Annotated in this window: 50 protein-coding genes (1 of these 50 cut by a window edge); 30 read left to right on the top strand and 20 right to left on the bottom strand. The window is 63.2% G+C overall.

Translation table 11 applies throughout. The features are described 5' to 3' along the window. Positions 1 to 851, top strand: the 3' portion of a protein-coding gene (locus tag NKI64_RS00545) for a sugar phosphate isomerase/epimerase family protein (protein WP_023683013.1). Its footprint begins 1 nt before the window's first position; only the last 851 of its 852 coding nucleotides appear in the window; only part of the start codon is in view: it crosses the left edge, with 2 bases visible at positions 1 to 2; its stop codon occupies positions 849 to 851. 298 nt (positions 852 to 1,149) lie between these two features. Here NKI64_RS00545 and NKI64_RS00540 read toward each other — a convergent pair whose 3' ends face one another. From NKI64_RS00540 to NKI64_RS00510, 7 genes are all read right to left on the bottom strand, one after another. Then, a complete protein-coding gene (locus tag NKI64_RS00540) occupies positions 1,150 to 2,166 on the bottom strand; it encodes a zinc-binding alcohol dehydrogenase family protein (protein WP_352666161.1) in 1,017 nt (338 codons plus the stop codon). Between the two features lie 70 nt (positions 2,167 to 2,236). Next, positions 2,237 to 3,202 (bottom strand): ABC transporter permease, encoded by a 966-nt coding sequence (locus NKI64_RS00535; RefSeq protein ID WP_023683015.1) that lies wholly within the window; start codon positions 3,200 to 3,202, stop codon positions 2,237 to 2,239. 23 nt (positions 3,203 to 3,225) lie between these two features. Continuing rightward, the gene (locus tag NKI64_RS00530) at positions 3,226 to 4,749 is read right to left on the bottom strand and encodes a sugar ABC transporter ATP-binding protein (RefSeq protein WP_031201310.1); all 1,524 of its coding nucleotides are present in this window, start codon (positions 4,747 to 4,749) and stop codon (positions 3,226 to 3,228) included. A gap of 146 nt (positions 4,750 to 4,895) precedes the next feature. Then, a complete protein-coding gene (locus NKI64_RS00525) occupies positions 4,896 to 5,888 on the bottom strand; it encodes an ABC transporter substrate-binding protein (protein ID WP_023728566.1) in 993 nt (330 codons plus the stop codon). A 12-nt stretch (positions 5,889 to 5,900) separates the two neighbouring features. Continuing rightward, positions 5,901 to 6,116 (bottom strand): hypothetical protein, encoded by a 216-nt coding sequence (locus NKI64_RS00520; protein ID WP_023728565.1) that lies wholly within the window; start codon positions 6,114 to 6,116, stop codon positions 5,901 to 5,903. A gap of 73 nt (positions 6,117 to 6,189) precedes the next feature. Further along, positions 6,190 to 7,188, bottom strand: coding sequence for an aldo/keto reductase (locus tag NKI64_RS00515; RefSeq protein WP_352666159.1), 999 nt, complete (start codon positions 7,186 to 7,188; stop codon positions 6,190 to 6,192). 52 nt (positions 7,189 to 7,240) lie between these two features. Next, positions 7,241 to 8,746 (bottom strand): UxaA family hydrolase, encoded by a 1,506-nt coding sequence (locus NKI64_RS00510; protein WP_023683018.1) that lies wholly within the window; start codon positions 8,744 to 8,746, stop codon positions 7,241 to 7,243. Between the two features lie 257 nt (positions 8,747 to 9,003). Between NKI64_RS00510 and NKI64_RS00505 the strand changes: the two genes are divergently transcribed. From NKI64_RS00505 to NKI64_RS00485, 5 genes are all read left to right on the top strand, one after another. Continuing rightward, complete coding sequence (locus NKI64_RS00505; RefSeq protein ID WP_023804590.1) at positions 9,004 to 9,906, top strand: GntR family transcriptional regulator; 903 nt, start codon at positions 9,004 to 9,006, stop codon at positions 9,904 to 9,906. Positions 9,907 to 10,120: 214 nt separating this feature from the next. Next, positions 10,121 to 10,477 carry a DUF2946 family protein gene (locus NKI64_RS00500; RefSeq protein WP_352666157.1) on the top strand — a complete coding sequence of 119 codons (357 nt, stop codon included), beginning with the start codon at positions 10,121 to 10,123 and terminating at the stop codon, positions 10,475 to 10,477. Between the two features lie 104 nt (positions 10,478 to 10,581). Continuing rightward, positions 10,582 to 11,121: a copper chaperone PCu(A)C gene (locus NKI64_RS00495; RefSeq protein ID WP_352666155.1), complete on the top strand. Its 540-nt coding sequence runs from the start codon at positions 10,582 to 10,584 to the stop codon at positions 11,119 to 11,121. Between the two features lie 38 nt (positions 11,122 to 11,159). Then, a complete protein-coding gene (locus NKI64_RS00490) occupies positions 11,160 to 11,678 on the top strand; it encodes a YcnI family copper-binding membrane protein (RefSeq protein ID WP_023669809.1) in 519 nt (172 codons plus the stop codon). Positions 11,679 to 11,731: 53 nt separating this feature from the next. After that, positions 11,732 to 13,357 carry a copper resistance CopC/CopD family protein gene (locus NKI64_RS00485; RefSeq protein ID WP_023815735.1) on the top strand — a complete coding sequence of 542 codons (1,626 nt, stop codon included), beginning with the start codon at positions 11,732 to 11,734 and terminating at the stop codon, positions 13,355 to 13,357. Positions 13,358 to 13,382: 25 nt separating this feature from the next. Here NKI64_RS00485 and NKI64_RS00480 read toward each other — a convergent pair whose 3' ends face one another. Continuing rightward, positions 13,383 to 13,820, bottom strand: a complete 438-nt coding sequence (locus NKI64_RS00480) for a VOC family protein (protein ID WP_023733615.1) — start codon at positions 13,818 to 13,820, stop codon at positions 13,383 to 13,385. 206 nt (positions 13,821 to 14,026) lie between these two features. On the opposite strand from NKI64_RS00480, the gene gnd reads away from it, so the two are divergent. After that, on the top strand, positions 14,027 to 15,454 hold the full coding sequence (gnd, locus tag NKI64_RS00475) for an NADP-dependent phosphogluconate dehydrogenase (protein WP_023747022.1): 1,428 nt from the start codon (positions 14,027 to 14,029) through the stop codon (positions 15,452 to 15,454). A 33-nt stretch (positions 15,455 to 15,487) separates the two neighbouring features. Here gnd and NKI64_RS00470 read toward each other — a convergent pair whose 3' ends face one another. Beyond that, entirely contained in the window at positions 15,488 to 16,531 is a 1,044-nt protein-coding gene (locus NKI64_RS00470) for a LacI family transcriptional regulator (RefSeq protein WP_023683027.1), read from the bottom strand. Between the two features lie 392 nt (positions 16,532 to 16,923). On the opposite strand from NKI64_RS00470, the gene NKI64_RS00465 reads away from it, so the two are divergent. From NKI64_RS00465 to mgrA, 7 genes are all read left to right on the top strand, one after another. Continuing rightward, a complete protein-coding gene (locus NKI64_RS00465) occupies positions 16,924 to 18,162 on the top strand; it encodes an ABC transporter substrate-binding protein (protein WP_023683028.1) in 1,239 nt (412 codons plus the stop codon). Positions 18,163 to 18,243: 81 nt separating this feature from the next. Beyond that, positions 18,244 to 19,137 (top strand): carbohydrate ABC transporter permease, encoded by an 894-nt coding sequence (locus tag NKI64_RS00460; protein WP_023669803.1) that lies wholly within the window; start codon positions 18,244 to 18,246, stop codon positions 19,135 to 19,137. Then, positions 19,130 to 20,065: a carbohydrate ABC transporter permease gene (locus NKI64_RS00455; RefSeq protein WP_023669802.1), complete on the top strand. Its 936-nt coding sequence runs from the start codon at positions 19,130 to 19,132 to the stop codon at positions 20,063 to 20,065. Before NKI64_RS00460 ends, NKI64_RS00455 begins: the two co-directional genes overlap by 8 nt. A 5-nt stretch (positions 20,066 to 20,070) precedes the next feature. Beyond that, positions 20,071 to 21,171 carry an ABC transporter ATP-binding protein gene (locus NKI64_RS00450; protein WP_352666151.1) on the top strand — a complete coding sequence of 367 codons (1,101 nt, stop codon included), beginning with the start codon at positions 20,071 to 20,073 and terminating at the stop codon, positions 21,169 to 21,171. Between the two features lie 118 nt (positions 21,172 to 21,289). Continuing rightward, positions 21,290 to 22,036, top strand: a complete 747-nt coding sequence (locus NKI64_RS00445; protein WP_023820508.1) for a sugar phosphate isomerase/epimerase family protein — start codon at positions 21,290 to 21,292, stop codon at positions 22,034 to 22,036. Between the two features lie 11 nt (positions 22,037 to 22,047). Next, positions 22,048 to 23,190, top strand: coding sequence for a Gfo/Idh/MocA family protein (locus NKI64_RS00440; protein WP_023747026.1), 1,143 nt, complete (start codon positions 22,048 to 22,050; stop codon positions 23,188 to 23,190). A gap of 57 nt (positions 23,191 to 23,247) precedes the next feature. Beyond that, positions 23,248 to 24,294: an L-glyceraldehyde 3-phosphate reductase gene (gene mgrA / locus NKI64_RS00435; protein ID WP_352666149.1), complete on the top strand. Its 1,047-nt coding sequence runs from the start codon at positions 23,248 to 23,250 to the stop codon at positions 24,292 to 24,294. 80 nt (positions 24,295 to 24,374) lie between these two features. On the opposite strand, the gene NKI64_RS00430 is transcribed toward mgrA, so the two are convergent. Further along, complete coding sequence (locus tag NKI64_RS00430) at positions 24,375 to 25,466, bottom strand: S1 family serine peptidase (protein ID WP_023683034.1); 1,092 nt, start codon at positions 25,464 to 25,466, stop codon at positions 24,375 to 24,377. Positions 25,467 to 25,868: 402 nt separating this feature from the next. Between NKI64_RS00430 and NKI64_RS00425 the strand changes: the two genes are divergently transcribed. Then, positions 25,869 to 26,948, top strand: coding sequence for a trypsin-like serine peptidase (locus NKI64_RS00425; protein WP_023683035.1), 1,080 nt, complete (start codon positions 25,869 to 25,871; stop codon positions 26,946 to 26,948). A 154-nt stretch (positions 26,949 to 27,102) separates the two neighbouring features. Further along, on the top strand, positions 27,103 to 28,941 hold the full coding sequence (locus NKI64_RS00420; protein WP_023751425.1) for an MORN repeat-containing protein: 1,839 nt from the start codon (positions 27,103 to 27,105) through the stop codon (positions 28,939 to 28,941). 29 nt (positions 28,942 to 28,970) lie between these two features. On the opposite strand, the gene amrB is transcribed toward NKI64_RS00420, so the two are convergent. From amrB to NKI64_RS00395, 5 genes are all read right to left on the bottom strand, one after another. Next, positions 28,971 to 30,689, bottom strand: a complete 1,719-nt coding sequence (amrB, locus tag NKI64_RS00415) for an AmmeMemoRadiSam system protein B (protein ID WP_023751424.1) — start codon at positions 30,687 to 30,689, stop codon at positions 28,971 to 28,973. 149 nt (positions 30,690 to 30,838) lie between these two features. After that, positions 30,839 to 33,841, bottom strand: a complete 3,003-nt coding sequence (locus NKI64_RS00410) for a hypothetical protein (RefSeq protein WP_352666146.1) — start codon at positions 33,839 to 33,841, stop codon at positions 30,839 to 30,841. 33 nt (positions 33,842 to 33,874) lie between these two features. Then, positions 33,875 to 34,588 carry a DUF4760 domain-containing protein gene (locus NKI64_RS00405; RefSeq protein WP_023700125.1) on the bottom strand — a complete coding sequence of 238 codons (714 nt, stop codon included), beginning with the start codon at positions 34,586 to 34,588 and terminating at the stop codon, positions 33,875 to 33,877. Further along, positions 34,585 to 34,965 (bottom strand): hypothetical protein, encoded by a 381-nt coding sequence (locus tag NKI64_RS00400; RefSeq protein ID WP_245261352.1) that lies wholly within the window; start codon positions 34,963 to 34,965, stop codon positions 34,585 to 34,587. The genes NKI64_RS00405 and NKI64_RS00400 overlap by 4 nt, the downstream gene beginning before the upstream one ends. 101 nt (positions 34,966 to 35,066) lie before the next feature. Then, positions 35,067 to 37,286, bottom strand: coding sequence for a caspase family protein (locus NKI64_RS00395; RefSeq protein WP_023704223.1), 2,220 nt, complete (start codon positions 37,284 to 37,286; stop codon positions 35,067 to 35,069). Positions 37,287 to 37,573: 287 nt separating this feature from the next. Here NKI64_RS00395 and NKI64_RS00390 point away from each other — a divergent pair, with 287 nt between their 5' ends. Further along, entirely contained in the window at positions 37,574 to 37,978 is a 405-nt protein-coding gene (locus NKI64_RS00390; protein ID WP_023669789.1) for a Fur family transcriptional regulator, read from the top strand. A 204-nt stretch (positions 37,979 to 38,182) separates the two neighbouring features. Here the strand turns inward: NKI64_RS00390 and polA are convergent, their stop codons facing one another. Beyond that, the gene (polA, locus tag NKI64_RS00385) at positions 38,183 to 41,110 is read right to left on the bottom strand and encodes a DNA polymerase I (protein ID WP_023700122.1); all 2,928 of its coding nucleotides are present in this window, start codon (positions 41,108 to 41,110) and stop codon (positions 38,183 to 38,185) included. 445 nt (positions 41,111 to 41,555) lie between these two features. Here polA and NKI64_RS00380 point away from each other — a divergent pair, with 445 nt between their 5' ends. The 7 genes from NKI64_RS00380 (at position 41,556) to NKI64_RS00350 (ending at position 47,875) form a co-directional block, all read left to right on the top strand. Next, positions 41,556 to 42,941, top strand: a complete 1,386-nt coding sequence (locus tag NKI64_RS00380) for a M20/M25/M40 family metallo-hydrolase (protein ID WP_352666144.1) — start codon at positions 41,556 to 41,558, stop codon at positions 42,939 to 42,941. Positions 42,942 to 43,018: 77 nt separating this feature from the next. Then, the gene (locus NKI64_RS00375) at positions 43,019 to 43,639 is read left to right on the top strand and encodes a ribonuclease D (protein WP_023698188.1); all 621 of its coding nucleotides are present in this window, start codon (positions 43,019 to 43,021) and stop codon (positions 43,637 to 43,639) included. 81 nt (positions 43,640 to 43,720) lie between these two features. Continuing rightward, the gene (locus tag NKI64_RS00370; RefSeq protein ID WP_023704220.1) at positions 43,721 to 43,927 is read left to right on the top strand and encodes a hypothetical protein; all 207 of its coding nucleotides are present in this window, start codon (positions 43,721 to 43,723) and stop codon (positions 43,925 to 43,927) included. Between the two features lie 105 nt (positions 43,928 to 44,032). Then, positions 44,033 to 44,287: a GlsB/YeaQ/YmgE family stress response membrane protein gene (locus NKI64_RS00365; RefSeq protein ID WP_023704219.1), complete on the top strand. Its 255-nt coding sequence runs from the start codon at positions 44,033 to 44,035 to the stop codon at positions 44,285 to 44,287. Positions 44,288 to 44,364: 77 nt separating this feature from the next. Beyond that, entirely contained in the window at positions 44,365 to 44,511 is a 147-nt protein-coding gene (locus tag NKI64_RS00360) for a hypothetical protein (RefSeq protein WP_023686592.1), read from the top strand. A gap of 204 nt (positions 44,512 to 44,715) precedes the next feature. Further along, positions 44,716 to 46,992 (top strand): transglycosylase domain-containing protein, encoded by a 2,277-nt coding sequence (locus NKI64_RS00355; protein WP_023704218.1) that lies wholly within the window; start codon positions 44,716 to 44,718, stop codon positions 46,990 to 46,992. Positions 46,993 to 47,122: 130 nt separating this feature from the next. Further along, positions 47,123 to 47,875, top strand: coding sequence for an SDR family NAD(P)-dependent oxidoreductase (locus NKI64_RS00350; protein WP_023669777.1), 753 nt, complete (start codon positions 47,123 to 47,125; stop codon positions 47,873 to 47,875). A 15-nt stretch (positions 47,876 to 47,890) separates the two neighbouring features. On the opposite strand, the gene NKI64_RS00345 is transcribed toward NKI64_RS00350, so the two are convergent. Then, positions 47,891 to 48,811: a zinc-binding dehydrogenase gene (locus NKI64_RS00345; RefSeq protein ID WP_023704217.1), complete on the bottom strand. Its 921-nt coding sequence runs from the start codon at positions 48,809 to 48,811 to the stop codon at positions 47,891 to 47,893. 111 nt (positions 48,812 to 48,922) lie between these two features. Here NKI64_RS00345 and NKI64_RS00340 point away from each other — a divergent pair, with 111 nt between their 5' ends. Further along, positions 48,923 to 49,732, top strand: coding sequence for an AraC family transcriptional regulator (locus tag NKI64_RS00340; RefSeq protein ID WP_023704216.1), 810 nt, complete (start codon positions 48,923 to 48,925; stop codon positions 49,730 to 49,732). 21 nt (positions 49,733 to 49,753) lie between these two features. On the opposite strand, the gene NKI64_RS00335 is transcribed toward NKI64_RS00340, so the two are convergent. The 3 genes from NKI64_RS00335 to NKI64_RS00325 form a co-directional block, all read right to left on the bottom strand. Then, the gene (locus NKI64_RS00335; RefSeq protein WP_352666140.1) at positions 49,754 to 51,544 is read right to left on the bottom strand and encodes a cation:proton antiporter domain-containing protein; all 1,791 of its coding nucleotides are present in this window, start codon (positions 51,542 to 51,544) and stop codon (positions 49,754 to 49,756) included. Positions 51,545 to 51,728: 184 nt separating this feature from the next. Next, complete coding sequence (locus NKI64_RS00330) at positions 51,729 to 52,181, bottom strand: baeRF12 domain-containing protein (protein ID WP_023700117.1); 453 nt, start codon at positions 52,179 to 52,181, stop codon at positions 51,729 to 51,731. Between the two features lie 165 nt (positions 52,182 to 52,346). Next, positions 52,347 to 52,601, bottom strand: a complete 255-nt coding sequence (locus NKI64_RS00325) for a hypothetical protein (protein WP_352666138.1) — start codon at positions 52,599 to 52,601, stop codon at positions 52,347 to 52,349. Between NKI64_RS00325 and cysG the strand changes: the two genes are divergently transcribed. The 5 genes from cysG (at position 52,600) to NKI64_RS00300 (ending at position 57,437) form a co-directional block, all read left to right on the top strand. Further along, positions 52,600 to 54,051 carry a siroheme synthase CysG gene (gene cysG / locus NKI64_RS00320; RefSeq protein ID WP_023713439.1) on the top strand — a complete coding sequence of 484 codons (1,452 nt, stop codon included), beginning with the start codon at positions 52,600 to 52,602 and terminating at the stop codon, positions 54,049 to 54,051. The two genes, NKI64_RS00325 and cysG, sit on opposite strands and share 2 nt — an antisense overlap. Continuing rightward, a complete protein-coding gene (locus tag NKI64_RS00315) occupies positions 54,048 to 54,341 on the top strand; it encodes a DUF2849 domain-containing protein (protein WP_023691980.1) in 294 nt (97 codons plus the stop codon). The genes cysG and NKI64_RS00315 overlap by 4 nt, the downstream gene beginning before the upstream one ends. A 35-nt stretch (positions 54,342 to 54,376) precedes the next feature. Next, positions 54,377 to 56,047: a nitrite/sulfite reductase gene (locus NKI64_RS00310; RefSeq protein WP_352666136.1), complete on the top strand. Its 1,671-nt coding sequence runs from the start codon at positions 54,377 to 54,379 to the stop codon at positions 56,045 to 56,047. Continuing rightward, positions 56,022 to 56,786 (top strand): phosphoadenylyl-sulfate reductase, encoded by a 765-nt coding sequence (locus tag NKI64_RS00305; RefSeq protein WP_023698193.1) that lies wholly within the window; start codon positions 56,022 to 56,024, stop codon positions 56,784 to 56,786. The genes NKI64_RS00310 and NKI64_RS00305 overlap by 26 nt, the downstream gene beginning before the upstream one ends. A 117-nt stretch (positions 56,787 to 56,903) precedes the next feature. Next, a complete protein-coding gene (locus NKI64_RS00300) occupies positions 56,904 to 57,437 on the top strand; it encodes a DUF934 domain-containing protein (protein WP_023669768.1) in 534 nt (177 codons plus the stop codon). The last annotated feature ends 234 nt before the right edge of the window (positions 57,438 to 57,671 follow it).

Genomic DNA, 57,671 nt, shown 5'->3' with positions numbered 1-57,671 from the left:
TGAAAATCGGCATGTGCATGTTTTTGTGGACGACTTCCGTGTCTAAGAAACACGAGCCGTTGCTGCGCGACATCAAGGCGACCGGCTTCGACGGCGTCGAGATACCGATCTTCTCAGGCACGCCAGAGGACTACAAGAACCTTGGCGATCTGCTCGACCGCATCGGGTTGGAGCGCACGGCTGTTACGGCGATGGGCGACCCGGCGATGAATCTGATTTCGCCGGATGCCGCGACCCGCAAGGCCGGCATCGGCTACATGAAATGGGCGATCGATTGCGCCCAGGCGCTCGGCGCGAGTACGCTGAGCGGGCCGCTGCATTCGACGCTCGGCGCCTTCTCCGGCAGCGGGCCGACCGCTGCCGAGAAGAAGCGCTCGATCGCCTCGCAGCGCGCCATTGGCGATCATGCCGGCAAGCGGAACGTTACCATCGGGTTGGAGGCGCTCAACCGTTTCGAGTGCTATCTGCTGAACACGATGGCCGATCTGTCCGAGCACGTCGATGCCATCGACCGGCCGCACATCAAGGCGATGTACGACACCTTCCACGCCAATATCGAGGAAGCCGACCCGATCGGCGCCTACATGAAGCACCGGCGGAATGTCGTGCACATCCACATTTCGGAGAACGATCGCGGCGTGCCGGGGCGCGGGAACATTCCGTGGAAAGAGACTTTCGCGGCCATCCGCAAGAGCGGCTATGACGACTGGCTGACGATCGAGGCGTTTGGCAGATCGCTGAAGGATCTGGCGGCGGCGACCAAGGTGTGGCGGGATTTTTCCGAGACGCCGGAGGCAGTTTATCGCGAGGGATACAGGCATATCAGGGATGGGTGGAAGCGGGCGGCTTAGCCGCTCACTTCCTCATCCACGGGCGGAGCGGGAGCGCAGCGGACGCGGAGACCCGAGGACCCATGCCGCGACTGTCGCGCGCCGCAGCGGTGCAGGTAGGAGATGCGAATGGACGCCTCTTTTTGCACCGCTGGATTCTAGCGCAGACGTCACCGAATGAAACCTCGGGTCTGCGCCGCGTCGCTTCGCTCCTTGCTCCGCCCGTGGATGAGGAAGCGACGGGCCTTTTCGCAAATCGCCGAGGTATGCGATCTGCCTTAACTCGGCACTTATCGCTCCACCAAATTTTTCGGATGTCTTACCCTACCTCGATCACAGCCTTGATCAACCCCGATTTCTCATGCGCCCAGCGGGCGAGATCATCCGGCGTGCCGGCCAGCGTGGTGCGGTGGGTGACGAGTTTTGCCAGAGGCACGGCGCCGTTGCGGATCGAGGCAGCGACATGGTCGAAATCGACTCTCAGCGCGTTGCGGCTGCCGATCAATGTCATTTCGCGCTTGTGGAATTCCGGATCGGAAAAGACGATGTCGTCCTTGACGACGCTGACCAGCACGAGCGTGCCACCATGCGCGACATGGGCGAAGGCCGACTGCACCGAGGCGGTGTTGCCGGTGGCGTCGAAGACGACGTCGAACCCTTCGCCGCCGGTTGCCTCGCGCACCAGTTCGGCTGCCGCTTTTTGTGAACCGTCGAGCGTGGCGAAGCCGAGTTCGCCTTTTGCAAAATCCAGCCGCTCCGTGCTCATGTCGAGCAGGCTGACATCGAGCCCGGCGATGCGCGCAAACAGCGCTGCGCCAAGGCCGATCGGCCCGGCACCTATGACCAGGGTGCGGGCGCCTGGTTCGGCGCGGGCACGCCGTACGGCATGCGCGCCGATGGCGAGGAATTCCACCGCCGCCGCGTCGGCCAGAGATAGGCCGTTTGACGGATAAAGATTCTGCGCCGGCACCAGGATCTGCTCGGCCATGGCGCCGTCGCGATGCACGCCAAGCACTTCGATCCTGACGCAGCAATTCGGCTTGCCGTGCCGGCAGGCGATGCATTTTCCGCAAGCGAGATAGGGATTGATGATGACGGGCTCGCCCACGGCAAGGTCGACATCTTCGCCGGTCTCGACGACGGTGCCCGACACTTCGTGGCCCATGATGCGGGGATAGGCGAGGAACGGGTGCTTGCCTTCGAAGATGTGGTAGTCGGTGCCGCAGATGCCGACATGGCTGACGGCGACCAGCGCCCAGCCGGCAAGCGGCGCTCCTGGCGCCGGCCGGTCTTCCAGGACAAGCTCGCCGGGCGAGCGGCAGACAACAGCTTTCATTCGGCAATTCCAGTGTTCAAAAAGGCGCCGGTCCGTTGTTAAGCAGGCCGGCGCAGAAGGTCAGGGAGGATTACTTGCCGCGACGGCGCAGGCCGTCGAAATAGACGATGATGATGATCAACGCGCCGGTGATGATGCGCTGCCAGAACGAGTTGACGTTGAGCAGATTGGCGCCGTTGTTGATGGTGGCCAGGATGAAGGCGCCGAGCAGCGGGCCATGCACCGAGCCGACGGCGCCGAACAGCGAAGTGCCGCCGATCACCGATGAGGCGATCGCCTGCAACTCCCAACCTTCCGCCTGGGTCGGGTTGCCGATGCCGATGCGCGCCGCCAGCAGCACGCCGACGAAGGCCGCGCACAGGCCCGACAGCGTATAGGCCATGTAGATGGTGCGCTGGACATTGACGCCCGAGAGGCGCGAGGCCTCGGCATTGGATCCCACAGAGAAGAGATAGCGGCCCCAGCGGCTGTGGTGCAGGAAGATGTAGGCCGGGATGCCGACCAGGATCACCATCCAGAACAGATTGGGGATGCCGACAAAGGAACTGCGCGAGAACGCGGTGAAGCTGTCGCTGTTGATGTTGATCGAGTTGCCGTTGGTCATCAACAGGCCGATGCCGCGCAACGAGGTCAGCGTCGCCAGCGTGATGATGAAGGGCGGCAGGCCCATCTTGACGATGCCGAAGCCATGGAACAGGCCGATGGCAACGCCGACCAGCAGCGTCACCAGAATGGCGACCCAGATCGGGAAGCCGGCATTGATCATCATGGCGACAATGACGGTGGCGAAGCCGACCACGGCGCCGACCGAGAGGTCGATGCCGCCGGTGATGATGACGAAGGTCTGGCCGACCGCCATGATGGCGATCATCGAGCCCTGCCGCAAAAGATTGGCGATGTTGTTGGAGGAGGCGAAGCTCGGCGTCGCCACCGACAGCACGATCCAGAGCAGAACCAGCAACGCCAGAAGCGTCAGCCCGAACAGGACGTTGTAGTTCCGTTTCGGTTTTTCGATCGCTACGGTTTCGATGCTCATGGTTCCTCCCGTTTCTTGTTTTGTCAGCCGATCGCCTGCGTCAGCACGTCTTCGTGGCTAGCGGCGCGAAAGCCATGGCTGGCGACCAGTTTGCCGCGCCGGAACACGTGCAGCGTATCGGCGAGCTCGTAAACCTCGGGCAGATAGGACGAGATCAGGATGATGCCGGCGCCCTTGGACAACAGTTCCCCGAACAGGCGGTAGATCTCGGCCTTGGTGCCGACATCGACGCCGACCGTAGGCTCGTCGAAGATGAACAGCTTAGCGCCGTGCGCCAGCCATTTGCCGATGACGATCTTCTGCTGGTTGCCGCCGGACAGGCTGGAGGCCAGGGCGCCGCGTGTTGGCGTTTTGATGCGGAGGCCGGCGATCTGGCGATCGGCTTCAGCCTTTTCCTTCGTGTTCGAAATCAGCAGGTTGTTGGAGATGCGCTTGTAGATCGGCAGGTTGAGGTTGAGGCCGACCGGCAGGTTCAGGCACAGGCCCTGGTCGCGGCGGCTTTCTGGCGCCAGCGCCATGCCGAGCTTGATCGCGTCGTGCTCGGAATTGATGTGGACCGGCTTGCCTTGCCAAAGGACCTGTCCGGCCGACTTCTTGTGGCGGCCATAGAGCGTGGTGACGAACTCGCTCCGCCCGGCGCCGATCAGGCCATAGAGCCCGACGATCTCGCCGGCGCGCACCGTCATCGAGACGTCTTCGAAACCCTTGCCCGACAGGTTTTTCGCTTCAACGATCACGGCACCGGGGGTGAAATGCTCCTTGTGGTAGACTTGCTCGATCGAGCGGTTGATCATCATCTTGACCAGCTCGGCGTCATTGGTCTCGGCAATGTTACGAGTGCCGACCAGTGTGCCGTCGCGCAGCACCGAGACGCGATCGGCGAGCTCGAACACCTCTTCCATGCGATGGCTGATGTAGATGATGGTGACGCCTTCGCCCTTGAGCCTGCGGATCAGCGTGAACAGCTGGTCGGCTTCCTTGCGGGTGAGATAGGCGGTCGGCTCGTCGAAGATGAGGAATTTGGTGCCGCGCACGGTGGCGCGGGCGGCGGCGATCAGCTGCTGCTGGCCGATGGTGAGGTCACCCAGCATGACATGCGCCGGCAGGTCGAAGCCGAGACCGTCGATGATCTTCTGCGCTTCCTTGACCATGGCGCGCTGCTGCAGGATGCCGAAGCGCGAATTCTCCTCGCCGAGGAACATGTTGGCGGCGACGGTGAGATGGCGACAGAGCACGACCTCCTGATGCACGGCGTTGATGCCCAGCGCCATCGCCTCGTGCGGGGTTGCCAGCGCTGCCGGCTTGCCCTCCCAGATGACATCGCCGGAGGTGCGCGGCATGACGCCGGTCAGAAGCTTGATCAAGGTGGATTTGCCGGCGCCGTTCTCGCCGACGATGGCGTGGATCTCACCTGCCTTGAAGGCAAGGTGAACGGGCTTCAACGCATGCGTGCCGGGATAGCGCTTTTCCAGTCCGTGCAGTTCGAGGATCGTCCTGCCGGGCGCTAGCGTTGGGGCCGGGTGCAGTTCCTGCGCCGTGGGCTTCATGACAATCCTCCCAGGTTGGCCTTACGGTTGGCACGTCGCGATGCAGTCAGCCACATCGCCGAGGTAATTCAAGCCGGTGGATATTCAAGCCGGTATCGAATGTTTCCGAGGCGCGAGGCCCCGGAAACGATTTTTGCCTGACGGGCTCAGAGCTTCGGGTTGAGCAGGGCGTCGATCTTGGGGTCTTTCATGTTTGCCTTGGTCACCAGGTTGGCGCCGGTGTCGACATTGGCCTCGACCTTCTCGCCCTTCGAGGCGGCGAGCGCGGTCTTGATGCCGTCATAGCCCATCCGGTACGGATCCTGGACGACGAGCGCGGAAATGACGCCGTCATTGAGGAACTTGATCAGCTTCTCGTCGCTGTCGAAGCCGACCAGCGCCAGCTTGCCGCCAAGGTTGTTCTCGGCGACAGCCTGACCGACGCCCTGCGCCATGATCAGGTTGGACGCGAAGATGCCCTTGAGGTTCGGGTTGGCGGTGATCAGGTCGGTGGCGATGTTGAGACCGGTCGTTGCCTGGCCGTCGGCATATTTGTCCGCGACGAGCTTGAGCCCCGGATATTTCGCGGCCAGCTGCTCGGTGAAGCCCTGCTTGCGCTGCTCCAGCGAACCGGCGCCCGGCGCGTTGGTGATCAGGGCGACGTCGCCCTCGATCTTGCCGCCATTGGCTTCGCCGATGGCTGCTGCAAGACCGTCAGCGGCGACGCGTCCGCCCTGCACATTGTCGGTGGTCAGGAACGAGGTGAAGGCCTTGGAATCGGCGCCGGAGTCGATGCCGATGACCTTGACCTTGCTGGCTGCTTCATCGATCGGCTTGCCGAGCGCCTTGAATTCGGTCGGCGCGATGACGATCGCGGCCGGGTTGCCGGCGACGGCATTCTCGAGGATCGAAACCTGGCCGTTGACGTCGGTTTCAGCCTGGGCGCCGAGTTCGGGTACGTTGACGCCGAGATCCTTGCCGGCCTTGCGGGCACCGGCCAGGACGATCTGCCAGTAGAAGGATGTGGTGTCCTTGACGATGATCGGAATGGTCACGTCCGCCGCCGAAGCGGGCGCCGTGTGCAGCGTGCCTGCAAGCATCGAGGCGGCAGCAAGTGCCACCAGTGAACGGCGGTTGAGAATGCTGGTCACGAATTTCATTAGGAATCCTCCCTAGATCGCCCGGTGAAGGTTGCGGAAGCTCCATTTGGATAGGCGCGGCCCAAACAGACCTTTATCAATAAAAAACAGTTGCCGCTTTTTGATAGTGCATCGGTCCGGCCGACGCAAGCGGTGTTTCATATCGGCCTGCGCATGGCTTGGCTGAGAAGCCTCCCTGCCGATCCTCAGTGCCACGTCCAGACGCTCCCGATCCTCCTTGATCATCATGGAATATTAATTCCACCGTCGAGTCAATATGGAATATTCATTCCTTCTTGAGAACCGTGATTGTGGCGTTTCGTCAGCCGAGCTCCTGCACGATGGTGTAGGGAGTGTAGCGGGCGAATTCCGCTTGCGGCACCTGGACGTCGAACAGGTCGAGGTTGCGCGTCAGGTTGGCAGGCTTGGCCGTTCCGGTCAGCACGCTGGCCACGACAGGCTCCTGCAGCGGAAACTGCAATGCAGCCGCCGCCAGCGGATATCCGCCCTCATCAGCGATTTTCTCCATCGCGCCGACACGCTCAAGTATGTCCTGCGTCGCCGGCAGATAGTCGAAATGCGCACCGTGCACCGGTCCGGTCGCCAGGATGCCGGAGTTGAAGACGCCGCCGATGATCAGGGAAGTCTGTCGCTCACGGCATAAGGGCAGCAACTCGGCTTCAGCAGAGCGGTCGAGCAGCGAATAGCGGCTGGCCAGCAGGATGCAGTCGAGCGGTGCTTCGCGCAATACGTCGAGGCAGATCTGCACCTCGTTGACGCCGAGCCCATAGGCGGAAATCACACCGGACGTTTTAAGCTCTTCCAGCGCCTTCAAGCCGCCGTCCATCAGCTGGCGAAAGTGCAGCTTCGTCTTCTCGACGCCATGTGTGTAGGTGCCGATGTCGTGCACAAACAGGATGTCTATCCGGTTCAGCCCGAGCCGGGCATAGGAGAACTCGACCGAGCGCATGATGCCGTCATAGGAGTAGTCGTAGTCGAGCGCGAAGGGCAGCGGGTCGACATAGGAATGATCGGGAACCTGGTCTTCCGGCACCGGGCGGAACAGCCGTCCGACCTTGGTCGACAGCACATAGGAATCCCGCGGCTTGTAGCGCAGGAAATCGCCGGTCCGCCGCTCCGACAGGCCGAAGCCATAGAAGGGCGCGGTGTCGAAATAGCGCAGGCCGGCATCCCAGGCTGTCTGCAGCGTCTCCATCGCCGCTTCGCGCGGACAGGCCCGGTAGAGCCCGCCGATCGCCGCTCCGCCGAAGCCTATCTCAGTGACCTCGAGCGGAGTCGTGCCGATGCGGCGTTTGTCCATCCAAAGCCTCCCCTTGTGGGCAGTCGTTGCAGCCCGCTTTTTTCGTCGGTGGTTAGAGCGTCGCGCCGAGGTGCCACGGCACGAACTCGTTGTCGCCGTAGCCGAACGCCTCGCTCTTGGTCTTGCGGCCCGATGCCGTCTCGACGATGAGTTCGAAGAGTTCCCGGCCCATGCCGGCGATGGTCTTCTCACCCGAAGCGATGACACCGCAATTGACGTCCATGTCCTCTTCCATCTGGTGGTACATGGTCGAGTTGGTGGCGACCTTGATCGACGGCGTCGGCCGGCAGCCGAAGCAGGAGCCGCGGCCGGTGGTGAAGACGATGATGTTGGCGCCGCCCGCCACCTGACCGGTCGCCGAGACCGGGTCGTAACCGGGCGTGTCCATGAACACCAGGCCACTGCCGGTGACCTTTTCGGCATAACCGAAGACGCCGTTGAGCGGAGTCTGGCCGCCCTTGGCGACGGCGCCCAGCGACTTTTCCAGAATGGTGGTCAGGCCGCCGCGTTTGTTGCCGGGCGAGGGGTTGTTGTCGATCGAAGCGCCGTGCTTGGCGACGTGGTCTTCCCACCATTTGACGAAACCGTCGAGTTTCTTGGCGATCTCCGGCGTTGCCGCGCGATAGGCGAGCAGATGTTCGGCGCCATAGATCTCCGTCGTCTCCGACAGGATTCCGATGCCGCCGACGCCGGCCAGGATGTCGACCGCTGCTCCCAGCGCGGGATTGGCGGTGATGCCCGACATGCCGTCGGAACCGCCGCATTGCAGGCCAACGACGATCTCCGAGACGGGGATCGGCTCGCGCTGATACTGGCCGACTTCCTCGGCGATTTCGGCGAGCACGCCCATCGCCTTTTCGACCGATTTGCGCGAACCGCCGGCGTCCTGGATGTTGAAATGGCGTTTTCCCGCCGCCGCACCCTTCTGGCCGTAAAGGGTGAGCTGGTTGACCTCGCAGCCGAGGCCGACCATCAGCGCGCCACCGAAATTCGGGTGGCGGGTGTAGCCGGCGAGCGTGCGGTGCAGCACCATCATGCCGTCGCCGGTGCCGCTCATGCCGCAGCCCTGGCCATGGACGATCGGGACGAAGCCGTCGATCCCCGGATATTTCGGCAACAGCACGCGGTTGGCCTCGTCGGCAATGGCGTGGCAGACGGTGGCCGAGCAATTGACGCTGGCGATGATGCCGATGAAGTTGCGCGTGCCGGCACGGCCATCGGCGCGACGATAGCCCATGAATGTCCGGGCGCGGTCAGCTTCGGTGGCGTGCTCGGCCTCGCTCGGCGGCACCACCGGCAGGCGGCCGGATTCAAAAACCAGATTGTGCGAATGGACGTGGTCGCCGGGCGCGATGTCCTGGGTGGCGCGGCCGATGGCCTGGGCATACTTGACCACCGCCTCGCCGGCGGCGATAGGCTTGATCGCCACCTTGTGGCCGGGCTCGATCAAGGCCGTGGCGACGGCGCCGCCGGGCAGAGGGGTGCCGATCTCGATGCGGCCATTGGCGACCGCGACATTGTCGGCGGGGGACAGAAGAATGCTGTTCGAGGCGTTCACGGGCAGTTTCCTGGGTCTGTTCCTGGGGATGCGCGGATTGACACGCGTCTGTTTACATATAATGTCTTTTATCGTGAAAAAACATTTGTGCGTCAATTGTTTTTTCAGGAGGAGACCATGCGTCCGACGGATGCTTGGCTTGTGGGGAGCGGCGTCTGACACGCAGAGCGTTTTGCTTTGCCGGGTCAGCGCCAGGACATATGTGATATCGCGCTTCAAGCCAGCCACAGCAAGCGCCGGCGCGCAACGGGGCAGGGATGTCGAAGAGCAACAACGTCTACAAGGACGCTTACAACAGGGGTCTGCGGCTGCTCGATGAGACGCTGAGCCTGCCGTCGGAGCCGGAACTGGGCACTTTGCTCGGCGTCAGCCGGACCACCGTGCGCACCATTCTGGCGCGCATGGAAGAGACCGGGCTGATCGCGTGGAACAAACGCAGCAAGACAGTGCTCAGGGCGCCGAAGCCGGATGATTTCTTCCCCGAGGAGGAGACAGACACACTGGCCCAGATCATCGAGCGGTCGTTTATGCGCAGGTTGCTGGCCGGCGGTGCAGAGGCCGGCATGCAGATCAACGAGCTCGAACTGGCGCGCGAGATCGGCGTCGGCACCACCAGCGTGCGCGAGTTCCTGATCCGCTTCTCCCGCTTCGGCCTGATCGAGAAGCGGCGCAACAGCCACTGGGTGCTGAAAGGATTTACCCGTGCCTTTGCGCTCGAACTCACTGAAATCCGCGAAATGTTCGAGATACGCTCGGCGGCGGCCTTTGCCGCCTTGCCTGGGGATAGTCCGGTCTGGGCGGATCTCGACCGGCTGGAAGACGAGCACCGGCTTCTGGCCAGCGAAATCGCCATCCGCTTCAACGAATTCTCGGAGCTCGACGAGCGCTTCCACCGGCTGATCCACCGGGCGTCGCACAACCGCTTCATCGTCGATTTCTACGACGTCATCGCCATGATCTTTCACTACCACTACCAGTGGAACAAGGCGCAGGAGCGCGAGCGCAACGAAGTCGCGGTAAGCGAGCATCTCGCCTACATCGCGGCGCTCAAATCGCGCGATCTCGGCAAGGTCGACGCCGCCTGCCGCAAGCATCTGAAGTCCGCACGCCACACGCTGTTGACGTCGATTCCGGAAATCGGCGGCCGCCCGGCTTCCTGAGCGCGACGTCCGAAGGGACGTTATGCGCACAAGATCTTTGCCTATGCATGTCGTTATCCCAAACCGCTGCGCACTTTTGTGCGACATGGATCGAACGCGCCGCGTTGCCGCAGCGATGATTTGGCGATTTTCCGCCGACATGCCGCGTGCTAGATATCCACGCGTTGCTGCGTGAAGAGGCAGGTCTTTGGACTTCCGGCGTAAGAGATGGAGCATGACGGCCGCCTTTGTCGCGGCCTGTGTGCTGCTGCTCCAGTCGACGATCGGCGTGTTTGCCTTCGGCATTGCGCCGGATGCCTCGCAACTCGACGCTTTCGGCAATGTCATCTGCAGCCATGAGGGAGCGGTCAAGCTTCCCGGCGGCGATCCGCACCAGCAGCATATGCCGGCGTGCTGCATGCTCGGCTGCAGCATGGCCTCCGTCGCCTATGCGCCGCCGGCAGGCGTCGGCCTGGCGCCGGTCAGCCAGTCCTTGGAAACAGTCGCTTTTGCCCCGCCGGCAGTCAGGCATCCCGACGTCACGCGCGAGCGCTCTCCGGCCAATCCGCGCGCGCCGCCGCTTGCGGGCTGAAAACCGCCGCTCGCTTTGCGTAACCTGCGCAGGCGATAATCATCCAATGACAAACACGTTCGCAGCCCGACAACGGCGCGACCTCATATTCATGGAGCCTACCCATGTCCCGTTTTCGTCATGCCGGCGCGTTGCGCCGCAGCACCCGTTTATTCAGCACTATCGAGCAGCGTCTCGGCAGCGCCCTGTTCGCCTTTGCACTGTTGTTCGTCGGCTCCCATTCCGTCCTTGCGCATGAATTCAAGGCCGGTGACATCGAGATCGAGCATCCCTGGTCGCGCGCCACGCCGGCCGGCGCCAAGGTTGCCGGCGGCTATTTCACCATCGTCAACAAGGGCAGCGCGCCGGACCGGCTGCTGTCGATTTCCTCCGACATTTCGGGCAAGGCCGAACTGCATGAAATGGGGGTGAAGGATGGCGTCATGGCCATGCGCCCGGTCAGTGGCGCCCTGGACATTCCGGCGGGCGGCAAGATCACGCTGGGTCCTGGCGCCTACCACGTGATGTTCATGGATTTGAAGCAGCCGCCTAAAGAAGGCCAGATGTTTGCCGCCACGCTGACTTTCGAGAAGGCCGGAACCGTGACCGTCGAGTTTGCCGTGCAAGCCATAGGCAGCGCGCCACCCCTCGAAGACAACGACTGACCAATCAATTTGCCACCGATTTTTCGAGAGGGACCATCATGAACAAGTATCTTTTGCCGGCCGCTGCATTCCTTGTCCTGGGGACAAGCGCTGCCTTCGGCCATATCACGCTCGAAACCCAGGAAGCGCCGGTCGGTTCGACCTACAAGGCCGTGCTGCGGGTGCCGCATGGCTGCGACGGCAAGGCGACGATTGCCGTGCGCGTGCAGATCCCGGAAGGGGTGATCGGAGTGAAGCCGATGCCGAAGCCGGGCTGGACGCTGCAGGTCAAGAAAGGCAAGTACGAGAAATCCTACCAGCTCTATGGCGAGGCGGTGACCTCGGGCGTCAAGGAAGTCGACTGGAGCGGCGGCAGCCTGCCGGATGAATTTTATGACGAGTTCGTCTTCCGCGGCACGTTGGCCGCCGATCTGCCGGCCGGGCAAAAACTCTATTTTCCGGTGGTGCAGGAATGCGATGGCGCCACCACGCGTTGGATAGAGATTCCGGCGGCTGGTCAGGATGAGGATGCGCTGGAAGATCCGGCGCCCGGCCTCAACCTGCTGCCCAAGAAATGATGCATTGGCGGCGCGCTGCTTCGAAGCGGCGCGCCGCTGTTTTGGTGGATGGCATGAACGTGGCCTGTTTTCAGCGGATAGAACGGACAGCCGGCAGGTGCTTCGGCCTGCTGGCCGCGATCCTGCTGCTTGCCGTCCTTGCCACGCCAAACCAGGCCTTTGCCCATGCGGCGCTGATCAAGGCCGAGCCTGCCGACGGCGCGGTTCTGGAGCGAGCGCCGACGCAATTTTCGCTGACCTTCAGCGAGCCTGTGTCGCCGCTGGTGCTGACCTTGGTGCGGCCCGACGGTACGCCTGTCGCTTTGACCTCGTTTCGGTTGAGCGACCAAACGGTTGAGATCGACAATCCACAAAAGCTCGGGCCGGGCACCCATGTCTTGAGCTGGCGGGTGATTTCCGCCGATGGCCATCCGGTCGGCGGCTCGGTGCTGTTTTCCGTTGGCGCGCCAAGTGCGGCGCCGGCGGTGGGGGAAGCTGTCGATATAGATTTGCGGTCAGCGATCTGGACCGGCAAGGTTCTTCTCTACATCGGGCTTTTCCTCGGCATTGGCGGCGCCTTCGCGCTGACATGGCTGGCGCAAGGCCAGCGCTCAGGCCAGCGCTTCGTCATTGCCGCCATCCTGTGCGGGCTGGTCGCAGCACCCCTGTCGCTCGGGTTCCAGGGGCTGGACGCGCTGGGCGCGCCACTCGCCCGGCTGGCGCAACCGGTGGTCTGGCGGACGGCGCTTGGCACCAGCTTCGGCTGGACGGTGCTGATTTCGCTGGCGGCGCTCGGGCTTGGCCTGCTGTCGTTGGTCGGATCGCGTGCTGGCGCCAGGCCGTTGGCGCTCGCCGGGCTGGCCGGTGTGGGTGCAGCCCTTGCCGCCAGCGGCCATGCCAGTGCAGCCGAACCGCAATGGCTGACGCGGCCTATGGTGTTCCTGCATGGCGCCGGCATCGCTTTCTGGGCTGGAGCATTGCTGCCGCTCGGCCTGGCGTTGAGCAGCCAATCGGTGGAAACCGGGGCGTTCCTGCGGCGGTTTTCGCGCGCGATCATGCCCGTGGTGGTAGTGCTTGCCGCCGCCGGTGTGGTGCTCGCCATCATCCAGGTGCAGACACCGGCGGCACTGGTCAACACCGCCTATGGCCGGCTGCTGCTGATCAAGCTGGCGCTGCTGGTGTTTCTGTTCACGCTGGCGGCGGTCAATCGATGGCGGCTCACCGCCTTGGCCGAGGCCGGAGCGACGGAAGTGCGGCGACGGCTTAGCCGCTCGATCTCAGTCGAAATGCTGATCGTGCTCCTGATCTTCGGCGTTGCCGCCGGCTGGCGCTTCACGCCGCCGCCACGGGCCCTGGCAATCGCCGCGGCACAACCGACGTCGACCCATATCCACACTATGAAGGCGATGGCCGACATCGACATCACGCCCGGCCATACCGGGGAGGTCACCGCCTCCATCGTCATCATGGATGGCGATTTCGGCCCGCTCGACGCCAAGGAAGTGACGCTGGTGCTGTCCAAGCCCGATTCGGGGATCGAGCCGATCAAGCGTCCGGCGACCAAGCCAGGCGACGGCACCTGGCGGGTCGATAATCTCGTCATTCCGATTCCAGGCCGCTGGACGGCGCGGCTCGATATTCTGGTTTCGGATTTCGAAGTGATAAAGATCGAAGCGCCGATCGATATCCGCGCCGAGTGATATTCAGCCCGCCCGCGAAGGACGCTCAGCCGAGTTCCTGGGCTAACCCGATGAGATGCCCTTCCGGCCCGCGGATGTAGCAGAGCCGATACACGTCCTCGTAACGGACGACTTCACCGACCAGCTGCGCGCCACGCTTGCGGAGCCTTTCAAGCGTGTCGTCGATGTCGTCCACGGTAAACATGACGCGCAGGTAGCCCAAGGCATTGACCGGGGCGTTGCGGTGATCGGCAACGACAGGCGGCGTGAGGAAGCGGGAGAGCTCGAGCCGGCTATGACCGTCCGGTGTGCGCATCATGGCAATCTCGACGTGCTGATCGCCGAGCCCGGTGACACGTCCGGCCCACTCGCCTTCGATCGTCGCCCGCCCTTCCAGTTCGAGGCCGAGCTCGCGAAAGAAAGCAACTGTCTCGTCGAGGTCCTCGACGACGATTCCGACATTGTCCATCCGTTTGACTGCCATATGTCCAACCTATCGCCATATGTTCGATCGGCAAGGCGTCGCCTGGTCACCAACTGACCCTTCCTGACTCGGTCTGACACAACGCAGACGCAACACAATTCGGCGAGGCGGTTGACGTGGCGCGAAAGGCCCGTCAATCATCTCGCCGAAAAGTGGGCATCCCGAAAAACGCGGCCTCAACAAAATCCGAAAGCAGGGAAGAAACGATGGAAAAAGCCGAAATAGGCCTGATCGGCCTTGGCACAATGGGCTCCAACCTCGCGCTCAACATTGCCGAGCACGGGCACCGCATCGCCGTCTTCAACCGCACCAAGGCGCGCACCGATGCCTTCCTCGAAGGCGCCGGTTCGCTCAGGGACATGGTGGTGCCCTGCTACAGCCTGGAGGAACTGGCAGCTGCGATCAAGCCGCCACGCCCGGTCATCATCATGGTGCTGGCCGGCAAGCCGGTCGACGAACAGATCGAAGCGCTGCGCGGCGTGTTGTCTGACAACGATATCGTCATCGATGCCGGCAACGCCAATTTCCGCGATACGATGCGGCGCTTTTCGGAACTGTCGGGCTCAGGTCTCACCTTCATCGGCATGGGCGTATCCGGCGGCGAGGAAGGCGCGCGCCATGGACCGTCGATCATGGTCGGCGGCACCGAAGACTCCTGGAAGCGCGTCGAACGCGTGCTGACCGCGATCTCGGCCAAGTTCAAGGATGAACCGTGTGCTGCCTGGCTCGGCACAGACGGCGCCGGGCATTTCGTGAAAACCATCCACAACGGCATCGAATATGCCGACATGCAGATGATCGCCGAGATCTACGGTATCCTGCGTGACGGTCTCGGCATGGGGCCGAAGGAGATCGGCAAGGTCTTCGAGGGCTGGAACAAGGGCCGGCTCGATTCGTATCTGATCGAGATCACCGCCAAGGTGCTGGCCGCTGACGATGCAAAGACCGGCAAGCCGGTGGTCGACATCATCCTCGACCGTGCCGGCCAGAAGGGCACCGGCAAATGGTCTGTCATCGAGGCGCAGCAGCTCGGCATTCCGGCGACGGCCATCGAGGCGGCGGTGGCGGCCCGCGTGCTGTCCTCGATCAAGGATGAGCGGCAGGCGGCCGAAAAAGCCTATGGCAATATCGGCGTCATCAAGATCTCCGGCGACAAGGCGGCACTTCTGAAAGACCTGGAGCTGGCGCTGCTCGCCGGCAAGATCGCCGCCTATGCACAAGGTTTCGCGGTGATGAGCGCCGCCTCGAAGGAGTTCAACTGGAACTTGCCGATGCCGACCATCGCCAAGATCTGGCGTGCCGGCTGTATCATCCGCTCGCAGATGCTCGACACCATGGCGGAAGCCTTCGGCTCGGGCGGCGCGTCCACCAACCTTTTGATGGCGCCGGCTTTCACCACCATGATGCAGGAGGCGCATCCGTCGCTCCGGCGCATCGTCGCAAGAGCGTCGGAGGCCGGTTCGCCCGTGCCGGCGCTGGCGTCGGCGCTTGCCTATTTCGACAGCTACCGCCAGGGCCGCGGCACCTCGAACCTGATCCAGGCGCAGCGCGATTTCTTCGGCGCGCATGGTTTCGAGCGCATCGGCGAGCAGGGGGCTTTCCATGGCCCATGGGGCAGCGGCGCTGCCGGCTAGGGTCAGGTGAGGCGGCCTCTCAGGTCGTGCCAGTCAGCCCTGATACGCGACGACGTCGCCTGGCTTGACCACAGTCTGCAAAGAGCCAGGTGCCGCGCCGCCTATCCAGCCCAGCACGGCGCGGGCAAGCTCGGTGCCGGCGAGGCGGAAGTCTTCGTTGACGATCAGCAACTCCCGGCGGAACAGATGCAGCAGTTCCGACGATTGCTTGGACACGACATCGACGTCGCGGCCGAGTTTCAGGCCGGCATCCTCGATGCCGGCGACGATGGCCAGCGTTGCTGCGGCGGCGCTGCTGACGAAACCGTCCGGCCTGACGTCGCGGCGCATCAACTGCGCGGTCCGCGTCCTGATCTGATCGATCGACTGGTCGATCGAAACAGCGTTGAACGGCACTTCGCTGGCGTCGACCTCGCTCAGTGCGTCGGCAAAGCCATTGACCGTGTGGTCGTAATAGGTGAGCCCGACCGGCGGCGCTACCAGCGCCAGCCGGCGCCGGCCGACGCTGGCCAGATGGCGCACCGCTTCGGCGGCGAAGGCGTAATTGTCGAAGTCGTGATAGGGGTGGACAAGCCCCATATCGGTGCGGCCATGCGTGGCAAAGGGTATGCCACGCTCCAGCATGTAGCGGGCGCGCGGATCGTTGGGCTGCGTGCGTGAGATGATGACGCCATCGGCCGAGCCGGACTCGACCAGATACTTTACCGGGTCCAGCGGATCCTGCGAGCGCGAGTAGGGCGTGACGATCAGGTGATAGGGCGTGTCGGCAATGACCTCCGAGACGCCGTAGATGATGTCCGAGACAAAGCTCATGATCTCGCGCTCGGTATTGAGCACGAGGCTGATAACATTGGTCTTGCCAGTCCGCAGGCGCACGCCGGCGCGGTTCGGCCGGTAGCCGATCTGCCTGGCGACGAGTTGAACCCGCCGCCTGGTCTCGGCGCCGATCTCGGGTGCATCCTTGAGTGCGCGCGAGACGGTGGTGACGCCGAGCCCGGTCATGAAGGCAAGCGTTTTCAGCGTCGGCCGCTCATGCGCCGACGCCTCGTCGTCCTTCTCCGTCTGGTCCCTGTCCATTCGTCCCGCCCCGTCAGGCGCATAGCAGCCGCCGGACCAGCCGACAATCGCTTCGATGACGATGTGGCACGGTTCTTCGCCGTCAGGCCTCAATATACTGAAACGTTGCAGATTTCCAACATCGCAGCGCGTGGGTCTCTCAAGCCATGGTTTTGGCAGGGTTTTGGCGGCCAGAAACGTTGCGCGAGAATCAGGTTCGAGACGGTTTTCTTGCGCTGCAGCATGATTTTGCAGCGCAGCACCCGGTTTTGCGCGGAGTTTGCCGGTTTGCACGCAACGAATTTGTTCGCGCCTCGAAAAAACATTCGAGCGCGTTTATCTCAGGGGTTGCACGCTCCGCATAATTGCCGTATCGAAAATCTGTAACGTTTCAGATTCTGGGAGGAACCGAAATGCGCTATAGACTTTTGACCGCTGCCCTTGCCGCGACGGCCGCGCTTCAGCTTGCCGGCCCGGCGGCCGCCACCGACCTGGAAGTGACCCATTGGTGGACGTCGGGCGGCGAGGCGGCGGCGGTTGCGGAATTCGCGAAGGCTTTTGACGCGACCGGCAATCACTGGGTCGACGGCGCCATTGCCGGATCCGGCGGCACGGCACGGCCGATCATGATCAGCCGCATCACCGGCGGCGATCCGATGGGCGCCACCCAGTTCAATCACGGCCGGCAGGCCGAAGAACTGGTGCAGGCCGGCCTGATGCGCGACCTCACCGATGTCGCCACCAAGGGCAAGTGGACGGAAATCGTGCGGCCGAAGAGCCTGCTCGACAGTTGCACCATAGACGGCAAGATCTACTGCGTGCCGGTCAATATCCACTCCTGGCAGTGGTTGTGGCTGTCGAACGAAGCCTTCGAGAAGGCCGGCGTGCCGCTGCCGAAGGACTGGAATGAATTCGTGGCGGCAGCGCCCGCCCTGGAAAAGGCGGGCATCATCCCGCTCGCTGTCGGCGGACAGGCCTGGCAATCTTCCGGCGCCTTCGACGTGCTGCTGGCGGCGGTCGGCGGCACCGACGCGTTCCTTAAGGTCTACAAGGACAAGGATGCCAAGTTCGCCGCCGGGCCCGAGATCGCCAAGGTCTTCAAGGCCGCCGACGATGCCCGCAAGATGGCGAAGAACACCAATGTGCAGGACTGGAACCAGGCAACCAATCTCGTCATCACCGGCAAGGCCGGCGGCCAGATCATGGGTGACTGGGCGCAAGGCGAGTTCCAGGTTGCCGGCAAGGTCGCCGGCAAGGACTATGCCTGCCTGCCGGGCCTCGGTCTGAACGAAGTGATCGCCACCGGCGGCGACGCCTTCTATTTCCCGCTGCTCAAGGATGCCGACAAGTCCAAGGCGCAGGAGGTGTTGGCAGAGACGCTGCTCGACCCTAAGACTCAGGTCGCCTTCAATCTCAAGAAGGGCTCGCTGCCGGTGCGCGGTGACGTCGATCTCAATGCGGCGAACGACTGCATGAAGAAGGGTCTGGCGATCCTCGCCAAGGGCGCCGTCATCCCGTGGACTGACCAACTGCTTTCGCAGGACACCCAGAAGCAGAAGGAAGATCTCTTCGCCGAATTCTTCGCCAAGCCGGACCTGACCATCGAAGACGCGCAGAAACGCTTCGCCGACCTCATCGCTTCGGCAGACTGACGTTGGAGGCAATACACCTCGCTCCCGGTCTTGCGAAAGCAGGGCCGGGATAGCACCGCCCTTACCCAGCCGGCTGACGAGATGAGCAAGAGCGAACGCCCCAACCCGCTGTTCCGCAACCTCAATGCGAAGGTCGCCTCGATCCCGATGATCCTCACCGCGTCGGTGGTTTTCGTCGGCGGCACCGTCTGGACGGTGTTCTATTCCTTCACCAATTCGAAGCTGCTGCCACGGCTGAATTTCGCCGGGCTCGATCAGTATTACCGGCTGTGGGCGACGCCGCGCTGGCTGATCTCGATCGAGAACCTTTTGATCTACGGCGCGATCTCGCTGGTGTTCTCACTGGTCATCGGCTTCCTGCTTGCAGCGCTTCTCGACCAGAAGATCCGTTTCGAGGACACGTTCCGCACCATCTTCCTCTATCCGTTCGCGCTTTCCTTCATCGTCACCGGCCTGGTCTGGCAGTGGCTGCTCAATCCGGATTTCGGCATCCAGCATGTGGTGCGGGACCTCGGCTGGACGAGCTTCAACTTCGACCCGCTATACAATTCCAGCATCGTCATCTACGGCATTTCGATTGCGGCGCTGTGGCAAGGCACCGGGCTCATCATGTGCTTGATGCTGGCCGGCCTGCGCGGCATCGACGAGGACATCTGGAAGGCGGCGCGGGTAGACGGGATCCCGATGTGGAAGACCTATCTGTTCATCGTCATCCCGATGATGCGGCCGGTTTTCATCACCACGCTGGTCATCATCGCGTCGGGCATCGTCAAGGTCTACGACCTCGTTGTCGCCCAGACCAGCGGCGGCCCCGGAATCGCCTCCGAAGTGCCGGCCAAATATGTCTATGACTACATGTTCTTCGCACAGAATCTTGGCCAGGGCTTTGCCGCCTCGACCATGATGCTGCTCTCGGTGGTGATCGTCGTCGTGCCGTGGGCCTACCTTGAATTTGGAGGCAGGAAGCGTGGCTGACCCGGCCGTCCCTTTGCCCGCCAGCGCGGGTGCCGCCGAGCGCGAAGCCTCCGGGCCGCGCGGGCCGAAGCCGCGGCATGTCTTCTCGCGCCGCAATATCTTCCTCTATGGCACGCTGATCGTGGTGGCGGTCTACTATCTGCTGCCGCTCTACGTGATGGTCGTAACCTCGCTCAAGGGCATGCCCGAGATACGGATGGGCAATATCTTCTCGCCGCCGCTCGAAATCACGTTCGAACCGTGGGTGAAGGCGTGGGCGACCGCCTGCACCGGCCTCAATTGCGACGGGCTTTCGCGCGGCTTCTGGAATTCGGTGCGCATCACCGTGCCGTCGGTGCTGCTGTCGATCGCGATCGCCTCGGTGAACGGCTATGCGCTCGCCAACTGGCGCTTCAAGGGCGCCGACACATTCTTCGTCATCCTGATCGTCGGCGCCTTCATCCCCTATCAGGTGATGATCTATCCGATCGTCATCATCCTGCGCGAGATCGGCCTCTACGGCAGCCTCAGCGGCCTGGTGATCGTCCATTCCATCTTCGGCATGCCGATCCTCACGCTTTTGTTCCGCAACTATTTTGCCTCGATGCCGGAAGAGCTGTTCAGGGCGGCACGGGTCGACGGCGCCGGCTTCTGGGGCATCTTCCTGCGGATCATGGCGCCGATGTCGCTGCCGATCTTCGTCGTCGCCATCATCCTGCAGGTGACCGGCATCTGGAACGACTTCCTGTTCGGCGTCGTCTACACCCGCCCCGACACCTATCCGATGACGGTGCAGCTCAACAACATCGTCAATTCGGTGCAAGGCGTGAAGGAGTACAACGTCAACATGGCCGCCACCATCCTGACCGGCCTTGTGCCACTCATCGTCTACTTCATTTCCGGCAAGCTTTTCGTGCGCGGCATCGCCGCCGGTGCGGTGAAAGGGTGATGGCGATGACGGCAGCCAACGGCACCAGCGTTTCGATCCAGGACCTGTCCCTGAACTTCGGCTCTGTATCGGTGCTGCAGACCCTCAATCTCGAGGTCGCAGAGGGCGAGTTCATCGTGCTGCTCGGTCCCTCGGGCTGCGGCAAGTCGACCTTGCTCAACTGCATCGCCGGGCTGCTCGATATTTCCGAAGGCCGCATCTTCATCAAGGGCAAGAACGTCACCTGGGAAGAGCCCAAGGATCGCGGCATCGGCATGGTGTTCCAGTCCTATGCGCTTTATCCGCAAATGACGGTGGAGAAGAACCTGTCGTTCGGCCTGCGCGTTGCCGGCGTGCCCAGGGACGAGATCGCCAAGCGCATCGCCCGCGCCGCCGAGATCCTGCAGGTCGAGCCGCTTTTGCAGCGCAAGCCCGCGGCCTTGTCCGGCGGCCAACGCCAGCGCGTGGCGATCGGGCGGGCGCTGGTGCGCGACGTCGACGTCTTCCTGTTCGACGAGCCACTATCCAATCTCGACGCCAAGCTGCGCTCGGAACTGCGCGTCGAAATCAAGCTTCTGCATCGCAAGCTGCAGAACACCATGATCTACGTCACCCACGACCAGATCGAGGCGATGACGCTGGCCGACCGTATCGCGGTCATGCGCGGCGGCGTCATCCAGCAGCTTGACGCGCCGCAGACGATCTATAACCGGCCGGTCAACCGGTTTGTCGCCGGCTTCCTCGGCTCGCCGGCGATGAATTTCCTCGAAGGGGAGCTGGAGGCCAATGCTGCTCCAGTGTTCAGGACCGACGGTGTTTCGGTGCCGCTCGATCGCTATACCTTTGACGGCACGGAGCGCCCGGCCGGCGCTTGCGTGCTGGGCATCCGGCCTGAACATATCGCTTTCGGTGACGCGGCGAAGTCGATGCCGTTTTCCGCCGGCGGTTCGGTCGAGATCGTGGAGCCGATGGGTTCCGACACGCTGGTGTGGACGAAGCTTGCCGGCCGCAACCTCTCCTTCCGCGTCGAGGCGGAACGGACGCTGCGCAGCGGCGATCCGATCCAGTTCGGTTTCGATCCGGCGCGCGCCTCGCTGTTCGACGCTGCGACCGGCAATCGCCTGTGACCCTCTAGAATCATCCGCAAACCATCCTCCCAAGAACGATCCCCCTAAAACGATCTCGCGAAAACGATCCCCCGAAAACATCCCCAAGCCTTAACCACCCAAGAAACGGACAGAGACGATGAACTGGTCATTCCAACTCTACAGCGCCCGCAATTTCCAGCCGTGGGACGGCATCCTGAAAATGCTTGGTAAGCTCGGCTACAAGGAAGTCGAAGGTTTCGGCGGCGTCTATGACGACCCCAAGGCGTTCCGCGCCGAACTCGACAAGAACGGGCTTTCGATGCCGACCGGACATTTCTCGATCGATGCGCTGGAGAATGATTTCGACGGCGTACGCAAAACAGCCGACGCACTCGGCATCACGCTCGTCATCTGTCCCTATCTGCTGGCCGAGCAGCGGCCGGCCGACGCTGCCGGCTGGCGCGGCTTTGGCGAGCGTCTGGCCAAGGTCGGCGAGACCGCAAAAAAAGCCGGCTACGGCTTTGCCTGGCACAACCATGATTTCGAGTTCAAGACACTCGCCGACGGCTCGGTGCCGCAGGATCACATCCTGTCGGCTGCGCCCGACATCGGCTGGGAGATGGACGTCGCCTGGGTAATCCGCGGCGGCGTTGATCCGCTGCCGTGGATCGAAAAGCACGGCAAGCGCATCAGCGCCGTCCATATCAAGGACATGGCCAAGTCAGGCGAAGGCCTTGACGAGGACGGCTGGGCGGATGTCGGCCACGGCACCATCGACTGGGCCGGCCTGATCAAGACACTTCGGGCGAAGAGCGCGGCCAAATATTACGTCATGGAACAGGACAACCCCAACGACATCGAGCGCTTCGCCAGCCGCTCGCTCGCATCCGTCAAGGCTTACTAGGAACAATCATCATGGCAAAGAAACTGGGTATCGGCGTCATCGGCTGCGGCAACATCTCGAAAGCGTATTTCTCGCTGGCGCCTCTGTTTCGCGGCATCGAGATGCGCGCCTGTGCCGACATCAACATGGACGCGGCCAAGGCACGGGCGAAGGAGTTCAAGCTGCGCGCCGAGACCGTCGAAGAACTGCTCAAGGATGACGAGATCGACATCGTCGTCAACCTCACCATCCCGGCGGTGCACTACGGGGTGTCGAAGCAGATCCTCGATGCCGGCAAGCACGTCTATTCGGAAAAGCCGTTCGTGCTGTCGGTCAAGGAAGGCCTCGACCTCAAGAGCCGGGCCGAGAAGAAAGGGCTGCGCATCGGTTCGGCTCCGGACACTTTCCTCGGCGGCGCGCACCAGCTGGTGCGCAACCTCATCGACACCGGCGCGCTCGGCAAGATCACCAGCGGCACCTGTCATGTGATGGGCCACGGCATGGAGCACTGGCACCCCAATCCCGATTTCTTCTTCCAGCCGGGCGCCGGGCCGGTGCTCGACATCGGGCCTTACTATATCACCAACCTGATCCAGCTGATCGGGCCGGTGAAGCAGGTGGCGGCCTTCGCGACGACGCCTGCCAAGGAACGCACGATCTCGTCGAAACCGCGCGCGGGCGAAAAAATCCCGGTCAACACGCCGACGACGATCCACGGCCTGCTGGAGTTCGAGAACGGCGCCGTGGTCACGCTCAACACCAGCTGGGACGTCTGGGCGCATGGTCATGCGCCGATGGAACTCTATGGCGAAACGGGCACGGTGTTTGTGCCGGATCCGAATTTCTTCGGTGGCGACGTGCGCATAACCGAGGCGGCAAAACCGGTGAAGAAACTGCCGAAATGGCAGCATCCGTTCGGCGTGCCCAACGAAATGCACGGCCAGGGCATGATGGCCAACTACCGCACAGCAGGCCTTGCCGACATGGCGCTGGCGATCGCCGAGGGCCGGCCGCATCGTTGCTCGATGGAGCTCGCGCTGCATGCCGTCGATGTCATGACCGGCCTGTTGCGGTCGGGCGAGACCGGCAAGTTCGTCGCCATGCAGACCAGCTGCGAGCGGCCAGCTGCACTCGGCGTCAAGGACGCAAAAGGACTGTTGGCGAAGCAGAAATGAGGTAGAAGGGTGTCGGCGCGCTCGCGCCGACACCCATACAATCCAGGATCTGTACCCATGCGCTGGCAGCCGGCTGAACACCGCTATGAGAAAATGCTTTACAACAGATGTGGGCGATCCGGCCTGAAACTGCCGGCGATCTCGCTCGGCCTGTGGCACAATTTCGGCAACGACACGCCGCACAAGACCAAGCAGGCGATCGCGCGCAAGGCCTTCGATCTCGGCATCACCCATTTCGATCTCGCCAACAATTACGGTCCGCCGCCGGGCTCGGCCGAGATCGCCTTCGGCGAGATATTGCGCACCGACTTCGCCAGCTATCGCGATGAGCTGATCATCTCGACCAAGGCCGGCTATGAGATGTGGGCAGGGCCTTACGGCGAATGGGGCAGCCGCAAATATGTGCTGGCGAGCCTCGACCAGAGCCTGAAGCGGATGGGGCTCGACTATGTCGACATCTTATATTCGCACCGCTTCGATCCGGATACGCCGCTTGAGGAAACGATGGGCGCGCTCGACCATGCGGTGCGTTCCGGCAAGGCGCTCTATGCCGGCATCTCGTCCTACAATTCGCAGCGCACGCGCGAGGCGGCCGACATATTGAAGCAGCTCGGTACGCCCTGCATCATCCATCAGCCGAGCTATTCGATGCTCAACCGCTGGGTCGAAGAGGACGGACTGCTCGATACGCTGGAAGGGCTCGGTGTCGGATCGATCGTGTTCTCGCCGCTGGCGCAAGGCATGCTGACCGACAAATATCTCGGCGGCATTCCCGAGGGTAGCCGCGCCAGCCAAGGCAAGTCGCTGCGGCCCGCCTTCATCAACGAAAAGACCATCGCTAACATCCAGGCGCTGAACGCGATCGCCGGCAAGCGTGGCCAGACGCTGGCGCAGATGGCGCTGGCCTGGGTGCTGCGCAAGGGCCGGGTCACCTCGGCGCTGATCGGCGCCAGCCGGCCCGAACAGGTCGAGGACTGCGTCGGCGCGCTCAAGGTGCTCGAGTTCAGCGATGCCGAGCTCGCCGAAATCGACACTTACGCACGCGAGTCCGACATCAATCTGTGGGCGGCGTCGGCCGAGCGCAAAGGCCCGCCGCGGAAGTAAGCGGAACAGCCGGCACCGGACATGAATCAAAACGGCGGGAAAGATCCCGCCGTTTTGCGTTTATCAAGCTTCGGGCCCGTTCAGGGCTTCTTGGCCGTGCCGAGACCGGCCTTGGGCGCCGCCGCGGCTGCCGGAGCCGGGGTCTTCATCTTGGCTTCGATCCAACCCGTATAGTTGGCCAATCGCGTGTAGATGCCATAGGCATTCTTGTGGCCGCAAGCGGCGGTGCCGTCGGACGGACCTTCGCCCCAGGAGACGACGCCGACCTGGACCGGACCGTTGGCGCCGGTCATGAACAGCGGACCGCCGCTGTCGCCGTTGCAGGCGTCGCGTTCGCCGCTGTCGGTGCCGGCGCAGATCATGTTCTTGGTCAGCGGATCCGACATATCGGCGGCGATCGCATTGGCGGCGGCATCGATGCCCTTTTCCGAATAACGCATCCGATGCGAGAGATCGCCAAGTGCCGCCTTCAGGTCATGCGCATAGATCGACTTGATGCCGCTGTTGCAGGCAGCGCTCGGCTCGAGATCGAGATCGGCCACCATCAGCGCGGTCGGGAAGGTGCCGTCCTGCATCTTGCCCCAGCCGATGACCGTGGTCTTGCCGCTGTCTGGCGTCGGCTCATTGGTGATCTTGATGACCGGCGCATCGGCGGGCTCCGCCAGCCGGAGCAGGCCGAGATCATTGTCCAGCGTCTGTTCGCTGTAGCCCTCGTTGACGATGACCTCGACCACCTTGTAGCGCTTGCCTTCGGTAAGATCGGTGGCGCCGGTCAGCACGGTCACCGTGTCGGGCGAAATCGGCCGGCCCTTGTCGTTGAGGCAGTGCGCCGCCGTCAGCACCCATTGCGGAGCAATCAGGCTGCCGCCGCAGAATTGCGCGTTCGGCTGCGAGGCCGGGCTGGGGTCCAGCCGGGCGCTGGTCAGCAGCGCCACCTGGAACGGATAGGCCCCTTTGTCGGCTTCCTTGCCGCCATAGACGCGGTCGGCCCCGTCGGGATTCTCGGCCTTGGCCTTGTCCCGGGATTCGGCGACGCGCTGCATCGGCGAGACCGCCGCTTCCGGCCTGGCGGCGTCGTCGGCTGCATAGAGCGCGTCGACAGCGGGGAAAGCGGCCGCGATGCCCAGCAGCGATGCAGCGGCAAGCGGCCTGAACCGATGGATAATGTTCACCTTGAAACCCTCCTGAGATGAAAAATGCCGAGCCATGCCGCCATGACGCATAACCAACAGAAGCGATACCGGTACCTCGATCGCCTTCTGCCAGAACGAACGACATCCGCGCGGTCATAAAACCGAAATCCGACTTTTGCTAATCGTGCCCCATCGGGCAGAGCCCACCCAAACCCTATAGCCCCCCACGGGCTACGTGGAAGCGATTTGTCATTGCCAATGTTGGATTATTTTAGGCAGTATATCGACGCGGGTGCGTTTGGCGGAGGGCTTTAACGAGGCCGCCCGGACCGATGATCCGATACGGGCGGGTAACCAAACTAATTTTTTAACTCCACCACGATCTCGACAATATTTCTGTATTTTGCTCCACTCCTTGCTGACTTTTGGGAGAGTCTCACCATGACGAAACTGACAAGCACTATCATTGCGTCCGCACTGCTATCCACCGCACTGTGGGCGATGCCTGCCTTCGCCGCCGATCCCGGCTCAGCGAATGCCGGCAATGGCGAAAGCATGCGCGATCTCGGAACGGGCGACTACCAGCCCGGCCGTGCAAAGCCGATCGCGCCGCCGAAACTGACCGAAGATGAAGCCAGCCGGGCAGCGCCGCTGACCGACGAGGGCACGGCGGTCAAATCCTATGGCATCGTCGGACGTTCCGCCGATGGCAAGGACATCAAGATCGATGCCGGCGAGACGCTGAAGGACCTTGTCATCAAGGAACTGAATGCGCCCGCTAACGCACCAGCGGCCAACAAGACCGGGCTGACGGGCGGCGACGAAGCCGGCCGCCAGGTGTTCGGGGCCGACGACCGCGAGCAGATCAAGAACACCAAGACGTACCCGTTCACCGCGATCGGGTATATCGAAGGCAAAGCCAAGAGCGGTTATGGCAGCTGCTCGGGAACCCTGATCGGTCCGCGCACGGTGCTCACCGCCGCGCATTGCCTCTACAGCAATGAAGACAAGGCTTGGCTCGACGACGTCATCTTCGTGCCGTCGCTCAACGGCAACACCGCCGACGATGCACCGTTTGGCGCTTTCAGCTACGAGAGCGTCTATATCCTGCAGGGCTTCATCGACAATTATCAGGGTTACTACGGCTCGGTCATTCCGTGGGACCTCGGCATCATCACGCTGAAGCAGGATGTCGGCACCAATCTCGGCTGGCTGGGTTATGCCAACTATGAGAACCTCGGCGATTTCACCGCAAACATCGTTGGCTACCCCGGCGACAAGCCGATGGGAACGATGTGGAAGGCGACCTGCGAAGTGAAAGCCGAAAACGTCGGCGCGGAGTATTTCCAGTACGACTGCGACACCTATCCGGGGTCGAGCGGCAGCTCGGTCTACGCCTATGACAATGGCGCCAAGCAGCGCGTCGTCACCGGCGTGAACGTGGCCGAAAGCCCCAACGCCAACACTGCGGTGCGCCTGAACGCTGCCAACGTGGCGTGGATCAACAGCCTGTACAAATAAGGCCCGATCTTTCGCCGGCAAACAGCGGCGAAAACCAGCAATACCAAACCGGCGGCGGGACGTTCCCGCCGCCGGTTTTTTGTATCGAAACACCTCTCTTGCACTGTGTTACAGCGGTGCTTACGCTAGGCGATCCAAGGGGTTGGGTAATAAGATGGCGCGGGCAAGAATGATCTTCGGGGTCAAAGCGATCGCGGCTGCATCCACGCTGGCCGCACTGACATGCTTTTCCGCTATGGCCGATCAAGGCGGTGCCGCACCCGATGGCACCTGGGCCGAGCGGGTGCAAATCCTCTATCAAAGCGAAACACGTTCGGTGCTGCGCAAGAATGTACGGGTCTGGGATTCCCACCCGGAATTGGGTCTTGATTTCACCTGGGAGCCGGCAGCCGGCGTGTCGCCGGACCGCACCGTCGCAGCCGACGGCACCGTCAACGGCAAGGGCAGGCTGGTCTGGCGCGTACGCGGCTCGGCGAGCTACGACCCCAAGACGATCTATTCCAGCTATTTCGGCGAGATCAGGAATGGCCGCCCCGAAGGACAAGGCCGGCTGGAGCTGCGTTCAGGCGAGATTCTCGACGGCCGTTGGGTCGCCGGCCAGCTCGACGGCCATGCGATCCATGTCGATGCCGACGGCAATCGCTATGAAGGGCAATTCAGGGCCGGTGTGCCGAATGGCGAGGGCAGGCTGGAGACGAAGACAGGCAAGATATTCGTCGGCTCTTTTGCCGATGGGCTGAAGGACGGCAAGGGCCGCACCCGGTTGCCCGGCGGCACCGTCTACTGGTCGCAATGGGCGATGGGCAAGGAGATCGGCGGTGCGCGCCCCGATGTGCTGGCCGATGCCAGAGTGGGCGGGTTGCTCAAGGCGCAGACCGGCGGCGGTTCCGCCGACAAGGTCGAGATCGGCATTGCCGTCGACCAGCGCATGACGCAGCAGGCCGACATGCAGTACCAGCATCTCGTGCGCGACGAAGACATCGCGATCTATCCGGTGTCGGACCAGTACAATGATGCCTGGAACGGCACCGCAGAGATTCGTACCGGCAATGTCTATGAAGGCATGGACTGGGAGACGGCGCCGGCCTTCGCCGAAGTCGACCTCAAGACCACCGACCAGTCGAGGGTCAAGATCGACAGCCTGGAAATGAAGGTGGCCGCGAGCGAGGCCTACCGCAAGCCGATGCTGTCGATCAGCGAGCATTATGGCTGCGTCGGCTTCCGCCCCGACTTCTCGATCGTCAACAATGGCTGGGGCGAAGTGAAAGACATGAAGATGTCGATCCAGTTCACCAGGACCGACGAGGAGGACAACGCGACCGGCGAGCCGAGCCGCACGTTCACGAAGGACATCGGCACTTTCGGCGACGGCGTCGACGTCTCGATCAAGAACGTGCTGATTGAAGCCGGCGTCGACACAACCACGCTCGAGACCGAGCGCTTCACTTGCCCGTCAAGGGACAGCCTGGATGTCTGCCGCGCCCAGGTGGCCAACAAGGTCAAATTCGGCGACGTTGCCGATTACATCAGCGGCAGCGTCGAGAAAATGAGCGTGACCGGGATTGGCAAGCTCGATTATTCCTGGGCGGACGATCAGGGCGCTGTCTACCAGCAGAGCGAGCCGTTTCGCGTCATCGTCTCGCTGGTCAGCATCGAGGTCCCAGAATCGCTCGCCGAATGCGGCGATGGCGGCGGCGCGTCGCCCGAAGCGCTGCGCTACCAGAACATCGAATTTCCGATCGGCAAGACCGATTACAGCATCCCCATGCCGGTGCGCGGCAACAAGAATCTCAGCGCCTACACGGCACGGCTGAAAATGTGGTCGTCAATGTCGTCGATCCATCGCTTCAGCATCGCCGCCCATTTCGCCGATGGCAGCACACGCGAGAGCAAGCCGGCCACGTTCTTCTATTTCAGGCCGAAGCAGTCGCTGTTCGAAACCAGCACCAAGCCGGCGGTCTGCTATCTGCCGGAAGATCTGCAAGGCTGTTGAGGTCCTGTCACGTCCTTTCGGGAATCGCGTCATTTCGAGCCCATCTCGAAAAAATTGGGCAGCGGGATCAGCCGGGCAAAGATCGTGCCCTGGCTGAACACCCTGAGTTCCAGCATCGACCCGGACGATCGTTCGGCTTTCTGGTCGAACAGGAAATTGCCGAGCGAATAGATCTCCGCAACATCGCCACCGCCGAGCGGCAGGATCGCCTCGCTCGATACATGTGGATGACCGCCGACGATTGCCGTGACACCGCGCAGCCGCATCTGGTCGGCAAGCATCTCCTCGTGCGGCGACGGCTCCGTCTTGTACTCGCGGCCCCAATGGACGAAGGCAATCACCGGCCGCTCGGCATTGTCGTGCAGCAGCCGGTCGAGCAAAGCAGGCGTCAGAAGGTCGGTGTTCCTGGAGCCGTTGGTATCGATGTCGGTCAGCCCGACCAAGTCGAGATCGGCAAGCGCCAGCGTCTCGCCCTGGCCGAAATGGGCGATGCCGGCCGCATCGAGTGCGGCCAGCGTCTCGGCATAGCCTGACGGGCCGAGGTCGTAGGCGTGATTGTTGGCGAGGCTGACAGCGGCGACATGCAATTTCTTGAGCATGTCGATGGCGAGGTCTGCGGGCATGGCCAGCGTCATGTCGTCGATCGCCTCAGGGACGTTGGGCAGGATCACGCCTTCGAGATTGACGATCAGCGGCCGCGAGCGGGTCAGGGCCAGCACGCTTTCGACGATCTTCTCGGCAACACCGTCGCGGACCAGGATCTTCTTCATGGCGCGGCCGAAATTCACGTCGCCCGCGAAATAGTAGAGCTTGTCGTCGGGACGGGCAGGATTGTTGATGCCGGGGCCGAAGGCGCCGAACAGCGCCACGACATAGCTGGTGGTGCGCTCGACATAGTCGCTTGAATGCGCCTGCGAGTTCTCGTTGGCGACGACCAGCGGCGCAGCACCGAACAGTTCGCGCTGCAGCCTGGTCTGGATATAGAGCGCACCGACCGAATCGGCGTGATCCGGCTGGCGCAGCGCCGTGATGCCGTCGAGCGAACCGGCGGCGAGCATGTTCAGCGTCTGCTGGTCGAAACGCCTGGCTTCGTGCTGCGGCAGATAATGTGAGAAATCGGTGGATTCGACGATCAGCGTGTCCTTGTCGACGATCGCTTTCAGCGCCTGCGCCAGCCGGTCCCAGTCGCCGCGCTTCGCCTTGACCGACATCGCCACCGGCACGATGGTTGCCTCGGGAAAATAATGGTGCAGGAAGGGCAGCATGGCTTGAACGCCGTGCTCCTTGGCGAAGAGGCAGGAGTCCTCGACCATCTCGCTGTTCGCCTGGATAAGGCGCAGGGCTGCCGTGTCGGCCAGGACCGGGCCAAGCACAGTGTCGAAGCCGCGCGTCGTGGTGGCGAAGAGTTTCTGCGTCTTATGGAAATGGTCCGGCGACAGGATGACGATGCGCTTGTAGCGGAAGCCGGACGCGGCGTGGAAACCGAGTGCGACGAGATCTGCGACGAGCAGGTGGTGGGGGACTGTGATGCCGGTGAGGCGTTGGTTGGACGGCTCGATTCTGGCGACGGCGGCGATGGCGTCGGTGAAGAGTGTGGGGTCGGAGTAGAAGGACGGGAAGTTTGTGTCGCCGGGCGGGCAGGTGATGGGGGCGGCAGACGCTTGAAGCACTGAGAGGATAAGCAAGGCGGTGGCAAAGATCAGAATGCTGGTCCGTGCCCAGGCACCCCCCGCTGTCCTGCCGGACATCTCCCCCGCAAGGGGGGAGATTGGATGTCGCCTCGACTTTCGCCAATCACCAACCTTGAAAATAGATCTCCAGCAATGAAGAGACTGATCTCCCCCCTTGCGGGGGAGATGGCCGGCAGGCCAGAGGCGGGTGCCTGGGTGCCGACCTCTCACGGCTCAGCCAGCACAATGTTCTCCACGCCGCCGACATAGTAGAACGGCTTCTGCTTGGACGCGGTCAGCCGCAGCACTTCGCGCGAGATGTAGTCGGCGAGGCCGAACAGCGTCACGCCGCCGTCGGAGGTCTTGGCCCGGCCGCGCAGGCCTTCGAGGATCGAATAGGTGAAGACGCCATGGCCGAGCTCGGGCAGTTCGGCGGCGGTGTTGTTGGCAGCGGTGGCCGAGAAGACGACGATGCGTGCGTCCTGCGCGTCTTTTTCCAGGCGCGGGTTGAAGGCGTTGGCGGCGTGGCAGGTGTCGAGCAGCATGAAGCGCATGCCCTTGGCCCGCTCAACCGATTTCTGGATGTCGCCCCAGTCGACCAGCGAGGAGCGCTTCCAGCGGTCGGCATCCTGTTTGCGGCCGTCCGTGGGGATGAAATAATAATCTTCGTCGATGTTGATGCCGTGACCGGCGACGAAAATGATGGTGGTGTCGTTCTCGCCGGGTCTGTCGAGAAAGTCGGCGAGCTGGTCGTTGATCGTGTCGGAATCCGGTTCCAGGATGGTGTCGGCGCTGGCGACCTTGAACACGTCCTTGCCGGAATCGGGCGCCTCATCCAGCGCTTCGCGGTTGACCAGAACCAGCGTCTCCATCGCCGAAAACAAGGGCGCGGATTTCTGCGAGATCACCTTGAGGAATTCGGTGGCGTCATCGACGGGATAGCGCAGATCGCAGGCGTGGCCGGCGCATGCATCGGTGAGGAAAGGATATTTGTCGACGCCGATCACGGCGACGTAGAGCTTGCCCTTGTTGGCGGGCTTTTCGGTTTTCCTGCCAAGTGCTGTGACACTGCGCTCGGTCAGATAGCCGAACTCGTTGGTGCCGGTGATGCGAATGGTATTTTCGCCATTCTCGACCGGCACTTCGACGATGGTGCTCTTGCCGCCATCGGCCGAGCGCGCCGTGACATTGCCGACATTGCGGCTGTTCGACAGGATCGAAAATCCGGCGACATCGGCGCCGGCTTCCTGCGCGCCCGAAATCTCGACGGCGACATAGCCCTCGCGGACGTTGCTCTGGTCGGCGGCAAGCTTGATGCCGAATTCCGGCGGTTTGCGCTCGAGCAGCTTTTCCAGCTGGCGGTCGACGCCGGGGCGCATTTCCTGAACCGCCTGTTCGGCGCTGCGCAGGATGATGGCCCGGCGCACCATTTCCGGGCTCCAGAGATATTTTTTCAGCTGGCCGGCGCTGATGAAACGCCCTTCGTGGTCGCGACCCTGATTGACGTGCCAGCCTATCAACTTGTCGCCGTCGGCGGAGGAATAATAGTAGCCCTGCGGCATCCAGGCGATCCATTCGGAGCCGGCGAAGAACATCGACACTATCAGTTTGTGTGTCTTCAAATTCCACAGCCGCACGGTCTGGTCGGCGCTGCCGGTGACCAACAGCCCTTCCTTCTCGGCGGCAACCATGGCGTTGATCTCGCCGGTGTGGCCGGTGAATTCACCCGATAGCTCGGCGGTCGCGGTTTTGTATTCCAACAGCGTGCCGTCGCTGCCGCCGGTGATCAGGCCAAGCCCATTGCCGATCAGCGTGTAAGCCGAATGGACGAAGCCATTGGTGGCGGCATTCTCGATGCTGTGCATCACCTTTCCGCCGCTCGCGATTTCGAGCACGGCATTCTCCAGGCCGTCCTTGCCGCCGGGGGCAGCACGGAGCGACCACTCACCCTCTGCGAGTGCCGCGCGGGCATAGGCGCCCTGTTCCGCAAACGCCACCGGGTCCTCGAAGAACCGCTCGGCCGTCGGTAGCGCCAGCACCTTGTCCAGCGTGCCCTGCAGCTCGGGACAGGACACGCGTTCAGGGCAGGGGTTGGTGTTGCCCCAAGCGATGGAGCTGCTCGCCGCATCGATCCCGATCGCCGTCACCGGTTCGCCGACCCCTTGCAGCAGCGCCTTGCGCTCGCCGGTCATGGGGTTCCAGACCTGGATGGCGTTGCGGGTGCCGCCGGCTGTCGCCACCAGCGAGCCGTCGGCATTGCCGGCGCCAGCAAAGACCGTGCCGTCATGGCCGTTATAGTCGAGCAGTTGCTCGCCGCTGTCGGTATTCCAGACCACCGAGCGATGCTTGTCGGCGCAGCGATAGCTGCATGACGCCACAAGCCGCGAACCCGTCGCGAAGCTCAGAGCGCCGATCTGGAAATCCTGCTTCGGCATGGCGCGGACGAATTTGCCCGTGCTGGCCTGCCAGAGCTGGACGTCGCCGTCCTTGCTGCCGGTGGCGAACAGCCTGCCATCCAATGACACGGCGAGTGCGGCGACGCCGACATCGCGCAGCGGTTCGGCCTCGGCGGGCAAAGCGATTTCCTCTGACTTGGCGACGTCCCAGAGCCGGATGCCATTGTCGGTGGTCGTCGCTGCCAGCCGGGTTCCCGCAGCGGCGAAGGCGAGCTTTTCCACACGCCAGGAATCGGCATCGGATTTTTCCGCCAGCGTCCAGCCCGACGCGGATTTGTCGTCCGCCCGCCAGAGGTAGACGAAACCATCGCCACCGCCGGCGGCGAGCGTGTTTCCGTCGGGTGAAAAGGCGACATCATAGATGGCATAGTCGGCGGCCTTGAGCACGGTTTTGATCCTGCCGGTGGCGAAATCGAACAGCCTGATATCGCCATAAGGGGGCTTGTCGCCGATGCCGGCGCCGAAATAACCGCCGGCGGCGATCGTCTTGCCATCCGGCGACACGGCAATCGCAAAGACCTTGCCGTCATTGCCATTGCCAAGATAGCCGCGAATGGTGCGCAGCGTCACCCCGCTCTGCCAGTCCCAGATGCGGATGGTCTTGTCGTCAGATGCGGAGACCAGTTCCTCGCCGTCCGGCGTGAAGGCAAGGTCGGTGACCCTGGCGCTGTGGCCGCCGGTGTTGAGATCGAGGTGGAAATCGAGGTCCTCGGCACCGGCGGTTGACGTTAACGCCAGAAGACCGACCAGGATTAGCCACCGGATAGCACGCAAGGGATGGGAGCTGCCCGGCACCTTGTTGCGCCGCTATTTGGAGTCGGCGGGCGGCGCCGACCCGTGACGCACATAATTCTCGATCGCCTGGGCATAACTGGCGGAACCGGCCTTGCGCTCTTTTTCGATGTAGCCGGCAAAATAGCTCCAGAACGACACCGCATAGTCGCGGAAATAGGCATCGGCGACATCGCGCGAACAGAGCTTGCCCTCAACGCAGATGGAGAGACGATTGAGGAAATAGACGATGCGATCAAAATTGTCGTTGAAATCGGCGATCGGCATGGTGCCGCCGCCGGCAGTCATCGCCTCAATGCCAATGCGTTGCCGGAAGACCCGTTCCTCGGTCGGCGACGGCGTGGCGCTGAGCAGATTGTCGTATTTGGCGTTGAGCGACGAGAGGCGCTCCTTGAGCGCGCGCTGCGCCTGCTGAAAATCCTTGCTTTCCCAAAGCTCGACCAGCGACATCGTCTGCTCGACGCGCTTCTGTTCCTGGTTTGCCAGAAACTGGAAGACCGAGAAGCCCAAGGTGAAGACGATCGCCAGGCGCACGGCGAGACCCGACCAGGCATAGATCAGCATGCGCCAGTCGCGGTCGGTGAACGGGTTGGCTTCCTTCTTGATCTCGTGACTGCTCGGCCACGGAAAGCCTTCGGTGGTTTCGGGCAAGGTCGCCGGCTTCTTGGCCGGTGCCGGCGCCGATGTGGCTGGCGATTTTTGCGTTGCAGTGCCCCCCGGCTTTTTCATCCGCAGCTGTCCAGTCGGATAATGGCGGTGGGATCGAGCACGATGCCGGGTGTCTCCAGCTTCTTTTTCAGGCAATCGAGCTGCGTGCGCGAAATCATGAACTGCACGTCCGGTTCGGCAGCCGCCTTGCTGGGTGACGGCAAGGGCTCGACCACGCCGCGCGAGGCGCAGCTGGAGAGATCGACGACAACGGCCGTGTTGCCGGTCTTGGCGATCTGGTCGTACTGGTCGAGAAAGCAGGTGGCGAGCTCGGAGTTGGTGACGATCTGCTTGGCGCACAGGCCGCAATTCTCGTCCGCCGAGGCGCTGGCAACCAGCAACAGGCTTCCGGCAAGGCCGGCCGTCGCTGCACGCCAGGAGAGCACGGGGATAGTCACTGATGTCCTCATCTGTTGCATTCAGCCGCGGCGCATAGAAGTGTCGCGAGCCGGGAATGTTCATATATCACGCCGGCAAGAGCCGGCGAAGCGATGTCAGGTCAGGCGCGGGGCACCGTCTCCATCGGGAAGATCATCACCGCGCCTTTGGGACCGCTCTTGTCGGCAAGCCGCATCACCGAGCGCGTCGCCGGCGCCATGCCGATGTCGGCCAGCATGTCGGAAAAACCAGGCGTTCCCGATGCGGCACGCGTCACGGCGCGCACGCCTTCCTGGGCAAGAAAGCTCAGATCCTCTTTCTCGCTCTGCGGCGGCGCCTCGGTCAGCACGGCAATCATGCGCTCCATGCCGAAGCTGGTGTCGGTGAAGGCGAGCAGCCCTTCCTTCAGGCCCTGATCGGCCTGCTGGTTGATCGGCGCCAGCCGCTCGGCGACGATATGGGTGATCGAATAGTCGCTGCCGATGTAGAGCACGTTGATGTCGACGAACTCGTCGGACCCGTTCTTGGCCGCAATGTGTACCTGATCGCCCGGCGAAACGCGCGGCACCGTCGAGGATTCGATCGGCTCCAGCACATCGCTGTCCTGGCGCTTGATCAGGAACTGGACGCTGACCTCGTCCGGCCGGTAGTCGGACGCCGCGGCGAGCCGCGACAGGCCGGTGGCGCGGAAGATCGTGGTCAGGTTCTTGGCTGTGTTTTCCGCAAGCTTGTCGCGGCCATCCTGATGGATGACGATGCGCGGCGGCTTGCTGCCGTCCTTCAAGCTGATGTCGCCGGACGCCGGCAGGAACCACAGCGCCGGTTCGTCGCTGGCGTTGGCGGCAGCGCCGTCCATGGATTTTTCGCGCAGCACCGCAAGCCGCAGATCGGCGCTCTTGCCGGGCTCGACCAGCGCGATGTGGAAGCCGGACTTCGGCTTCGCCACCAATTCGTCCAGAACCGAATTGACCAGCTCGGTTTCTTTATCGAGCCCTGCGGTCGGCGCCGGCTTTGCCACCAGCAGCTTGTAGTCGACTGCGAGTTCGGCAACGCGCGCATAGGCGCCGGCGGGCACCGCCGTCGGCGCAAGCGCCGGCTTGCCGTCGAATTCGACCGGTGCGAGCTGGCTTTCGAGGTTTTTTGCCAATTTCACTTCGAGATAGCCGACGGCGTCGGAGAGCTTCGACAGCGCCGAAGGCAAAATGGCGAGCTTGCTGCCGGGGGTCAGACCCTGCAGCAGCCCGGCGCCGATCGCGACATCGCCGTCCTTGACGGCAATCGGCCATTGCATGACGGCGTCGGTCTTGTCGGTGCCGAACACGCGGGCGTCCAGTTCGCCCTCGAACAGGGGCGTCGGCCTTGTGCGGCCGTCGGCCGAATATTGCTGCAGCACGGCCTGGCCGAGCTGGCGATAGGTGACGTTGGGGTTCTCGGCCAATTTCGACAGGATGGTGAAGGTGAACAGGCCGAAGCGCGGCGCGTCGGGCGTGCCCTTGGGCAGCGGCATTTCCGGCGTCGTCTCGACCGTCTGCGCGGCATAGAAGGCGACCAGCTTGCCCCTGGCGATCGGCTCTGCGCCGGTCGGCGTCAGGTTGAAGGCCGGCTTGCGGCCGCCATTCTCGTCGAAACCGCGCGATGCGCTTGCCGAGATGTCGTCATAGGCCTTCACCGCCGCTGCTCTCGCCGCGTTGTCGCCGCCGACGAGGTCGGCGAACTCGACCTTGCGCTCCAGTTCGTCATCGACTTCCGCGGCGCGCGTCGCGGTGCCCGAATGGCAGCAGTCGAACACCACCCAGACAAAGGCGCCCTTGTCGCGGATGGCGTCGAGTGCGGCGCCGACCTCGTTGTCGACCAGCGCGTTCGGCACGCCCTCTTCGCGGTTGATCCATTTGTCGATATCGGACGGCAGGAAAATCTCGTCGAGGCCGTCGGTCTCGTCGCCGGCCTTGGCCTGCGGCTGCTGGGCGCCGTGGCCCGACAGATGCAGATAGACGAAATCGTCGCGTTGCACCTTGCCGGCGAGGTCGGCAAGGGCGGCCTTGATCGCCGCATGCGTCGGCGGGCCGTTGGCGCCTTCGACGTCCTTGGCGAGCAGGATCACGTTCTCGGCCGAGAACTTCACCGGATCGGGCGTGTTCTTCAGGAGATAGTCGCGCACCAGGCCGGCATCGTTCTTCGGCCCGATCAGCCAGTTCTTCTGCGGCAGGTTCGGATAGTCGGTGCAGGCAACCAGCAGCGCGTGATAGGTGCGCGAGGCGGCGAGGGCGCGGAACGAGACCGTACCGGCAGCCACAAGCGCCGACGTGCCGACGAGCAGCGTCCGTCGTGTCAGTTTGATCATAATTGCTTCCCCAAGCCCGACCGAATTTGCAAGTGCGGCACCTTTCGTCGCGAATTTTGTCAGTATTTTGAATGTGGTCGGTGCCGTCAATCGGCGGTGGTGGTCATGGTGTCGATGGCGATAACGGAAACAGTGGCAAAAAGCCCGCTTCATCGCTATCTCAAGGGAATTGAGACCGCCGCATTGATTGCGAGCGGCGCTGGATCAAACAGGATAGAACATGATGTCGTCCGAGAACCGCTTCACACTTTTCGGCATCATGCACTAAACGATCGGAAAACGGGATCATGGCGGCAAGGGATGTGCTGACGAAGAATCAGCTGAGCGTGCTCGAAAAGCTCGAGGCCGCCAGCGGACCGCTCAGCGCCTATACGCTTCTCGACCAGCTGCGCGAGCGCGGTTTCCGCGCGCCGCTACAGGTCTATAGGGCGCTCGACAGCCTGGTGAAGTCAGGCTTCGTGCACCGGTTGGAAAGCCTCAACTCCTTCGTCGCCTGCGCCGAACCGCACGACCATACGCATTCGATGACAGCCTTCGCTATCTGCGACACATGCGGGCAGGTGATGGAGATGTCCGACCATGACGTCGACCATCGGCTGGACGAATGGGTGCGCTCGACCGGGTTTGCCGCCAAGAAGGCGGTGATCGAGTTTCGAGGGACGTGTGCCAAGTGCCTGGCTGAGGCGGCTTAGCTTTTCGACGCTGGCGGGACAGCACCCCCCTCTGTCCTGCCGGACATCTCCCCCGCAAGGGGGGAGATTGGCAGTTCAAGCGCTGCGCCCATTGCAGCAACGTCGGAGATTGGCGAAACCGGAAGTGGCGGCTGATCTCCCCCCTTGCGGGGGAGATGCCCGGCAGGGCAGAGGGGGGTGTGAAGGATCGCGGCGTATCCGGCGCTAATGCGCCTCGTCCCAGTTGTTCGCTGCGCGGGCATCGACATGCAGCGGCACCGACATCGAGATGGCCGGCATCGGCGCGTTCTCCATCACCCTGCGCACCACGGGGATCGTCGCCTCGACTTCCGCTTCAACCGTCTCGAAGATCAATTCGTCATGCACCTGTAAGAGCATGCGGGCGGACAGGCCGGCCTTCTCCAGCGCCTCGTCCATATGCACCATGGCGCGACGGATAATGTCGGCGGCGGTGCCTTGCAGCCTGGCGTTGATCGAGGCGCGCTCGTTGAAGGCGCGGATCGACGGGTTTGACGACCGGATCTCAGGATAGTGGATGCGGCGGCCGAAGATGGTTTCGACGAAGCCATGTTCGCGCGCATAGGCCTTTGTTGCCTCGATATAGTCGCGGATGCCGGGGAAACGCTCGAAGTACTTCTTGATGTAGGCGCCGGCCTCCTCGCGCGGGATCGACAGCTGGTTGGCGAGCCCAAAGGCCGAGATGCCGTAGATGATGCCGAAATTGATCGCCTTGGCGCGGCGGCGCACTTCGGACGGCATGCCTTCGACCGGCACGTTGAACATTTCCGAGGCGGTGATGGCGTGGATGTCGGCGCCATTGGCGAAGGCCTGCTTCAACTGCGGGATCTCGGCGACGTGGGCAAGCACGCGCAGTTCGATCTGGCTGTAGTCGGCCGAGACCAGTTTCTGGCCCTTGTCGGCGATGAAGGCCGTCCTGATCTTGCGTCCCTCCGCGGTGCGCACCGGGATGTTCTGCAGATTGGGATCGGAGGAGGACAGCCGGCCCGTCGTCGTTGCGGCCAGCGCATACGATGTGTGCACGCGCCTGGTGTCGGGATGGATGAAGCCGGGCAGCGCGTCGGTGTAGGTCGATTTCAGCTTGGTCAGCTGGCGCCAGTCGACGATCTTGCGCGGCAGTTCGTGGCCTTCGGCGGCGAGGTCTTCCAGAAGCTGCGCGGAGGTCGACCATTGCCCGGTCTTGGTCTTGGAGCCGCCGGGCAGGCCCATGCGGCCGAACAGGATGTCGCCGAGTTGCTTTGGCGACCCGATGTTGATGCGCTCGCCGACAAGGCCGTAGATCTCCTCCTCCAGCCGTGCAGCGCCTTGCGCCAGCTCGCCGGAGAGCCGCGACAGGATCTGGCGGTCGACCGAGATGCCGCGCTGTTCCATCCGCGCCAGCACCGGCACCAGCGGCCGTTCCAGCCGCTCATAGACCGAAACCAGGCCCTTGGCGGCAAGCCGCGGCTTCAGCACCTGCCATAGCCGCAGCGCTACGTCGGCATGGCCGGCGGCGTAGGCGGTCGCCCGGTCGATGTCGACCTGCTCGAACCCGACCGAGCTTCTGCCGGAACCGGCGAGATCCTTGAGCGGCGTCGTGGCATGGCCGAGCCATTTGTCGGCAAGCGAGGACAAAGTGTGGTGGCCGGTGCCGGCGTCGAGCACATAGGAAATCAACATCGTGTCGTCGAAGGGTGCGATATCGATGCCGTGGCGGCTCATGACGACGATGTCGTATTTGGCGTCCTGGGCGATCTTGAGCACCGATTTGTCTTCCAGCAACGGCTTCAGCAGCGCCAGCGCCTCGCGGACCGGAATCTGGTTCTCCAGCGTGCCGCCGCCGAGCAGGTCGCCAGCGCCGCTCTTGTGGGCGAGCGGCACATAGGCGGCGCGGCCGGGGCCGATCGCCAGGGAGAAACCGATGAGGTCGGCCAGCATCGGATCGGAAGACGTGGTTTCGGTGTCGAAGGCGACGGTTCCGGTCTCCTTGGCTTGGGCCAGCCAGGTCTTGAGCGTTGCCGTGTCGCGGATGGCGACATAGGCGGCAGGATCGATTTTGGCCGCGGCGGCCGTTTCCAGGCGAAGTGCGGCAAGCAGCGAAGGCGCGTCCCCGGCCCTTGCGGTTTCGGATTTGGCTTCATCCTGTGTTGCCGCAGGCACCGGTGTGCCGGAGCCGACATCGGGGCCGTGCGCGGTGTCGGCGCGCTCGACGGTGACGGCGACAGCCTGCACATCGCCGGCTTCGGTGCTGGTCGCCTCGGCCACACGGCGGGTCAGCGAGGTGAATTCCATGGTTTTGAGAAAGCCGATCAGCTTCGGCCCATCCGGCGCATGCAGCACGAAATCGTCGAGCCCGTCGGTCACCGGCACGTCGTTCTTCAGCGTCACCAGCTGGCGCGATATGCGCGCCTTGTCGGCATTGGCGATGATGGATTCGCGCCTCTTGTCCTGCTTGATCTCGCTGGCCCGGGCGAGCAGCCCGTCAAGGTCGCCGAACTGTTCCAGAAGCTGCGCCGCCGTTTTCGGCCCGATGCCGGGTACGCCCGGCACATTGTCGACGGAGTCGCCGGTCAGCGCCTGCAGGTCTATCATCTTTTCCGGCGGCACGCCCCATTTCTCGATGACTTCGGGGATGCCGATCTGGCGGTCCTTCATCGGGTCGTACATGCCGACCGTGGGTCCGACCAGCTGCATCAGATCCTTGTCAGAGGAGATGATAGTGGTGTCGCCGCCGGCCTCGCACGCCAGCCTGGCATAAGTGGCGATGAGGTCGTCGGCCTCGTAGCCTTCGATCTCGATGCAAGGCAGGTTGAAGGCCACGGTTGCCTGGCGGATCAGACCGAATTGCGGGATCAGGTCTTCGGGCGGTGCGTTGCGGTTGGCCTTGTATTCCGGGTAAAGATCATTGCGGAAGGTTTTCGACGAATAATCGAAAATGACCGCTAAATGCGTCGGCACGATGCCTACATCGGTGTTGCGGGCGTCCTGCATCAGCTTCCACAACATGTTGCAGAAGCCGGAGACCGCGCCGACCGGCAGCCCATCGGATTTGCGGGTCAGCGGCGGCAGCGCATGATAGGCGCGAAAGATGTAGCCGGAGCCGTCGATAAGGAAGAGATGGTCGCCTTTTTTCATGCCGGCAGGGATAGCGCGGCAGGACGGCGCGGTCCATGGCAAAGGCGGGCTTCCAACAGGTGTTGCGGCGACATGCTGACAGAGCCTGCCTGCCGATAGGTCCTGCTGCTGTTTGCCTCGGCGCTCACGGCTATGTTACAAAAGTGTAATTTTTGTGCCCTTGAAACGCCACGATCCGAGACACAAATAAAGGTCATCGGCAGTTTTCGCCGAGTCCGGAGCAAGGCCCGTCCCCCGCCTATCCCGGACAATTGCGGCAGCCTATCCCCCCTCTCCGGGCTGCCGCATCGTTTCGAGTAAAAGACCGCCGTGGTTCCCCTCCACCACGGCGGTTCTTTTTTGCCTTCTGACAAGTGTTTACGGTCCGTGGTCCAACGATCGCGGGCTTTTCGTTTTGATGCGCTGCCTTTACGGTTCGGCCACCGAAAAGAAAGGCCCGCAAGACATGTCCACAATCACCCCCGTCCTCGACCGTCTCGACAAAAATCTCGACCAGAGCCTGGAGCGCCTGTTCGGCCTGCTCCGCATCAAGTCGATCTCGACCGATTCCGACTATGCTGCCGACTGCCGCAAGGCCGCCGAATGGCTGGTGGCGGACCTCAAGCTGATCGGCTTCGACGCTTCGATGCGCGACACGCCGGGACACCCGATGGTGGTTGCGCAGCATGAAGGCCCCGCCGGTTCGCCGCATGTGCTGTTTTACGGCCATTACGACGTGCAGCCGGTCGATCCGATCGAGCTTTGGGAGAACGACCCGTTTGCGCCGGCGGTCAAGGAGATCGAGCCCGGTCACAAGGTAATCACCGGCCGTGGCTCGGCCGACGACAAGGGGCAGCTGATGACCTTCGTCGAGGCCTGCCGCGCCTGGAAGCAGGTGCATGGCAATCTGCCCTGCCGCATCACCATCCTGTTCGAGGGCGAGGAGGAGTCCGGTTCGCCGTCGCTCAAGCCGTTCCTCGAGGCCAATGCCGATGAGCTCAAGGCCGATTTCGCTCTGGTCTGCGACACCGGCATGTGGGACCGCGAAACGCCGTCGATCTGCGTTTCGCTGCGCGGAATGGTCGGCGAGGAGGTCACGGTCAAGGCTGCCGATCGCGACCTGCATTCGGGCCTCTATGGCGGCGCCGCCGCCAACCCGATCCGCATCCTGGCGAAAATCCTCGCCGACATCCATGACGAGAACGGCCACATCACCATTCCCGGCTTCTATGACGGGGTCGAGGAAACGCCGTCGCAGATCCTGAAATCATGGGAAACTCTGGGCGAGACCGCCGAAACCTTCCTCGGACCGATCGGCCTCTCGATCCCGTCGGGCGAAAAAGGCCGCTCGGTGATGGAACTGACCTGGGCGCGGCCGACGGCCGAGTTCAACGGCATCATCGGCGGCTATACCGGCAAGGGGTTCAAGACGGTGATCGCGGCGGAAGCGTCGTCCAAAATCTCCTTCCGCCTCGTCCACAAGCAGGACCCCGAGAAGATCCGCGCCGCTTTCCGGAAATTCGTCAAGGCGCGCATTCCCGGGGACTGTTCGGTCGAATTCCACCCGCATGGCGGCGGGCCGGCAATTCAGCTTTCCTACGACTCGCCATTCCTGGCCAAGGCCAAGACTGCGCTGTCGGATGAATGGCCGAAGCCAGCGGTGACGACGGGCAGCGGCGGCTCGATACCGGTGGTCGGCGACTTCCAGACCTATCTCGGCATGGAATCGCTGCTGGTCGGGTTCGGCCTCGACGACGACCGCATCCACTCGCCCAACGAGAAATACGAGCTGACCTCCTTCCACAAGGGCCAGCGCTCCTGGGCGCGCATTCTCGATGCGCTGACGCGCTGAGGAGGCTGGGAAGTTTTCTTGTTGATTTTTCAGCGGATCGCGGCGAGGACGAGTTACGCCGCGATCCGGAGAAAACCATGCCCGACATCCGCTTCCACAAGAACGATCTGCCCGACCTCGCCCACTACAATGTCGACGCGGTGGCCATCGATACCGAGACGCTGGGGTTGAACCCGCACCGCGACCGGCTGTGCGTGGTGCAGATCTCGCCCGGCGATGGCTCGGCCGACGTGATCCAGATCGCGCCCGGCCAGAAGAAAGCGCCGAACCTCGTCAGCCTGCTCCGCAACCGCGGCATATCGAAACTGTTCCACTACGGCCGTTTCGACCTCGCCGTGCTCTACAACGCCTTCGGCGTCATGCCGGAGCCGGTGTTCTGCACCAAGATCGCCTCGCGGCTGACCCGCACCTATACCGACCGGCACGGGCTGAAGGACATCTGCTTCGAACTGCTTGGCGTCGGCCTGTCGAAGGCGCAGCAATCGTCGGACTGGGCGGCCGAGACCCTGTCGCCCGAACAGCTCGAATATGCCGCTTCCGACGTTCTCTATCTGCACCGTCTGCGCGAGGTGCTGGCTGGACGCCTGGCGCGGGACGGGCGCACCAAGGAAGCCGACGCCTGCTTCCGCTTCCTGCCGACGCGTGCCAAGCTCGATTTGATGGGTTGGGACGAAGAGGATATTTTTGCCCACAGCTGATGGCCTTCGGATAACGCTTCCGGCAGCCTTGGAACCAGACGCGCGTCGTGGCGTTTCTGTCGACTCAATGAGGGGGATGACGTGGCAGACCGCAAACCGATAGCGTCCGCCCCGACGGATGGGTCCAAGGTCACTGTTCTGTGGAAGGACGGCGCCGGCGTCGTCAGCGAATCCGTCGGGCAATATCGCGACGGCGCCTGGTGGGTCTACACCGACAGCGATACCCAGAAAAAGGTCGACCCGACCAGCTGGCGGCCAGTCTCCAGCGACGATGACGACGATCAATGAGCGCCGCTGGCGGGTGCAACTGCTTTCGCATAGCCTGAAGTGGTTGATATCGAGGCCGATTCGGGGCCTTCCGCTCCGTAGCCTCTCTTCCTGGAGGAACGCGTCATGGGCATCGAAAGCCTTCTCATCTTCATCATAATCGGCGCCATTGCCGGCTGGCTCGCCGGCCTCATCGTCTCGGGCTTCGGCTTCGGCCTCATCGGCAACATCATCGTCGGCATTATCGGCGCCCTGATCGCCGGCTGGCTATTTCCAAGGCTCGGCTTCGCTATCGGCGGCGGCATTCTGGCTGCCATCATCAACGCCACGATCGGCGCCGTCATCCTGCTGGTGCTGGTCAAGGTTCTGAAGCGAGCTTGACGCTCTAAGTTTCATTCAACGCAATTCCTCAGGAGAAAGCCTGTGCTTTCCTGGAATTGCTGCCAAAGGAGCGCGCCGTGAAACAGAACACTCTCTATCTCCTTGTCGGCGCGCTCGTTGTCGTGGTCATCGCGCTCGGTGCATATGTCTATCACGAACAGACCAAGCCCAAGGGCGTCGAACTGAAGATCGACGACAAGGGCATTTCGATCCAGCAGAATTGAAATATTCGGGGTAGCCAGGGCCTCTGCCTTTTGCGGCAGACAGGCCGCGAGGATGCGCCTTTCGGACCCAGTTGGCGGCAGCGGATTTTAGAAATTCTTAAGGAATTTCAGAAGGGTGCATAAACCCTGCTTTAACGCGCCCTTAAACCGCCGCATCTACCCTCCAACCCGAGCGCCATTGATACCGGGAAGACAGCGCAACGCATGGCGAACCGCAGAGACAGTCGCATCGAACCCAGCTTCGAGGGATCGCCAAAGGCGAAATCCGCGGCCGGTTTTTCGGTGAACGAGGAGGATCGGGTCGTGCCGGCCAATCGCAAATCATCTTCGGCGCGCAAAACCTCCAAGGCAAAATCATCGTCACGCGGCAAGCGAGGCAAAGCCCGGCGCGGCCTTTTCGGCGTGATGGCCCGGATGTTCTACTGGTGCTTCGTGCTCTGCATCTGGGGCGGCATCGCCGTGGCCGGCATCGTCGTCTATTACGGCGCCAAGATGCCGGCGGCGACCACCTGGTCGATCCCCGACCGTGCGCCCAACATCAAGATCGTCTCGGTCGACGGGCAACTGCTTGCCAACCGCGGCATGAGCGGCGGCGAGGCGGTCGGCCTGCACGAAATGTCGCCCTACATTCCGGAAGCCGTCATCGCCATCGAGGACCGCCGCTTCTATTCGCATTTCGGCATCGACCCGATCGGCCTGTCACGCGCCATGGTGACCAATGTTCTGGGCCGGCGTTTCTCGCAGGGCGGCTCGACGCTGACCCAGCAACTGGCCAAGAACCTGTTCCTGAAGCCCGACCGCACGCTGGAGCGCAAGGTGCAGGAAGTGCTGCTGGCGCTGTGGCTGGAGCACAAGCATACCAAGGACCAGATCCTCGAAATGTACCTCAACCGGGTCTATTTCGGCTCCGGCGCCTATGGCGTCGAGGCGGCCTCGCGCCGCTATTTCGGCAAGAGCGCGCGCGATGTCACTCTGTCGGAGGCGGCCCTTCTCGCCGGCCTCTTGAAGGCGCCGTCGCGACTGTCGCCGGCGCGGGATCCGAAGGCGGCGGAGGAGCGTTCGCAGCTGGTGCTCGCCGCCATGCGCGACGAAGGCAAGATCAGCGCTAAGGAACTGGCCTCGGCGATGAGCGCGCCGGCAACGCGCGCGCCATCCTACTGGACCGGTTCGGAAAACTACGTCGCCGACACCATCATGGAAGAGCTGCCCGATTTGATCGGCGACGTGCGCAGCGACATCGTCGTCGACACCACCGTCGACCTCAACCTGCAGAAGCTCGCCGAAGAGTCGATCCGCCGGCTGATCGACGAGAGCGGCAAGAAGCTCAATGTCAGCCAAGGCGCGCTGGTCTCGATCGACAATTCCGGCGCCGTGCGCGCCATGGTCGGCGGCTACGACTATTCGACGAGCCAGTTCGACCGCGCCTCCGAAGCACGCCGTCAACCGGGCTCGGCGTTCAAGCCGTTCGTCTATATGGCCGCGCTGGAAGCTGGTCGCACGCCCGACAGCGTGCGCAACGACGCACCGATCAAGATCGGCAAGTGGACACCGGACAATTACGGCGGCAAGTATTTCGGCAAGGTGACGCTGGCGACCGCGCTGGCGAAATCGCTGAATTCTGTCGCGGCACAGCTGACCATGGAGGTCGGCCCCGACGCGGTGGTCGAGGCGGCGCACCGCATGGGCATCCAGTCCGATCTGATCGCCAACACCTCGATCGCGCTCGGCACTTCGGAAGTGACGCCGCTGGAGCTGACATCGGCCTATGTGCCGTTCGCCAATGGCGGCTACAAGCCTGACATCCATTTCATCCGCCGCATCACCACGACCGAAGGCAAGGTGCTCTATGACGACAATGGCGGCAGCGCGCCGCGCGTCGTCAAGCAGAACATTGTCGGCATGATGAACTCGATGATGACTGGCACGGTCGAGATCGGCACGGCGAAGAAGGCGGCCTTCGCCTGGCCGTCTGCCGGCAAGACCGGAACCAGCCAGAATTCGCGCGACGCCTGGTTCGTCGGTTACACCGCAAACCTCACCACCGGCGTATGGTTCGGCAATGATGACGGCACGCCGATGAAGAAGGTCACCGGTGGCGCGTTGCCGGCACAGGCCTGGCACGAATTCATGGTGGCGGCGCATGAAGGCGTGCCGGTCAGGCCGCTGCCCGGGACCTGGAAATCGACGCCTCCAGATACCATCGTGCCCGACGATATTCCGTCAGTCGATAACAATCAGGCGGCGCCGTTGCCTGCCGTGGCCGTCAGCCGTTCGGAGCCTGCTGCCGCGCCGGCACCTGCTGCTGCACCGGCACAAGCACCGGTCCGCCGTCCGGCCGAAACGGTCGATGCCGACGGTTTCAACATGCCGGGCGACGGCGGCACCACGGCCTCGATCAAGCACCCGGTACCGCCGGGCAGCGTCGGCGGCCCGGCCAAGAAGCGGAAAACCTCAATCCTGGATATTCTCGGCGGCGGCTGAGCGGCTCGTCATTCTGGCTTCAAACCAATGGCGAGCTGGCAATCCGTTCCTCATATGAGAGCTGCGGTGACAATTCGGCCTCTCGCCACCTCCGCGGCATTCGGCTACATCTCCGGCCGGAGTGACAGACATGGCTGAGACCGACACCAGAAAAACCATCGTGCTGACCGGAGCCAGCCGCGGCATCGGACATGCTACGGTCAAGCGCTTTTCGCGTGAGGGTTGGCGCGTCATCACCTGTTCGCGCCAGGCCTTTGCCGAGGATTGTCCGTGGCCGGCCGGTCCGGAAGATCACATCAAGGTCGATCTCGCCGACCAGGAAGATGTCGGCATCGCCGTCTCGGAGATCCGTCACCGGCTCGAGGCGCATGGCGGCCAGTTGCACGCTCTGGTCAACAATGCCGGCATCTCGCCAAAGCTCAAGGACGGCAACAGCCGGATGGATTCGATCGACACGCCGATGCATGTCTGGCGCGATGTGTTCCAGGTGAATTTCTTCGCGCCGATCATGCTGGCGCGTGGCCTCTTCAAGGAGCTTGCTGCAGCGAAAGGCTCGATCGTCAACGTCACCTCGATCGCCGGCACGCGCGTGCATCCTTTCGCCGGCACCGCCTATGCGACCTCGAAGGCGGCGCTCGGCTCGCTGACGCGCGAGATGGCGCATGATTTCGGCCCGCACGGCATCCGCGTCAATGCGATTGCGCCGGGCGAGATCGACACCGCGATCCTGTCGCCGGGCACCGACAAGATCGTGGAGACGATCCCACTCAGGCGCCTTGGCGCCACCTCGGAAGTCGCCGACATCATCTTCTTCCTGTGCTCGCAGCAGGCGTCCTATGTGACGGGCTCGGAAATCCACATCAATGGCGGCCAGCACGTCTGAGCGCTGACAGACTGCTCATTCGGCGATGGTGAGAACAGCCTTGCCGCTGAAGCTGCGCTGCCGCAAGGCGTCCAGGGCCTGGGCGATGTCTGTCCACGGCACGGTCATGGACACGCGGGTTTCCAGCTGGCCGGCCGCGACCAGAGCGAGCAGCGAGGCGATGTCCGCGCCAATGGCTGGACCGGATGTGTAGTAGGCGAAAGTCTGAAGCCCCGCTCCCTCATGGCCCGGAACGAATTGTCTGAAGCCAACCGGCGTGAGTTCGCCGCTGCTCGAACCGAACATGACGATGGTGCCGCGGGGGGCGACGCGTTCGATGGCATGGGCGAGGCTTTGGCCGCCGACCGACTCGGTGATCAGAGAGAATGGCCCTTCGGCCAGTTCGATCGACTCGACGACCTCGTGAGCACCAAGACCGCGGAGATCCTCGGCGTGCCGGGCGGCGGCGATTGCAGTCACCGCGGCGCCTTGCTCGCGGGCGAGCTGGATCTGGAAACGGCCGACCGCACCGCTCGCGCCGGTGATCAGGACCTGCTGTCCCGCGAGGTCGCCGCCATGGCGCAAGACCCTTAGGGCCGTCGTGCCCGCCACGGGAAGCGTGGCGGCGGAAACGAAGCTGACCTCGTCCGGGATGACGGCGAGGCGGTCGGTCGGAACGGCGACCTGTTCGGCCCAGCCGGCCTCGTCGACCAAAGCCACAACCCGGGCGCCGACGGCAGGCCCGGAGCCATCGGCTGCCGCCCGCTTGATCACTCCAACCACGTCCTGGCCAGGTATCCAGCCTTCCGGGCGTATGGTGAGCAGGCGCAATTCACCGCGGTTCAACGAGGTTGCGTGGACGCAGACAAGCGCTTCGTTGGGGAGGGGCCGAGGGTCCTCGACCTCGGCGAGACTGATCCGGGTGATGCTCTCGGGAGAGATGACAAGCGCGCGCATGGGAAGCCTTCCTGCCGGTTTGTGACATGCCAGCCACGAACCAGAGTCTATCGACTCCCCGCATCAAAGAATTTAGCTATCACGGCGAATAGTTGCTAAAAGCCATCAATCATGAGACAGCCGCTCCGCTACCCCTGGGTCAATTTCGATGTCGATGATGTGCAGGCACCTGCGATTGCCGTGCGCGTCGACGTTACCGAAACCAAAGCGGAAGTGGCTGCCCATTGGCATCGGAAGGGCCAGCTCGTCTTCGCGCTCGGCGGTGGCGTCACCTGCCGCGTGCCCAGCGGTCTGTGGATGGTGCCGCCGCATTGCGGTGTGTGGATTCCCGGCAGTATGGAACACAGCAACATCGCGACGGCCAATGCGCGGATCTTCTTCGTCTATATCGAGCCGGGAGCCGCCGATCTGCCGGACCGGTGCTGCACGCTGTCGATCTCGCCATTGTTGCGCGAACTGATCATCGAGCTGGCCGATCGCGTGGAGGAGGATGAGGCGAGGGACGGGCTCTTGACCACGATCCTGCTTTCGGAACTGCCGCGCATGCCGGTCCAGCAGCTGCATCTGCCGATCTCCGCCGAGCCGCGCTTGCGGCGGATCGCCGATGCGTTGGCGCAAGACCCTGCCGACCGCAGCACGCTTGCAGAGTGGGCCAGTCGCGTCGCGCTCTCAGAAAGCAGTCTCGCCCGTCTTGTGGTGAAGCAGACCGGCCTGAGCTTCGGCCGCTGGCGCCAGCAATTGCATCTGATCGTCGCCATAAGGGAGCTGGCCTCGGGTGCGAGTGTCCAGCAGGTTTCGGGCGATCTCGGTTACGGCTCCGTCACCGCCTTCATCACCATGTTCAAGAAGGCGCTTGGCAAGCCGCCGGCAAAGTATCTCGCCAGCGTCGCGCACAATGGCGGCTCCGCCTTCGTTGGATGATCGATGCGCCTGTGGCAAGCCTCAGGCCGGAGAGGGTTCAATGGCTTCGGGGCGCGGCATTGGCTTTGGCCCCAGCACTTCTTCGACAATGCCGCGGGCGATTTCGCGTTCACCCATGATGACGGTGTCGGCGCCGAGCCCCTTCAGGTGCTCGACCTCGGCATCGGAATGGGCTCGCGCGATGACGTTGATGCCGGGGTTGGCGGCGCGTGCCCTGAGTACGATCTGCCCGGCCTCGAAGGCGTTGGGTATGGCAAGGATCAATCGCCTGGCGCCCTGCGGATTCGCGGCGGCGAATACACCTGCATTGGCCGCGTTGCCGGAGACGATTTCGGCGCCGTCGTCTCTGAGCCTCGCCAGCGTCTTGTCGGCGTCCTCGATGACCAGGAAGGGCAGCGATGCCTGTTTCAGCGCCGCACCGACCAGGCTGCCGACGCGGCCGTAGCCGATCAGGATGGTGTGGCCCGAAAGCGTTGTGCGTGGCGGTGGGCCATTCTCTTTTGCCGCGGCGGCCACCGAGGCCACTTGTCCGGGCTGCGTCGCCGGGCCGACCGGCTTGGCCTCTTCCGGTGGTGCTGCCTTGGCGGCGCGCGCGTCCAGCCACGGCTTCATCCAGTCGAGGGCAAGGAACATCAGCGGATTGACCAGGATCGACAGGATGGCGCCTGCCAGGATCAGGTCGCGTCCCTGTTCGGGCAACAGTTTCAGCCCGACGCCGAGCTCGGCCAGGATGAAGGAGAATTCGCCGATCTGCGCGAGGCTGGCCGAGATCATCAAGGCGGTTCCCAGCGGATAGCGGAAGGCGATGACGATGACGAAGGCGGCCAGCGACTTGCCGATGACGATGATGGCCAGCGTCGCCAGGATCGGCCAGCCATTGCTCATCAGGCTGAACGGATCGAACAGCATGCCGACCGAGACGAAGAACAGCACCGAGAAGGCGTCGCGCAGCGGCAGTGATTCCTCCGCCGCGCGGTGGCTGAGCTCGGATTCGCTCATGATCATGCCGGCGAAGAAGGCACCGAGCGCCAGCGAGACGCCGAACAGTTTGGCGGCGCCGAAGGCGACGCCGAGCGCGATCGCCAGCACCGCCAGCCGGAACAGTTCGCGCGAGCCGGTATGGGCGACGTAATGCAGGATCCACGGAATGACGCGGCGGCCAACCACCAGCATGACGATGACGAAGGCGACGACCTTGGCCAGCGTGAGGCCGACGACGCCCCAGATGCCGAAGCTGGCCGGCAGCGACAAAAGGCTCGCATGGTCATCGACCTGCGGCTGGCCGCCGAGCACGCCGGCCAACGCCGGCAAAAGCACCAGCGCCAGCACCATGGCGAGGTCCTCGACGATCAGCCAGCCGACGGCGATGCGGCCGCGCTCGGTCTCGATCAGCCGTCGCTCCTGCAACGCGCGCAACAGCACCACTGTGGACGCGACGGAAAGCGCCAGGCCGAAGACGAGGCCTGCGCCCATCGACCAGCCGAGCATCCAGGCAAGGCCGGCGCCCAGCGCGGTGGCAAAGCCGATCTGGACGATGGCGCCGGGTACGGCGATGGCGCGGACGGAGAGAAGATCCTTCAGCGAGAAATGCAGGCCGACGCCGAACATAAGCAGGATGACGCCGATTTCGGCCAGCTCATTGGCAAGACCGGCATCGGCGACGAAACCCGGCGTGTTCGGTCCAACCAGCACGCCGGCGACGAGATAGCCGACCAGCGGCGGGATGCGAAAACGGTTGGCGAGCGCCCCGAAGATGAATGCCAGCCCCAGACCGGCGACGATGGTGGCGATAAGGGGCGTGTCATGCGGCATTGTCTATGGAGCGCCTTTCGGGAAATGTCGGGTGTGCGCCGCCCGCAGCCGCCGCCTTTGCAATATGGTGGAGGGGGTGCGGGCGACGCAACCCGCGAGACGTAAATTGGTGGCCAGAGGCGCCGAAAAACGAAAGGCGCGCGCAGCGAAAACGCTGCGCGCGCGAATGATCTATGAGATAGCGTCAGGCTGCCTGCTGCAGCATGGCCTCGATGTCGATCAGCGGGCGGTTGGTCAGTGTCTTTGGGATCTCCGCCTGCACCTTGTCGGTGACTTCCTTGTGCAATTTCTTGCGCATGGTGCCGAGCACCAGCGGCGGCGCGACCAGCACGATGTCGTCGAAGATGCCGTGATGGGCGAGCTTGTAGAGCCGGTCCGCGATCTCTTCGGCAAAGCGTTCCTTGCCCTGCCGGTGCCAGTCGGTTTCCTCAACCGCGCTGCGATGCACGGAGGGGCCGTCATTGTAGCGGCCGGGACTGTCGCTGCCTTGTTCGCGCGTTGCCGGATTGTCCTGTTTCATCTCCTGGAAGAGCTGCAGGTTCGGATAGAGATTGTCGCCCTCGTTCTTCAGGAACAGCGCTTTCTCGCCATCGGCCACCATGACCAGAAGGCCATGTTTCAGGTTGATCTTGCTCATTTGCGGGCTCCTGTTTGAAGGTTCAAATCCAGCCGACGATTGTCTGTTACGGCAGGGGCAGAACGCGTGGCGAAGCGGGAACGTTCCACTTCGTTCGCCGAGATCGCACGCAGCCATATCGAGCCCGATCTATCGTCTATCGGAGCAATGTCCGAGGTGACGGCTTTAATCTACTAGATTGGTAGAATTTAGAAAAAATAATTTTGCAGCTTGGCCGGCTGCCGGATAAAAGAGCCGCAGAACAAAGCCTGCGGCAGCAGCTTGAATCCGCCTGATATGCGGATGTGGAATATTTTTCTCTTGGCCGTTTGGCTTGCGGAAAACCGATTGCCTCCCGTCAGGGGATGCGCGAGTGGGTTCCTTCAGCTTTTTCGCGTCCGCGCCTAAAACTGCCGAATTGTTCCGGAATCTGTTCGTCATGCCGCACGCCAATCCCAAGCTCACCGCGTTCCCGGTCTTCATGCGGGTCGAAGGCGAAGCCGTGGCCATCGTCGGCGGCGGAGGCGAAGCGTTGGCCAAGGCGCGGCTGCTTGATCAGTCAAGCGCTGTGCTTCGCATCATTGCCGATGTTGCCGACGCCGAATTGCTGAGCTTCATCGCCACGACCGGCGCCATCCGTATCGACGCCCCCTACGACGCCGCGCATCTCGAAGGCGCGGTCCTGGTGTTTGCCGCCAGCGGCGACGAGACGCTCGACCGCCGCGTCGCCCACGATGCGCGCCGCCTTGGCATTCCGGTCAATGCCGTCGACCGGCCGGAGCTATGCGATTTCTTCACCCCGGCGCTGGTCAACCGCGCCCCGGTCGCCATCGCCATCGGCACGGAAGGCGCGGGTCCGGTGCTGGCGCAGATGCTGCGCAGCCGCATCGACCGCATGCTGTCGCCGTCGCTCGGGCCGCTGGCAGCGCTTGCCGCCTCGTTCCGGGGTGCCGCCGAAAAGCTGCTGCCGAAAGGCAACGCCCGCCGCCAGTTCTGGAGCAGTTTTTTCCAGGGTGCACCGGCGCGCGCCGTCGAAGCCGGCGAGCTTTCGCAGGCGCATGACGCCGCCGCCGATCTGTTGCTGTCGAAGGCTCCGGCTTCGGGCCATATCGCGTTGGTTGGCGCCGGGCCAGGTGCTGAGGATCTTCTGACGCTGCGCGCGCATCGGCTTTTGATGGAAGCCGACGTCATCGTCTATGACGCGCTGGTGCCGGAGGCGATCGTCGCCATGGGCCGCCGCGACGCCGAGCGGCTGCCGGTCGGAAAACGCAAGGGATGCCACACCAAGAGCCAGGCCGAGATCAATGCGCTGCTGGTCGATCTCGGCAGGCAGGGCAAGCGCGTCGTGCGGCTGAAGTCGGGCGACCCGCTGGTGTTCGGCCGCGCCGGCGAGGAGATGGCCGCACTGCGCGATGCCGGCATCGCCTATGATGTAGTTCCCGGGGTCACCGCCGCCTTTGCCGCCGCCGCCGATTTCGAGCTGCCGCTGACGCTGCGCGGCGTCTCCTCGTCGATGGTGTTCACCACCGGCCATGATCTGAAGGGCAATTCGCTGCCGGATTGGGCCAAGCTCGCCATTTCCGGCGCCACCGTCGCCGTCTATATGGGCCGCTCGGTCGCCGCCGAAGTCGCCGGACGGCTGATCGAGGCCGGCCTGTCGCCGGACACGGCGGTTGCCGTGGTCGAGAATGCCAGCTTGCAGAACCGCCGCCGTTTCCACGGCACGCTGGCCGATTTGCCGTCGCTGGAAGAGCGCGCCGACCTGGCCGGTCCTGTGATGACCATCATCGGCGACGCGGTTGCCGGCGCCAACTTTGAACGTTCCGAGCCGCTTGCGGCACATAACTATGAGGGCGCCGCCAACGCGGCCGACGCAGAGGTCGAGCCATGAAGATACTGACCGCAAACCGCCTCTCCGACGGCATCGCCGTCTGGTACGCCGATGGCGGTTGGGCCGAGACGGTCGACCATGCCGACCTTGCCCATGACCAAGCGGCAGAGGACAGGCTGGAAGCAATCGGCGCCAAGGCCAACGCCAACAATCAGGTTGTCGACGTCAATCTGATCGACGCTGAAGTCGTCAATGGCATCGTCGTGCCGGTACGCTTGCGCGAAAAGATCCGCGCCGCCGGCCCGACCATCCGGGAAGATCTGGGCAAGCAGGCTGCGCGGGCAGCTTAACAAAATACGGGCGGACGCGCCCTGAAAGACGAAACATGTACCGCTACGATGAGTTCGACCACGATTTTGTCCAGGCCCGCGTCGCCGAGTTCAGCGACCAGGTCGAACGCCGGCTGTCCGGCGAGATCACCGAGGATCAGTTCCGGCCGCTGCGGCTGATGAACGGCGTCTACCTGCAGCTGCACGCCTACATGCTGCGCATCGCGGTGCCCTATGGCACGCTGAACAGCGCCCAGTTGCGCATGCTCGGCCACATCGCGCGCAAATACGACAAGGGCTACGGCCATTTCACCACGCGCCAGAACATCCAGTTCAACTGGCCGGCGCTGTCCGACATTCCGGCGATCCTGGCCGATCTCGCCAGCGTCGAGATGCATGCCATCCAGACCAGCGGCAATTGCATCCGCAACGTCACCGCCGATCATTTTGCCGGCGCCGCCGCCGACGAGGTCGCTGATCCGCGCCCCTATGCCGAGATCCTGCGGCAATGGTCGTCTGTGCATCCGGAATTCTCGTTCCTGCCGCGCAAGTTCAAGATCGCGGTGACCGGGGCCGAGCGCGACCGCGCCGCCATCCAGACGCATGATATCGGTCTGCATCTGAAGAAGGACGCCACCGGCGAGCTCGGCTTTGCCGTCTATGTCGGTGGCGGCCAGGGCCGCACGCCGATGGTGGCGCGCAAGATCCGCGACTTCCTGCCGGAAGCCGACCTGCTGTCCTACTGCACGGCGATCCTGCGCGTGTACAACCTCTATGGCCGCCGCGACAACAAGTACAAGGCGCGCATCAAGATCCTCGTCCACGAGACCGGCGTCGAGGAAATCACCCGCCAGGTCGAGGCCGAATGGCAGGAGCTGAAGGACGCCGAGCTGAAGCTGCCGGAAGCCGACATCCGTGCCATCGACGCCTATTTCGCGCCGCCGGCACTGACCGCCCGGCCGGAAGGCGACGCGGCGATCAAGCTGGCGCGGCTCGATTCCAAAAGCTTCTCGGATTGGCTCGACCAGAATGTCGTGACGCATCGCCATCCCGACTATGCCGCGGTGACGATCTCGCTGAAAGGCATCGGCGAGGTGCCGGGCGATGCCACCGACAGCCAGATGGAAGCGGTCGCCGACATCGCCGAGAAATACGCGTTCGACGAACTGCGCGTCAGCCATGAGCAGAACCTGATCCTGCCGCATTTGGCGCGCGCCGATCTCAAGGCTGTCTATGATGCGCTGGTCGATATTGGTCTGGCGACGGCCAATTCCAACCTGATCAGCGATATTATCGCGTGCCCTGGCCTCGACTATTGCGCGCTGGCGACGGCGCGCTCGATCCCGATCGCGCAGGAGATTTCGCTTCGCTTCGCCTCGCTCGAGCGGCAGCGTGAGATCGGCGAATTGAAGCTCAAGATTTCCGGCTGCATCAATGCCTGCGGCCACCACCATGTCGGCCATATCGGTATCCTCGGCGTCGAGAAGAAGGGCTCCGAGCTCTACCAGGTGACGCTTGGCGGATCGGCCGACGAGAACACCTCGGTTGGCGAAATCATCGGCCGCGGCTTCTCTTCGGAAGAGATCACCGACGCCATCGAGCAGATCGTCGACACCTATCTCGGCCTTCGGCTCGGTCCCAGTGAACGTTTTATCGACGCCTACCGCCGTGTCGGTCCCGCGCCGTTCAAGGAGGCGCTCTATGCTGGCGAAACCAAGGCCGCTTGACCGCATCGTCGACGTCGACGACAGCATCGCCGCCAAAGCGGCGGGCTTCGACGCGCTGTATGGACATCTGAGCCCGCTCGACATCATCGAACGCGCGGCGAGCGAATTGTTTCATGACGAGATCGCCGCCGTGTCGTCCTTCGGCGCGGATTCCGCCGTCCTGCTGCATATGATCGCCAAGGTCGACCGCACGCTGCCGGTCATCTTCCTGGACACCGGCAAGCATTTCGAAGAGACGCTGGGCTATCGCGATGCGCTGGTCGCCGATTTCGGGCTGACCAACATCAGGGTGATCAAGCCCGAAGACGCGGCGCTCGAGCGGGTCGATCCGACCGGCAATCTGCACCAGAGCAATACCGATGCCTGCTGCGACGTGCGCAAGGTCGAGCCGCTGGCGCGCGGCGTCGCCCCCTTCCGCGCCTGGCTGACCGGCCGGAAGCGCTTCCAGGCGGCGACGCGAGCCGCGCTGCCGGTGTTCGAGGCGGTCGGCCCGCGCGTACGCGTCAATCCGCTGGCGCACTGGACGACATCCGACCAGGCCGACTACATGCGCGCGCATGCGCTGCGCGAAAATCCGCTGGTTGCGTACGGCTATCTGTCGATCGGCTGCTTCCCGTGCACGCAGCCGGTGCAGCCGGGAGAGGATGCGCGCAGCGGCCGCTGGGCCGGTCATGCCAAAACCGAGTGCGGCATCCATCTGTCGGGACTGGAAGTGTCGCTGACCGACGCATCCCTTTAAGCTATGGTGATATTCAGGTGAGGCTGGCCTGCAACGGCGGCTTCCGCTCGGAGGCCGCCGGTTTCGTGTGGACCGGCTTTCGCGGACTTTCGATTTTTAGGGCTTTAGGAATTTTCTATGACTGAACAGACCACAGCGGAGACCCGCCTCTGGACCCGGACGGGTTTTCGCGAAGACGAGTGGACACATGCCGAAAGTGCGGATGCACTGGCGGGCAATGGCCGCTTCATCCTGCCGTTGCAGGCATTTCTCGGCCTCGATGCCGAGGTGCGGCGCTCGGCCAAGGAGCGGCTGGGCGTCGCATTGCTGCCGGGCGACCAGCTGGAAAAGATCGTGGATCTGCTCGACCAGCTGTCGCTGGTGGCGCTGGCCTTTCCGGCCTTCAGCGACGGCCGCTCGTTTTCCAAGGGCGAATTGCTGCGCAGCCGCTACGATTTCGAGGGCGCGGTCCGCGCCACGGGCCAGGTGCTCGTCGACCAGCTGCCGCATATGCTGCGCCTCGGCTTCGACGAGTTCGAGATCTCCAACCCGGTTCTGCTGAAGCGCCTCGAAGAAGGCCGCACAGGCGGGCTGGGCCTTTACTATCAGCCGACCGAAGCGTCGGAGCCGAAGGGGCCGAAATACTCCTGGCGGCGCGTTCGCAACAGCTGACGCGACGGTAATTCCGCCTGTCTTTACAGACTGTGATCGGGCCTTCTCCTGGCTGTCCGGACGGAAATATCCGCCGGGCGCGAGGGAGGAATCGGCGCTCATCGGCGGCAACACCAATGCACCGTCCATCATGATCGCCGAAAAGGCGCCTGACATGATCAGGGCTGCAAGGTCTGGATGCGCGAGGAGCGCAAGGCTGCCTGAGCCGGTTTTTGGGAGATGCCGCCGCGCCTT

The sequence above is a fragment of the Mesorhizobium sp. M0478 genome, from assembly GCF_040321305.1.
Classification (GTDB): Bacteria; Pseudomonadota; Alphaproteobacteria; order Rhizobiales; family Rhizobiaceae; genus Mesorhizobium.
Note: the sequence above shows the minus strand (reverse complement) of the source record. Positions and strands in the feature narration are given on the sequence as shown.

Bases quoted from the DNA above. Each gene is read 5' to 3' on its own strand.
- NKI64_RS00540 (WP_352666161.1), bottom strand. From the start codon at position 2,166: ATGAAAGCTGTTGTCTGCCGCTCGCCCGGCGAGCTTGTCCTGGAAGAC.
- NKI64_RS00535 (WP_023683015.1), bottom strand. From the start codon at position 3,202: ATGAGCATCGAAACCGTAGCGATCGAAAAACCGAAACGGAACTACAAC.
- NKI64_RS00530 (WP_031201310.1), bottom strand. From the start codon at position 4,749: ATGAAGCCCACGGCGCAGGAACTGCACCCGGCCCCAACGCTAGCGCCC.
- NKI64_RS00525 (WP_023728566.1), bottom strand. From the start codon at position 5,888: ATGAAATTCGTGACCAGCATTCTCAACCGCCGTTCACTGGTGGCACTT.
- NKI64_RS00520 (WP_023728565.1), bottom strand. From the start codon at position 6,116: ATGATGATCAAGGAGGATCGGGAGCGTCTGGACGTGGCACTGAGGATC.
- NKI64_RS00515 (WP_352666159.1), bottom strand. From the start codon at position 7,188: ATGGACAAACGCCGCATCGGCACGACTCCGCTCGAGGTCACTGAGATA.
- NKI64_RS00505 (WP_023804590.1), top strand. From the start codon at position 9,004: ATGTCGAAGAGCAACAACGTCTACAAGGACGCTTACAACAGGGGTCTG.
- NKI64_RS00500 (WP_352666157.1), top strand. From the start codon at position 10,121: ATGACGGCCGCCTTTGTCGCGGCCTGTGTGCTGCTGCTCCAGTCGACG.
- NKI64_RS00495 (WP_352666155.1), top strand. From the start codon at position 10,582: ATGTCCCGTTTTCGTCATGCCGGCGCGTTGCGCCGCAGCACCCGTTTA.
- NKI64_RS00490 (WP_023669809.1), top strand. From the start codon at position 11,160: ATGAACAAGTATCTTTTGCCGGCCGCTGCATTCCTTGTCCTGGGGACA.
- NKI64_RS00485 (WP_023815735.1), top strand. From the start codon at position 11,732: ATGAACGTGGCCTGTTTTCAGCGGATAGAACGGACAGCCGGCAGGTGC.
- NKI64_RS00480 (WP_023733615.1), bottom strand. From the start codon at position 13,820: ATGGCAGTCAAACGGATGGACAATGTCGGAATCGTCGTCGAGGACCTC.
- gnd (WP_023747022.1), top strand. From the start codon at position 14,027: ATGGAAAAAGCCGAAATAGGCCTGATCGGCCTTGGCACAATGGGCTCC.
- NKI64_RS00470 (WP_023683027.1), bottom strand. From the start codon at position 16,531: ATGGACAGGGACCAGACGGAGAAGGACGACGAGGCGTCGGCGCATGAG.
- NKI64_RS00465 (WP_023683028.1), top strand. From the start codon at position 16,924: ATGCGCTATAGACTTTTGACCGCTGCCCTTGCCGCGACGGCCGCGCTT.
- NKI64_RS00460 (WP_023669803.1), top strand. From the start codon at position 18,244: ATGAGCAAGAGCGAACGCCCCAACCCGCTGTTCCGCAACCTCAATGCG.
- NKI64_RS00450 (WP_352666151.1), top strand. From the start codon at position 20,071: ATGACGGCAGCCAACGGCACCAGCGTTTCGATCCAGGACCTGTCCCTG.
- NKI64_RS00445 (WP_023820508.1), top strand. From the start codon at position 21,290: ATGAACTGGTCATTCCAACTCTACAGCGCCCGCAATTTCCAGCCGTGG.
- NKI64_RS00440 (WP_023747026.1), top strand. From the start codon at position 22,048: ATGGCAAAGAAACTGGGTATCGGCGTCATCGGCTGCGGCAACATCTCG.
- mgrA (WP_352666149.1), top strand. From the start codon at position 23,248: ATGCGCTGGCAGCCGGCTGAACACCGCTATGAGAAAATGCTTTACAAC.
- NKI64_RS00425 (WP_023683035.1), top strand. From the start codon at position 25,869: ATGACGAAACTGACAAGCACTATCATTGCGTCCGCACTGCTATCCACC.
- NKI64_RS00420 (WP_023751425.1), top strand. From the start codon at position 27,103: ATGGCGCGGGCAAGAATGATCTTCGGGGTCAAAGCGATCGCGGCTGCA.
- amrB (WP_023751424.1), bottom strand. From the start codon at position 30,689: ATGTCCGGCAGGACAGCGGGGGGTGCCTGGGCACGGACCAGCATTCTG.
- NKI64_RS00405 (WP_023700125.1), bottom strand. From the start codon at position 34,588: ATGAAAAAGCCGGGGGGCACTGCAACGCAAAAATCGCCAGCCACATCG.
- NKI64_RS00395 (WP_023704223.1), bottom strand. From the start codon at position 37,286: ATGATCAAACTGACACGACGGACGCTGCTCGTCGGCACGTCGGCGCTT.
- NKI64_RS00390 (WP_023669789.1), top strand. From the start codon at position 37,574: ATGGCGGCAAGGGATGTGCTGACGAAGAATCAGCTGAGCGTGCTCGAA.
- polA (WP_023700122.1), bottom strand. From the start codon at position 41,110: ATGAAAAAAGGCGACCATCTCTTCCTTATCGACGGCTCCGGCTACATC.
- NKI64_RS00380 (WP_352666144.1), top strand. From the start codon at position 41,556: ATGTCCACAATCACCCCCGTCCTCGACCGTCTCGACAAAAATCTCGAC.
- NKI64_RS00375 (WP_023698188.1), top strand. From the start codon at position 43,019: ATGCCCGACATCCGCTTCCACAAGAACGATCTGCCCGACCTCGCCCAC.
- NKI64_RS00365 (WP_023704219.1), top strand. From the start codon at position 44,033: ATGGGCATCGAAAGCCTTCTCATCTTCATCATAATCGGCGCCATTGCC.
- NKI64_RS00355 (WP_023704218.1), top strand. From the start codon at position 44,716: ATGGCGAACCGCAGAGACAGTCGCATCGAACCCAGCTTCGAGGGATCG.
- NKI64_RS00350 (WP_023669777.1), top strand. From the start codon at position 47,123: ATGGCTGAGACCGACACCAGAAAAACCATCGTGCTGACCGGAGCCAGC.
- NKI64_RS00345 (WP_023704217.1), bottom strand. From the start codon at position 48,811: ATGCGCGCGCTTGTCATCTCTCCCGAGAGCATCACCCGGATCAGTCTC.
- NKI64_RS00340 (WP_023704216.1), top strand. From the start codon at position 48,923: ATGAGACAGCCGCTCCGCTACCCCTGGGTCAATTTCGATGTCGATGAT.
- NKI64_RS00335 (WP_352666140.1), bottom strand. From the start codon at position 51,544: ATGCCGCATGACACGCCCCTTATCGCCACCATCGTCGCCGGTCTGGGG.
- NKI64_RS00330 (WP_023700117.1), bottom strand. From the start codon at position 52,181: ATGAGCAAGATCAACCTGAAACATGGCCTTCTGGTCATGGTGGCCGAT.
- cysG (WP_023713439.1), top strand. From the start codon at position 52,600: ATGCCGCACGCCAATCCCAAGCTCACCGCGTTCCCGGTCTTCATGCGG.
- NKI64_RS00325 (WP_352666138.1), bottom strand. From the start codon at position 52,601: ATGACGAACAGATTCCGGAACAATTCGGCAGTTTTAGGCGCGGACGCG.
- NKI64_RS00315 (WP_023691980.1), top strand. From the start codon at position 54,048: ATGAAGATACTGACCGCAAACCGCCTCTCCGACGGCATCGCCGTCTGG.
- NKI64_RS00310 (WP_352666136.1), top strand. From the start codon at position 54,377: ATGTACCGCTACGATGAGTTCGACCACGATTTTGTCCAGGCCCGCGTC.
- NKI64_RS00305 (WP_023698193.1), top strand. From the start codon at position 56,022: ATGCTGGCGAAACCAAGGCCGCTTGACCGCATCGTCGACGTCGACGAC.
- NKI64_RS00300 (WP_023669768.1), top strand. From the start codon at position 56,904: ATGACTGAACAGACCACAGCGGAGACCCGCCTCTGGACCCGGACGGGT.